We start from the raw sequence: 57,671 nt of genomic DNA, 5'->3' as shown, positions 1-57,671 counted from the left end.
TCCGCCGCCAGATGTTGGCCGACGTGCCTGTCGGAGCCTTCTTGTCGGGCGGTATTGATAGTTCGTTGATCGTTGCGTTGATGCAGGAACAATCGTCGCGGCCGGTCCGGACATTCACAGTTGGATTTGAGAGTGAGGCGTTCAACGAAGCGCCCTATGCCGCTGCAGTTGCGCGACACCTGGGAACCGACCACACCGAAGTAATTGTGACGGAAAACGAAGCACGCGAGGTGATCCCATACCTTCCAGAGCTTTACGACGAACCATTCGCGGATTCATCGCAGATTCCGACACATCTCGTCTGTCGAGCGGCCCGTTCGCAGGTAACGGTCGCACTGTCAGGAGATGCCGGAGACGAGCTTTTCGGTGGCTACAACCGCTATTTCTGGGGCCCCAGAATTTGGCGTCGGCTGAACCGGATGCCGCTTTCGGTCCGCCGGCCCCTTGGGTCTCTGATCTCAGCGATCTCTGTCGGCGCCTGGGACAAAATCGGAGCATTGTCCGGCGGTGCGGTCAGCCATCCTGGTCAAAAAGCCCACAAGCTGGCAGCCGCGCTGCGTGACGTGCGCAACCTCGACGATCTCTATCGGAGCCTCGTATCCGAATGGCCGGGTCAACAGATGGTTCGCAATCTTGATCATAAGCCAACCAGCCTGCTTGACGATCCCTTGCCTGATTGCCTCGAGGATGATCCTGTCGGACGCATGATGGCGCAGGATATGCGCAGCTACCTGCCCGACGATATTCTGTGCAAGGTCGACCGCGCAGCAATGGGCGTAAGTCTGGAAACCCGAGTGCCGTTCCTCGATACGGACGTGTTGACGCTTTCGGCCCGGTTGCCGTTGGAAATGAAAATCCGCGACGGCCAAGGAAAATGGGTGCTGCGCCAGATTCTATATCAACATGTTCCACGCGAATTGATCGAGCGGCCAAAAACCGGTTTCAGCATACCGATTGGTGAATGGCTGCGAGGGCCGTTGCGGGAATGGGCCGAGGATCTTCTGTCGCCAGCGGCATTGGCAAAAGATAACCTACTTGATCCAGAACCCATCCTGGCCGCTTGGGCAGAGCATTTGTCCGGTCGTCGCGATTTGACCCAACGGCTCTGGATAATCCTGATGTTTCAAGCATGGCGCCAAGGTCAGGAATGAAAATGCTGATCTTATCTCGTTACGGCCGCCTGGGGGCTTCAAGCCGGCTGCGTATGTTTCAATACGAACCCTACCTGCGTTCAATCAACTTCGAACCCGAGCAGCGGCCCTTCTTCGACGACACCTATCTCATGCGCTTGTATCAGAAACGCCAGACCCGAACTCTGACAGGCGCCGCCTTTGCGCGGCGTCTCAGTCAACTTTTCCGGATCGGGCCGAACAAACTGCTCTGGATCGAAAAAGAGGCGCTGCCGTGGGTGCCGTGGTTGATCGAACGCTCGATGCTGCCGCGCTCGGTTCCTCTCGTCACTGATTATGACGATGCGGTTTTTCATCGTTACGATCTTCACCGGCTGCCCTTCATAAGAAGGCTGCTTGGGCGAAAGATCGATCAGGTCATGGCAGCCTCGGCTCTGGTGACCGCCGGAAACTCCTATCTCGCCGACAGGGCCCGCGCTGCCGGTGCGGATTGGGTTGAAATCGTTCCGACGGTTGTCGATATCGATAACTATTCTCTCAGATCGGATTCAAACGTCCTAGATACACCGCGTGTCGGATGGATCGGAACGCCCAGCACCTGGACCGAGTTCATGGTGCCGATGATGCCTCTCCTGGAAACTGTCGCCGGGGCCGAAGACGCGCGTCTGACCGCCGTCGGCGCGGGAAAAGCCGCAGCGTCTCATCCGTTGCTTGATATTCTGCCGTGGTCCGAACAAACCGAAGTCACCAGCATCCAGGACATGGACATAGGGATCATGCCGTTGTTGGATACGCCTTGGGCGCGAGGGAAATGTGGCTATAAACTGATCCAGTATATGGCCTGCGGTGTTCCGGTCATCGCCTCGCCCGTCGGAGTCAACGCTGAGATCGTCGAGCACGGAGTGAACGGGTTTCTCGCATCAACTGAGGCAGAATGGCGCGAGGCGCTGGTCACACTTCTGCGCGATCCTGACTTGCGGCGCAGAATGGGCGCAGAGGGACGAAAGAAGGTCGAGAACCAGTACAGCCTGCAAGTATGGGGACCACGCGTGGCCGGTATGTTGAAAGACGTCGTCGAGAAGAGCAGATCATGCTCTACCTGACCACTTATGTCGGTTTGATGTTTCTCCGTCTGGGGAAAACGAGGTCTCTGTACCCTGTCCTGCTGGCGTCGCTTTTCATTTTCTCGGCGTTCAGATTCGAAGTGGGATGCGATTGGGGCGGATATCTCAACCAGTTCTATGTCTATGGTTCCGTCCCGTTTGCTGGGCTTCTGGAAGAAAGAGAACCGCTCTGGGTCGGATTGTTTGCGCTGCAGAACTGGCTCGGGTTGCCCTATCCCTGGATCAATGTGGCATCATCGGCGGTGTTCTTTTGGGGTGTCCACGTTCTGGCGCGACGCCAACCCGATGCGCTGGCTTTCCTGATCCTGCTTTTCCCGATCCTGATCATCAACATGCCGATGTCCGGAATTCGTCAAGGCGCAGCCATCGGACTCATGTCTGTGGCATTCGCTGCGTTCATCGACCGGCGTCTTTTCCGCTTTCTGGTATTGACCTTGATTGCAGCTTCACTGCATTCCAGCGCCATCGTTTTTCTGCTTCTCGCGCCATTGGTGCATGGGGTGTACTCAAAACGACGCCTCATGCTCTCGGGACTTCTGGCTATTCCCGGCGCCCTGCTTCTTATGACCACCGAGGCGGCAGATACGGCATCAAGCCGCTATATCGACACCGGAATCGATGCAGCCGGAGCGGCGTTTCGTGTCGGCCTTCTGGTCGTGACTGCCATCGTCTTCTTTCTGTTCCTGCGCCGGAAATGGGCCGCGCACTTTCCGCAGGATTACAAATTGGTGACAGTCGGATCTCTGATCATGTTGGCGCTGTTCCTGCTTTTGCCGGTCTCGTCGGTGATCGCTGACCGGCTTGGCTACTATCTGATACCCATCCAGACCATCATATTTGCCCGGGTACCGTATCTGCAGTTGCGGGCGAACCGGAAACTGTTCGCTGTTGCACCCTATATCGGTCTGTTCCTCGTTTTCGCTGTCTGGACCACGTTGTCCTCACATTTTCAGCAATGTTACCTCCCGTATCAAACTTGGATTTTCGGCTTTCCCGAGTCCCAATATTACTAGCTGTGGATCTCTCGGGATGCGGCCGGATCTCGGCCCGGAGATGGAAACTTCGTCGAAGGATATCAAAGGTTCACATGAAACCCGGATTTAACTGCCTAAAACCCGACTTTTCGCGTCTGCTGTCATGCACGTCCTGATCACCGTCAACACGACATGGAATGTCTTGAATTTCCGTATGCCGGTTGTACAGGCCTTGCTTGACCGCGGCGACCGGGTGACTCTGCTTGCACCGCCGGACGACACCGTGTCGCAACTGACGGCAATGGGGGTGCGTCATCTGCCGCTTGTCATGGACAGCAAGGGGCTGAACCCTCTGCGCGACGCCGCTCTGGCGCACCGGTTCCGCAGGCATTTCCGATCGGAATCGCCAGACGTCATTCTGTCATGGACCATCAAGAACAACCTTTTCGGTGCGCTCATGGCAAAGAACGCCGGCATCCCGTTTATCCCGAATGTTTCCGGGCTTGGCACAGCCTTTCTGTCAGGCGGCGCGTTACAATTCGTGGCGGAAACGCTTTACAAACAAGCGTTCCGCGGGCTCGAAACGGTATTTTTCCAGAACGACGACGACCGCGATCTGTTTGTCCGTCGACGGCTGGTAAAAGATGGCCAGACACGCCTGCTACCCGGGTCCGGGATTGATCTCGAACGTTTTGCCCCCGTGCCGCAACCGGATGGTCCACCGGTCTTTTTGATGATTGGGCGATTACTGCGGGACAAGGGCGTTCTGGAATATGCCGAGGCGGCGCGCCGCCTGCGCATCAGCCATCCGCAGGCCCGGTTTCGCCTTCTGGGAGCGACAGGTTCGGCGAACCGTTCTGCCATCGGGGCGGACACCGTCAAAGCCTGGCAGGACGAAGGGATCATCGAATATCTTGGCACGACCGACGATGTGCGACCCCACATTGCCGCTGCAAGTTGCGTTGTCCTGCCATCCTACCGCGAAGGTGCGCCGCGCACTTTGATCGAAGCTGCGGCCATGTCGCGCCCGTTAATCGCAACCGACGTTCCGGGTTGCCGGGCCGTGGTGGATGACGGGCGCAACGGATACCTGTGTGCGGTGAAAGACGGAGCCAGCCTTGCAGATGCCTGCGCGCGGTTTCTTGCGCTGACCCCTGATGATCGCTCTGCGATGGGTCGGGCGGGGAGGTCCAAGATGGAGCAGGAGTTCGATCAGGCGCTTGTCGCCGCCGCCTATCTCAGTGCCATAGATCGCGCGACCCGGGGTACGACCTGAGCCATGGACACCGCATTCTTCATCGCATCCAAGGTTGTGTGGGCCCTGATCCGTCCCGACAGCTGGATCGTATTGGGGATTTGCCTGACCTTTCTAGGGGTCTGGCGCCGTCGGCAACGTCTGGCGCTCTGGGCGGGTATCATGACGCTGGTGGCGACCATTGGCATTTCAGTGCTGCCAATCGGAGATCTGTTGCTGCGCCAACTCGAAACCCGTTATCCAATCGCACCAAAACTAACTAATATTGATGGTATTGTTGTTCTGGGCGGTGGCGAGGACGCATATCTTTCGGCACGTTGGGATCAGGTGATCCTGGGCGACGGCGCGGAACGTTTCACCGCGACATTGGCGCTGGCTCGCGAAAACCCGAATGCCCGCATCGTCTTTACCGGAGGCAGCGGAGCCTTGCGTGACGTCACGAGCAATAATTGGTCGGGGGCATCGGTGGCCGAACGCTTTTTCGCCGAGCAGGGCGTCGATCCAGCCCGCATCACCTTTGAAAGAGCCTCGCGCAACACAGCCGAGAATGCCACCCTGACCGCGGCCCTGATCGCACCGCCGCCAGATGAGACCTGGGTACTGATTACAAGCGCCTTTCACATGCCGCGCTCTGTTGACAGTTTCATCTCGGCAGGTTGGAGCAGTATCATACCATGGCCCGTTGATTTCCGCAGCCGCGATATGGGCCGTGGGCTGGGCTGGGATCTCACTGGAAACCTCATCAATTTAAATATCGCTATTCGCGAGCGCGTCGGTCTTATCGCCTATCGTTTCCTACAAAGATAACGGGAAAATGATCCGGGCGCTCGCCCCCAACCTGCGGTGGCACGGCGGCATTTTGACGATTCCACTCAACACTGTCGGTTAGTGGTTGCGACCCCCTGTCTGGGGCCATAGATCATCTGCTTTACCGTGAGTTATTGTCAGAGTTCGGAACTATGGCTGGCAAAAGAATGAATCCGGCACTCGATGATCAGGATGATACCGACATCGATATTCTGTCGCTTTTGGCCACCCTTTGGCGAGGAAAAGCGGCAATCCTTGGCGCTGCAGGCATCGCACTCTTGCTCGGCGGATACTATGCCTATGGTGTGGCGGTGCCAAAGTATCAGGCGACCGCTTCCCTCGTTCTTGACGTGCGCAGCAGCAATGTCATGGATCTGGAAAGTGTCATGTCCGGGGTCTCGACGGATGCCGCCAGCATCAACACCGAACTGGAAGTCATCCGCTCGACCGACCTGATAAAACAGGTCGTCGCCCGGTTGAACCTGACAGACGACCCCGAATTCAACGCCACCCTGAGACCGGACCCGTCGTTCACGCCCGGGGCGATCCGCAACCGGATCACGAGCCTTTTCAAAAGCGCACAACCGACGCCTTCCGCCCCCGACATCGATCGCCTGCAAAGTCAGGCAGCGTCAGCCGTGCGCGGAATCGTCTCTGCATCGAACCAGCGTAACACCTATATCTTCAATATCTCGGCCAAGACCGAGAGCCCCGGCAAATCGGTGCGTATCGTGAACGCTCTGGCCGAGATCTATATCGACAATCAGATCAACGATAAATTCAAAGCGACGGAACAAGCTGTAACATGGCTGTCGGAACGGGTGCGCGATCTTGAGATCGAGCTGCGTGACCGGGAAGACGGGATCAAAAGGCTTCAGGCTGAAAGCGAGCTGATCAGTCCAGAGATCCTTGAGGCTGAAAACCAGCAGTTGCGCGATTTGCGGCAACGCCTGACTCAGGCCCGCACGGAAAAAGCCGCCGCGACCGACCGTCTTGCCGCGCGCCGCGCTGCTGTTGAGACCGGTGATATGGCCAAGATTGTCAGCGCGTTCGACGATCCGACCCTCGCGACCATAGTGCGTAACGCGACTTCCAATTTCGATCGGGACGTCTTCGATGCCCGTCTGGACCTGCTCATCACGCGAGACACCAGCGCAATCGAACGCGCAAATGCTCAGGAAGAAGCCCTTGCCGATTCTGTTGGTCGGCAGGAGACCCGGATGAAAACCCAATCTGCCAATCTAATCGGGCTTGAGCAGATGCGTCGGGAGGTAGAGGCGACGCGCGTTCTCTATGAGAGCTTCCTGACGCGCCTTAAGGAAACGACAATCCAGCGCGGCCTGCAACGGGCCGACAGCCGTATCCTGTCGATGGCCGAGGACGGCAGATATGTCGAACCGCGCAAAAGCTTGATTTTGGCCATCTCTCTGATGCTGGGAGCCCTCATCGGCGCCGCAGTCGTGCTGGTGCTCGAAGCCCTCAGAAACCACTTCCGCACTGCCGAAGATCTTGAGGCGCGCACCGGATATACCGTACTTGGCCAGATCCCGCGCATCCCAATCAAAAAGCGCAGCGAGCTGCTGGACTATCTGACGTCCAAACCCACTTCGGCTGCTGCCGAGGCGATCCGCAACCTGCGCACTTCGGTCCTGATGTCCAATGTCGACGCACCCTGCAAGGTGATCATGTCAACTTCGTCGATCCCGTCAGAGGGAAAGACCACTCAGGCCATCGCACTGGCGCAGAACCTGTCGGGCCTTGGTCGCAAGGTGCTGCTGATCGAAGGCGACATTCGTCGTCGGACCTTCGGCGAATACTTCAAGGCGAGCGAAAAGGGTGGGCTGGCCGCCCTGATAGCCGGGGAAAAGACCTTTGACGAGGTCGTCGTGCGCGATCCGCGGATGAATGCCGACATCATCATGGGAGAGAAGACCTCGATCAACGCCGCCGACCTGTTTTCGTCCGACCGGTTCGCCTCTTTCCTGCAGGAAGCGCGGGATGCCTATGACTATGTGATCATCGACACGCCGCCGGTTCTGGTGGTTCCCGACGCAAGGGTGATCGCCCCCCATGCTGATGCGATTATCTATACCGTGAAATGGGACAGCACGACCAGAAGTCAGGTCGCCGAAGGTCTGCGGCAATTCGAATCCCTGAATCTGCGCGTGACCGGCACGGTGCTGTCACAGATCGATGCGGCAGGTATGAAGAAATACGGATATGGCGGCAAATACGGCGCCTATTCCAAATACGGACAAAGCTACTACGAAAGCTGAGCGGTGCGGGTGCGAATGTGGTTTCATTCAGCACCCGCCTGCATCGGATCAGCCTCCGACCGCATCCGTTGCCGCGCCGATCACGATCGGGAAGAACTGGCTGGCCGCCCGGTTCCAGCTGGTGATCGGCTGCTCCTTGATGAAAATCACATCGTCGGGGCGCATCTGCATCCGGGTGGCCAGGGTGATCGTCGCCGCATTGCGGGCGTCCAGATGCCAGGCGGTCACTGCACCAAATTCTGCAGGATTGGTCGATGGGCGCAGAACATAGATGTCGCTGGGGCTGCCGGTGACTGTCGGAAATCCACCCGAACCATAGAGCGCATCTGCGAGAGTCGCGTGGCGGCCATAGGGCAGCGGGAACCGTCCCTGTTTCGACACCTCACCCGAGAGATAGACATAATCGCGGTCTTCGGCATCCAGCGACGTGCGCGCCTGAAAATTGCTGCGTTGTTCGTCAAGAGCCGAGCGGCGCAGCCCGATTTCGCTTTGCAACTCACCCAGAGCCTGCGAACGGGCACCGCGGCGCAAATTGATCACGTTGATCTGCTGCTCATAAAACCGCAGCGCGCGATCCAGATCATAGGTCGTATCAGCATAGACCGCATCGCCCTCCTGCAAGCGCAGGTCCTGCAAATCGGATCGCTGCTGATAGGTTTCAAACGGAATCTGGTAAAGTGTGCCATCGCGATAGATCCGGATCGTGGCAAATTCCTCGTCCTGCACGGCCAGACCGCCGGCAAGGGTCAGCGCCTCGTTCAGGCTCAGTGGATTAAGCGACAGGGGCAGCACCGTCGCGCTGCGCACCGCGCCACCGACAGCCACCCGTTTGCTGTTGAACTCACTCACCTCAAGCGAGAACGCCGGATCAATGCCGTTTGTCACCAGCAGTTGAAACACCTCGGCTTCGGCTTGGTCCAGCGTCATGCCGCCGATCCGTACCTGCCCCACATCGGGGATCGAGATCGTGCCATCGTCGCGCACCGTATAACCCTGCCGTTGGGTCTGGGCGGCCAGAAGCCCGCTCAACTGTTCAACGGTCGTACCGGCGGATTTGGTGGCGAGAAGAACGACATCCCCTACGCCGATTTCATATGGTCCGACTTGCGCAGCCGGGGGAACCCGCAACTCCTGCGTGCCGCGGGTTTCGCGCGGCATATAGGGCTGCTCGGGCAGGGCGCCAACCCCGCGCAGCTCACCGCCGCCCGATGTCTGGTAAAACGCCGAAGGCAGCGCCCGGGGCGTATAGGGGCTGCGATTCGCCATGAGCACGCTCTGCGATGTCAACGACAACACCCGAACATCCACCCCTTGAGCGTTCTCACTAACCGAGGGGCTTGTGTACGTCACGCCGCAAGAGGCGACGGCAAAGCCGACACCCAGCAGAAGTGTTGCAGCGGTAGAGCGGTACATCATATCGGCAAACTTTCCTCGAAATGCATCAGTAGCGTTTAGCGCACCAGACGCTCGGTTGTAAGATACCCAACGTTCGGGCTGATCCATTGGCGAGATTTCCACATCGTTCCGTCGGACCCTACCCAATAGGTGTTTTCGAAACTGCGGTCGGGATTGCGGCACAATTCGGTGATCCGTGTGGTCTGGCGCGTTCGGCCAAAACTGTCGAAGGCCACCGGCTCGTGTCCCGTGTTTCGGCACAGGAAGCTTTCAAATTGCGTCTGATACTCTCCGTCCAGCCGGCTGGCAAAGCGGTTGTAATCTTCTGCCGGCTGTCGCCCGGCCAACATCAGGACTGTGCCGTCAACATCGGCGGTCATCAGATCGTCGCCCAGTCCGCGCGTGCCGATGACAACCCCCTGCCGGAACGTCAGCGAGACGTTGTCGCCAGTGCGCCAATCGACTGTCCCGTCACGGTTTGCCACCTGCACCAGTGTTGCCGCAGTTTGGATCATCTCCGCCTCAACCAGCAAAAGCGGCTGGGTCGTGGAGGCCAGCAACCGAGGCGTGATCTGGCTGCGCAGGTCCGGAGTGGCTTGTTGCGTACACCCGCCCAGAGCAAGTCCGCACAGAAAGATCAGTATTCTTCTCATCGCCAGAACCGCCCCCAACTGTCGCGCAGATCCTGTCCTTGTGTCCCGCGCACTTCTTCGTAAAGGCGTCCGGTCACGTTCAGCCGCGCACCGCCGTCCCGCAGTACGGGACGGATCACCGTGGTCGGGCGGTCCCGATCGGGTTGGCCAGAAAGCCAGCCGATTGGGATGGTCAGCTTCAACCCCTTGTCGAATGATCCTTCGCCGAAATCGTCAAAGGATACATCGGTCAGGGTGGCAAATGCGCCGACTTTCCAGCCATTTTTGAACTCACGGTCGATGGTCAGCGTCGCGCCCCAGTCCCCGGCCAGATAGCGCCCGGCATCGACCTGGGCATGAAACCCGTTGCCGACATCCCAATAGAGCGACGCATGACCGGTGGCGACGCCATAGTCACGAAAGCCGAACTGCTGATCGAAATCGCGCTGTTTGACATAGTTCGCCTCGATCCCCCAAGCGACCCGGCTGTTGGGCACTTTCCACAGCAGTTCTGCGGAAACACCGCCGAACATTTCTTCAAGGTATCCAGCGGTGACCCGACCATAGAGATCGTTACCGGGCTTGAAGTAATACGCTCCGGTCAGCTCGTTCAGGGTTGGTCCGTCGGCCTTGTCATACAGGAATGCTTCGCTGCGCACTTTCTCAAGAACCGATGTCGATGCGCGCGTTGAAGAGTCAAGATTGCCCGCCAGTTTCTGACGTACGCGCCCCGAGAACACGAACCCGGGCGCCGGCTCATAGGAGGCTTTCAGCTCGACCCCCAGATCCAGCCGCAGCGGCTCGTCGGGATCGAACAAGCCGGGCTTGAGATACGGCCCGAGATCATAGTCAAAGCGTGGGAATACGCCGCTGAGTGGCGTACCCACCTCGCGTTCCGTGCTGATGACTGCGCGGGTATAGCTTTCCCAGCTGTTATCCAGCCGATGTTCAAGTTGCTCGATATCTTTCCGTCGAAGCGTGACCGAAGATCCGGACATGCCCTTGACCACGGTTGTGATCGTGAAAATTTCAACCGAATCCGGCATCGCGGCAGTCATCGCCCGTGCGGTACGCCCGATCGCCTGAGCCGATGAAGGATAGGTGTCATTCTCGATCTCGACGCGGGCACTCTCGGTTTCGACTTGCAAGCCGTGCAGGGTGATCCCCTGCGCCGTCAGCGCCGCTTCCAGTTTGCTGCGAATGGCTGCGCGTGACCCCGGCAGATCACCCCAACCTAGAGCCACAGCCCCCCTGCCCCGCGGGACAACCGCAGGCGGGGCCTTGTCCAATCCACCAAAATAACGCGGATCCTTCGGGTTTGTTGCGAGCGTGATCTGCGCTCCGATCTCGGACCCATAGAGATAGTTCACGCCAAGCGATACATTCGGTCGCAGTTTATAGGTGGCACCGAAATTGAAGGGTGACTCGCGATCAAACGCGCTGCCGTCCTCATTGGGATAAGCGTCCGAGGAATACTCGGCCGCTAAAGCCAACCGTTCGGTGGCTTGCCACACGACTCCGCCAAACAGGGCCGCATCCCCGCGAAACCAGTTGTTGGTGCGCACAAGCCCGCCCTGGTCACTGCCCCGGTCCGGTCGCGTATCAAATCGATCCGACACGATCGACAGCGGGTTACTGAATGAGCTGACGCCGGCAAGCCGACCCCAGCCGATTCCACCGGTCAGTTGCAGACGCGGGGTAATGGTCTTGGAAGCCACCACATATTCCGAGGAATAAAGCCCGGTGCCCAAAAAATCATTCAGCCCCACAGCCATGGCCGGCATCCATCCAGCTTCGTCGAGAAACCGGTAGTGGAGCGAAAAACTTCGGTCGAAGCGGAAATCCGTCACATCACCACCCGGATTAGGGCGGATATCGTACAGCAACGAGTATCGAAAGCTGCCCGACAGGCGGGGCGTAATCTGGAAGGTCAACGTATTTCGGGTCTGATTGCGGAAATGGCTGGTGGTAAATGCCAATTCGGCGTCGGGGCGGCTGAAAGCTCCCGGTATGTCTATCAGACCCGGATACCCATAAGAATTGTAGCCACTATCAACAACCTGCGCAGAAAGCGCACTGCCGCAGCATATTGCAATTGCCGCCACTGACAGCCGCATTTTCATTTTCCTCAACCACATATGGTGCTGTTACGATAATCGCGCGCCAAAAACAGCCCTAAAGCCACCGGAAGCGGAAACAAAGAACCAACTGCGCTGAACCTGCCTCAGGTTCCAGTCTGACGAAATTCCAGATCGCCCTCGCGCAGGATCGCGGCGGTCAGCCGTCCCGTAGCATAGGCCCCGGTATCGACAGAAATCCGACCGTTTTCGACCATGGGCTGTTCAACAATCGTGTGGCCGTGGACCACCCAGCGACCATCACTTCGATTGCGTCGTGCGAATTCCGGGTGGCCCCACTGCAGCACATTTGACGGCTGTTCTTCCATCGCCAGATCCGGATCGGCTGCGGCATGAACGACGCTTACATTGCCGCTGCTCCAGATCAACGGCAAGGCGCGCATCCATTTTATCAGCCGGTCACCCATTGCAAGCGCCAGCGCATCACGGGCCTTGGCGAATTCGTCAGCCCCGCTGCCGGGACCAATGCCACCGACGCCGAAGCTGGCCATTGTCTGCAGGCCGCCGTTACGGATCCAGAACCGCCCATTCGCGGCAGGATCGTCAAGAAACGACAGGCACATCGCTTCGTGATTACCCATCAGGCAGATGATATCGCGCGAGAAAAACCTGTCTGGCTCAGACAACATTTCGAGCACGGCACGGCTGTCGTCACCGCGATCAATATAGTCCCCGACAAAGACAACGGGGATATCCGGCGGCAGATCGGCCAACAACCCGACCATCTGCTCAAGAAGATCGGCGCGCCCGTGTATATCTCCGATCACCCCAAAGGATTGCTCGGGCACGCGCGGGGCATCAAAAGTGACGCAGGGCGAGGGATTCGGTTCGGCCCCTCGCAGGAGCCGCGCAATCAGGTTCTTCATGGCGCCGTCATACCTTTCTCAACCTCCGTCGTATGGCCATTCTTCGTCAGCCAATTTGCACGGCAGCTTCCATTTCATCGCGTGATGCTGGCCGAGTGCGGGAGGCCCGTCGCCCTGCTAAACCAAGCGTCTGCCCCAAATATCCGATGCTTTAGATGGGCGCGGCACAGTTGGGAAGATTTCTCATTCAGCCGCCGTCATCGTTTTTTCCAACGTCGGACCCTGAAGGAAACGTATGAGTTTCTGGTTCGACGCGCCAAAATCTTCAGCCCTCCAAACCGATCGCAGGCAAAGCAAATATATTCCTCGCCATCGATATTGAACCTAAACCGTCACATCCATCTGACGGGCAGACATTCTCTGCCCTTGCCACACCTCAACTTGCCGCCGTTGCAGCACAATATCTTCGGCCCGCTTCCGCTTGCCTGCCATCCCCTGACCCTCGCGATAGCGGGAGGGTCATCCCCCGCAGATGACCACTTCCAAGGGACAACCAACTTGTCGGCGTGTTGTTCCCCCGGAGTGGTGATTTCACCCCTTTACAGAAACTGACAATGCAGCTCCGGTCAGGCCAAAATGCGGTCGCTTTCCTGCACTTTTATGACATCACTCGTTGATGCCGAAGCCCTTGCGCCCCACGGCAGCATAGGCGGTGAATCCGGCACTCCGCGCCTCGTCAGCCGAATAGATGTTGCGCAGATCGGCCAGACGTGGAGTGACCATGCTACTGGCGATCCGGTCAAGATCGAGGGCGCGAAACTCGTTCCACTCGGTCAGGATGACCAGCAGGTCGGCGTTCTGTGCGGCCTCGTAGGGATCGTCGGCCCAGGTAACCCCGGGCAACAAGACGTCGCCTTCGCGCCGCCCCTGAGGATCGACAACGCGCACCTTCGCACCTGCCCCGACCAGCGCGGGAACGATGGTCAGCGACGGTGCCTCGCGCATGTCGTCGGTATTCGGCTTGAACGTCACACCCAGCACCGCCACCGTCCGCCCGTTCAGCATTCCGCCGCACAGATCGACAATCTTGTCGATCATCCGGCGTTTCATCTCATCGTTCACCTTGATCACGGTTTCGGTGATCTGCATGGGCACAGCATGCTCCTGGCCGATCCGGGCCAGTGCGCGGGTGTCCTTTGGAAAGCACGATCCGCCATAGCCCGGCCCGGCATGCAGAAACTTGTTGCCGATCCGCCCGTCCATGCCGATGCCTTTGCTGACCTGCTTGATGTCCGCGCCGACACGCTCGCACAAAAGCGCGATTTCGTTGACGAAGGTGATTTTGGTGGCAAGAAACGCGTTGGCCGCATATTTTATCATCTCGGCGCTCTCGAGATCGGTGATCACGACCGGGAAATCCCGCAGGAACAGCGGGCGATAGATACCTTTCATAACCTCGGAGGCGCGGTCGGTCTCGACTCCGACGACCACACGGTCAGGGCGCATGAAATCGTCGATTGCGGCTCCCTCGCGCAGGAATTCGGGGTTGCTGGCCACATCGAAATCGGCGTCGGGCGCGGCGGCGCGCACAGCTTCGGCAACGGCGCGGTTGGTGCCGACAGGAACGGTCGATTTGGTAACAACCACCGCATAACCGGTCAGCGCCTGACCAATTTCAGCGGCAGCGGCCATAACGAAAGTAAGATCGGCATGGCCATCGCCCCGACGCGTGGGGGTGCCGACGGCAATAAATACCGCATCGGCCCCAGCCACCGCCGCCGTCAGGTCGGTGGTAAAGGTAAGCCGCCCGGCGTCGATGTTGCGCGCCATCAGATCGTCAAGTCCGGGCTCAAAGATCGGCACTTCGCCCCGCCGCAGCATCGCGATCTTGTCGGGGTTCTTGTCGACGCAGATCACGTCATGACCGAAGTCCGAAAAACAGACGCCAGAGACGAGCCCGACGTAGCCTGTGCCGATCATGGCGATGCGCATAGTAATCGATCCTTGTTATGTTCAGGAGGGGACTAGCGGGTTCGGTGGGGTAATGTCCAAGGCTTGATCGCGTCAATCCCGAGAAAAGTCACATTATCAGCGAAAAAAGGTCATGATGGCCTGCCACACGGCAGTTGTCCGACCTAATTGGCAATGAAAAGGGGGTCTCGGGACTGGCAAGAGGTGACCCAGTTCTTCGCCTTTGATCCGGCGATCCGCAAGGTCATCTACACGACCAACGCGACAGCGTGCGTGAACAGGGTGATCCGCGATTCAAACAGGACAAAGCGGGCCTGTCTGGCCATTAACGTCGAGATAGGCGGTCGAGGAGAACGTCAATGCATCGCGAAACCTGAAACCCGCATGGGCCTGAAGGCATCGATTGCCGGTCAACGGGTCGTCGGGAATCCGCGGAGCGTTGGCACATCACTCTTGGCTGGCGCGTACTTGGATTTGCAGGTCGAAACGGGTGGACTGCCGATAATCTCAAGCTACCTTCCCGACTTCAAGATAAGAGTTTCTTAAGGCGATTTGTGCGACAGAGCCCCCCCTTAACCGGTGGATTTCAATATCATCGCGCGTTATGCAAAACGCTATGGGCTCACAATCGATGTGCAGATCTTCGCGCGGATGAGGCAGTGACCACGATATGAATCACAGTTCTGGAGATCACCAAAGTCGGGAGTTTTCGTTGACGCCAATGCAGATCGGTTTGCTTTCCGAGAGTTTGATCGCGGCGCAGCCTTGGGTCAATCTGGAACAGGTTGTTATTCATTTTGGCAAGACACCGGTTTGCGAAGATCGGCTCAGGGCTGGCCTAAAGGCGCTGGCGACGCGGCATGATGCGCTGCAAATGATGATCCGGCGGGATGATACCGGCCGGCTGAACCAGCGGGTGAATCCTTCAGTCCACGTTCCTTTCAACCTGTCCGAAAAGGAACCTGCCTCGGACAAGGCGCGTCTGGACCAGCTTGAAGAGTTTCTGGACCAAGACCGCCTGCAGGGGTTTGATCTGGTGGACCATATCATGTGGCGCGCCAATCTGATCCGCTGGGGCGGAACGCATTGCGTACTGGTTTTGACGCTGCACCACGCCATTGTGGATGGGCGCAGCATGTCGCGCTTGGCGCAGGAGTTGATTACCTTCATGCAAACCGGTGCGTTGCCGCCTGCGAACCCCGATACAATGACCTTCGGAGATTTCTGCCGGGCGATCCCCGACTTGGTTCCAAATTCAAACGAGGCGGAGACGTATTTCAGCGCGTATCTGAAAGACACCGAGGACGCCGGCACTTTGACCTTGCCCGGGGGGGACGATGCGGACCCCACAGCGACGCGAAAGCGCCAGAAAACGCGGACGCTGACCGCCGATCAAGGCGCAATGCTCGGACAGGTGGCTGTGCGGAACGGGGCGACCATGGCCAATCTGGTGCAGGCCGTATGGGGGATCCTGCTGTCACGCTGGCAGGGGTGCGATGCTGTCACCTTTGGTGTTGTCAGGTCGGGCCGCCATGCCATGGCCAATTGTCACGATACCGTCGGGTGTCTGATCAATACGCTCCCGACATGCGTGCGCCTTGACCCCGATCTGACGGTGGCGGCTTTGTTGAAAGCGTTGCGCCAACACACACTGTCCTTGCAGCGGCTTGAACAAACTCCAGCCGAACTGATCCGCCGAAGCATTGGGCTGCATGGGGCAAAGCCGTTATTTTCAACCGTGATCATGTTTGAAAATGCCGGAGGCGAACGCCTTGCAGCCGAAGGTGCGCTCTCCGGAGGGGTTGAAAAGCTCGAACTGCGCGAAGAGGGCGGCATGCCCCTGATGCTTTCGGTCCATGCCGGCGATGAAATCAAAGTCCAGCTTGAGCATGACCCATCCGTTGTTGCCGATGAGGTGGCAGATCGGATGTTTGCGCATCTGATCCGGTTGATTGGCGCCATCTCCAAGGCCGATGGCAGCACCAAGATCGCGGCGCTTGAGATGTTGGACCCTGACGAGCGCGAAACGCTGCTTGGCTGGTCGATGCCGGACAGTCCGCTGGAAGACCCCGGCACCTGCCTGATCCAACGCTTCCGGGATGTGGTGCGAAATGCGCCCGATGCCGCGGCGCTGGAGGTTATCGGACAGAACGAGGTGCTGAGCTTTGCAGCGCTTGACCAGCAATCGGACCGGCTGGCCCGGGTCCTTCAGGATCATGGCGCAACCGCTGGTGAGATTGTGGCCGTCAACCTGAACCGATCCGCTGATTTCGTGATCGCAGTGCTTGCCACGCTCAAGACCGGGGCGGCGTTCATGCCGGTGGACCCGATACATCCCGACGCGATCCGCACGCATATGTTGTCGGACAGCAAGGCGCAGATCGTCATCGCGGCTGAGGGCGTGATCAGCGGCCACAAGACAACCCCGATCTCGCAAGAACCGGGCCCGGTCGCAGACCCCATTGCCTGCCCGGCGAAAAATACCGAACATCTGGCCTATGTGATTTACACTTCAGGCTCGACCGGCACACCAAAGGGTGTCCGGGTCTCGCGCGGCAATCTTCTGGCGCATCTGGCGGCGATGACAAAGGCCTTTGGAACAAGCGGCGAAGACCGGGCCTTGCAATTTGCCGGCCTGTCTTTTGACGTGGCCATAGAAGAGATATTCACCACGCTGATGTCAGGCGCGACACTTGTGCTGCGCAGTGCTGAGATGGCGGAATCGCCCTCGGTGTTTCTTGATCAGGTTGAGGAACAGCAACTCAGCGTGCTGAACATTCCCACAGCGTTCTGGACGGTCCTGACCAAGTATATGCGGACAAGCGGAACGGGCATATCGCCCTCTGTGCGTCTGGTTGTTGTCGGAGGCGAGCGTATCTCGCCGCAGATATTGTCGGAATGGTTGGAAATTGCGCCGGGGCCGCGATGGCTGAACGGCTATGGCCCGACGGAAACCACGATCACCTGCACCCTGTACGAGCCCGAGACCCAGCAATCCGACGAAGAGGTCTGTATCGGCCGGCCGACAGCCCATGCGCAGGCCTATGTCATAACGTCGGACGGCAGCCTTGCCCCAAAGGGGGCAATCGGCGAGCTGGCCATCGGTGGCCCTGCGGTCAGTCAGGGATATATCGGGCGGCTTGCGGAAACGGCGCGGGTCTTCAGGCCCAATGGGTTCGGCGCGAAAGGCCGCATCTATTGCACCGGCGACAGGGCCCAATGGCTGGACAGCGGAAATCTGCAATTTCTTGGTCGCCAGGACCGGCAGATAAAGCTGCGCGGTCATCGCATTGAACTGCGCCATGTGGAGCGAGCCGTGGAGGACTGCCTGCCCGGGGTCGAAACCCTGTGCGATGTGCTGGACAAGAACACGCCATCCGCCCGGCTTGTCGTGTGGATTGCATCCGCCACTGCCCCTGACCTGACAGCCGTTGCCGACGAGGTCGCAGCTTTGCTGCCCTCATACATGAGGCCGACGCTGGTGCACCTGCCCGAGTTCCCGCGCACACAAAACGACAAGATCGACCGTCGCGCCCTGCCCCGGCCCACAGCCACTCCGACCCGCGCCGCACAGAGCAAAACCACTGCCACCCAACTGGAAATCCAGATTTGCGAGACGATGGCCGAGGTGCTGAAATTGCCGCACATCGATCCGGATCACAGCTTTTTTGATCTGGGCGGTCATTCTTTGTTGTCGATCGAGTTCATCGGTCGGATCGAGGTCGCCACCGGGAAAAAGCTGGGCATCGTTGATTTTCGCGACAATCCGTCGCCCCGCGCCCTGAGCAAGGTGCTTGAAGCAGGCAGCCAGACCTCCCGACATATCATTCCGATACAACCGCTGGGCAGCAAGGCCCCGCTGCTGGCAATCCATATTCTAGGCGCGAATGAAGAGTATTTTCATCCACTGGCCAGACATCTCGGGCTGGATCAGCCGGTGATGGGGGTATCGGTCGGCTCTCTGGATGAAAACACGCCGACCGGTGTCGAATATACCGCCAGCCGGTACTGCAAAGAGATCAATCGCCGCTATCCGGATGGCCCGGTCCATCTTATGGCCGCATCCCTCGGCAGTTATATTGCGTTTGAACTGGCCCAGCAACTTCACGCCAGCGGTCGCACTGTGGGAATGCTCGCCTTTTTCGATGCTGCCGGTCCCGACGGGAGAACCGCAGTCAGTGGCATAAGAAAAATCGGTGCTCACCTGCGTCGCGCGCGATATTTCGGCCGGGACTATCCGGCGCAGATCATTCGCAACCGCATCCATGATTTCCACAATATGATCGCATCACGCCAGATCAATCGAAAATCCGAAGATGACGAGAACCTGACCCCGAGGACCGTGTTCGAATTTATCGCGTCGAATGAACAGGCGGTGCACGAGTATACGCCCCCGCCGGTGGATATTCCTCTGACGATCTTTCGTTCGAAGAGCGGTTTTTTCGACACCGAGGAAACTCTGGCCAACGGCCTGGGTTGGGCGTCGGTCGCGAGGGCCGGTTTCAAGGTGATTGATGTGCCCGGTGGCCATCTCACAATGCTGCAGGAACCCCACGTTGAAGCCTTGGCAAACGAGATAAAAGCGGTTTTGAAGTCTTTGTGATTTCGCGCGCCTGTGTTTCACGGCGCAGAGATCATCGACGCTACGGTGCTGAATTGTGGGTCTTGAGCAGCTCAGGAAAACACGCCGCTGGCTGAACAGCCGGGCTGCCCCCTACCAAATAGTTTGAGTGTCAGAATCCGCCGAGTTCGGTTGCGAACCGGGCGCAAACCGACACCGCCAGCAGGGTCTGGCGACCGTGGATCAAGTGAGCAATGTCGCGCGTGCGGCTTGTGTAACTGATGCAGTCATGCACCACGAGATCTGGCGCATGTGCGGCCATGTCACGCGCGGCGATGCGGATGGATTCATCGTCGGCCCCGGGGGACAGCGGCACGGTGATACACTCCCGCCCCGGCCTGCTCCAGCGCCGGCTGCATTCCGCAGCCTGCGCCGCCATCGGGATGAACACCCCAAGGCGGCCATTGCCGGGCAGGCAGCCATCGACCGCACCCGCCAGAAGGTCCGAGGCGAAATGTACGCCCGGCGCGGTCAGCGTCGGAAACTTGCCGGTGCAGCACACCACCGACACCGCAGCGTCGACGGCTTTTAGGTCGTCGAGGCGCCCCGCCATGCCCTTGATGACGGCGGCCTTGCTGATCAGCACCGAACGCCCGCTGGGCAGCGTGGTGTAAAGGGTATCGGCATCGCCGGTCGGTGCCGCCTCGGCGATGGCCGTGTCGTCCATGTCGATATCGACATGCCGCGCAAGGATCTGGAAAAGGCCCGCGAATATCTGGCCAAATCGGCCTGGCCGGACGGTGGAATCACCCTGGAATATGTCTATGTCCAGGGTCTGGAACAGCAGCGTCAGATGGGGCTTGCCCTGTTGAACAGCCTGCGCGATCTGAACATCGAGCTTGAGATGGTGCCGCTGACCTGGCCCAACATGGTGTCCCGCGCGTCAGACGTGGCCGAAAGCCCCGATCTGATGGCGATCTTCACCACACCGGTTTCAACCGATCCCGACGCGGTGGCGATCCAGTATCATCCGTCGTCGCAAGGCAAATACTATGCGTCGCATTTTCTGGAAGACCCGGAGCTGATCGCGATGATCGAAGAGGCCCGCAAGCTTTCTGAATGGGATCAACGGGCACCGATCTATGCCGAGATCCAGCAGCGGATCGTCGATCTGCAACCCGAGATCTTCGGCATGATGCGTCAACGCATGTTCGCCTATAAAACTTATGTCAAAGGCTACGAAGACAGCCCGATCCGCATGACGGGCGAGGTGGATCTCTATCCGCTGAGCATCCAGCCCTGATCCTTTCGGGCTAATATGACGGGGCGCCGCCAGGACGGCGGCGCCTGTTTCCATGCAACGGTCGGCAGGTGCGATGAAACGACTGATTATCAAACGACTGAGCCTGATGCTGGTCATGCTGTTGGGGCTGGCGGTTATCACCTTTACCGTGACCAACATTGCCCCCGGCGATCCGGCACGTCTGGCGGCGGGGCCTGATGCCTCGCAGGAGATGGTCGAGAAAATTCGCGTCGAGCGCGGGTTCGACCGCCCGCTGCCTGCGCGTTTCCTTTTCTATCTGGGGCAGCTGGCACAGGGCGATCTCGGCAACTCGGTCTATACCAGTCGCCCGGTCGCGCAGGATGTCGCGGTTTTCCTGCCCGCGACATTGGAACTGGTGTTGTTCTCGATTCTGATCGCCGTCGTCCTTGGTGTGCCTTTCGGCGTTCTGGCTGCGGTGTATCAGAACCGCCTGCCCGATCACGCGATCCGCTTTCTGTCGGTGTCCGGCGTTGCCTTACCGATGTTCTGGCTGGGTCTGATGCTGCAATGGTATCTTTCGCTTGAATTGGGGCTGTTCCCACTGGGTGGACGACTGGGAATTTTTGACGAGGTGCCGCCAAGGATCACCGGCATGATTACTTTCGATGCGTTGCTGGCGGGCGACCCGGCAACCGCCGGAAACGCGCTGAAACATATGGTCCTGCCCGCGATCGCGCTCAGCTTTCCGGCTCTGGCAGCGATCATCCGGGTGAACCGTGCCGAAATGCTCGAGGTGTTGGGCCGCGATTATGTGGTGAATGCCCGCGCCCAGGGAATCGGGCCGTTCAGGATTGTGGCCATCTATGCGTTGAAGAACGCGATCCTGCCGACGCTGGCGATGATCGGGCTGCGGTTCGGCTGGATGCTGGGGGGTACGGTTCTGGTCGAAAGCGTGTTCGATTTTCCCGGCATCGGACTTTACGCCGCCAAGGCTGCAATCTCTTCCGATTTCGAACCGATCATGGCTGTGACGCTGATTCTGGGCGCGGCCTTCATGCTGACCAACCTGCTGATTGATCTGGCCTATGCGCTTCTCGATCCGCGGGTGCGCAACCAGATATGAAAGTGCAAAGATGACCGACGCATCGCTTGAACCGCGTACAGCCGCGATCCGACCGCCCATGCGGTTTCGCGAGACGCGTCGCGCGATCAAGACCTATTCGCGCAGCTTTTCGTCGATGCTGGGCCTCGTGATCGTGGTGTTATTCCTGTTCATTGCCGCGTTCGGACCTTGGCTGGCCCCCTACCCGGAAGATGCCTATGGCGCGGTCGATTTCGCGGCAAAGCTGCTGCCACCGTCAGCCGAGCATTGGTTTGGCACCGATCAGGTCGGCTCGGACATCCTGTCGCGGGTTTTGATCGGCGCGCGCACCACATTGCAGATCGGGGTGACGGTCACCGGCATCGCGATTCTGATCGGCGTGCCCCTGGGTCTGATCGCCGGAATGACAAGCGGGTGGATTTCCGAAGTCATCATGCGGATCACCGACATCTTTCTGTCGATCCCCGGTCTGATTCTGGCCATCGCCATTGTTGGCGCACTTGGCCCCGGTATCCTCAATGCGATGATTGCGTTGTCGCTGGTCTGGTGGCCGGGATATGTGCGACTGGTGCAGGCCAAAACGCTGAGCGAACGCAACGAAACCTATGTGGATGCGGCGCGCGCCTTGGGTGCCGGTCCTCTGCGCGTGCTTTTCGTGCATGTGCTGCCGAACTGCCTGTCACCGATCATCGTCAAGGCATCGATGGATATGGGCATGGCGATTCTCGGGGCGGCATCCCTTGGTTTTCTGGGGTTGGGTGCGCAACCGCCCTATCCTGAATGGGGCGCGATGATCGCGACCGGGCGGGCCTATCTGCCCGACTGGTGGTGGGCGACGTTCTTTCCGGGTCTCGCAATCTATCTGACGGTTCTTGGCTTCAACCTTCTCGGAGACGGCCTGCGCGACGTTTTCGACCCGCGCCAGAGGTAAGCATGACCAAAGAGCCCCTTCTTGATATCCGCGATTTCTCGCTGGTGTTCGACACGTTCGACGGCACCTATCATGCCATCGACCGCGTGAACCTGTCGCTGCAACCGGGCGAGGCGCTTGGTCTGGTCGGGGAAACCGGATGTGGCAAATCGGTGCTGACTCGCGCCGCGTTCGGGCTGGTCCCGACACCGCCCGCACGGATCACCGGCGGGTCGGTAAAACTGGCCGGTCGCGAGCTGTTGGGCCTGTCCGACCGCGAGTTGCGCCAGGTGCGTGGCCGTCAGGTGGCGATGATCTTTCAGGATCCGATGACCTATCTGAACCCGGTGTTCCGCATCGGCACGCAATTGATCGACGCAATCCGCGCCCAATCGGGCGGGCGCATCAAACGGGTCGAGGCCAAAGCTATCGCGCTGGACATGCTGGAAAAGGTGCAACTGCCCAATCCCGAGCGCCAGCTTGCCGCCTATCCTCACGAGTTGTCGGGCGGGATGCGGCAGCGGGTGTTGATTGCCATGGCGCTGGCCGCAAAACCCCGGCTTTTGATCGCAGATGAACCCACCACGGCGCTTGACGTGACGATTCAGGCACAGATCCTTGACCTGATGGCGGGACTGGTCGACGAGATGGGGCTGACAATGATCATGATCTCGCACGATCTTGGCGTTGTGGCGCAGGTCTGTTCGCGCGTTGCCGTGATGTATGCGGGTAAAGTTGTCGAAGATGCGCCGATTGCGCAAATTTTCGACGCGCCGGCCCATCCCTATACTCAGGGGCTGCTTGCGGCGCTGCCGCACCCGTTCCGCCGTCAGGACCGGCTTGCGTCGATTCCGGGGACGTTGCCCGACTTGCTGCACCCGCCGTCAGGTTGCCTGTTCGCTGCGCGTTGTGCGCAGGCGGCCCCGGCTTGCGGCGTTCCGGTTCCCATGCGCCCGGTCGGCGAAGCGCACCGCGTCGCCTGCACCCTTTATGACGATGAACGCAAAAAGGAACCCGCCCATGTCTGACCCGGCGATGTTGGCGATCCGCGATCTGGACGTGCATTTCCCGCTGGTGAACGGGCAGTTGGTGCGGGCCGTCGAAAAGCTGTCGTTGACCCTGCGCGCCGGTGAAACCGTGGGTCTTGTGGGTGAAAGCGGCTCGGGCAAAACCACGGTGGGCAAAACGGCATTGCGGCTGGTCAGGGCCACAGCGGGCCAGATCGAAATTGACGGGATGGATGTGATCGGGGCATCAAACCGCGACCTTAAGAAGCTGCGTCAGAAGGCGCAGATCATCTTTCAGGACCCGCATTCGTCGCTGAACCCGCGCATGACGATCCGGCGTGCCGTGTCCGAGGGGCTGATCCTGAATACCTCGCTGCGGGGCAAGGCGTTGCGTGACCGGGTAGCCGAAACCCTGGACGCCATGGGGCTGTCGGCACAGTTTCATGATCGATATCCGCACGAACTGTCAGGTGGGCAAAAACAGCGGGTGTGTATCGCCCGCGCGCTGGTGCTGGAGCCCGATCTTTTGGTGCTGGACGAACCCACCTCGGCGCTGGATGTGTCGGTGCAGGCGCAAATCCTGGGCATTCTCAAGGATCTGCGCGCCACTCGTCCCGCACTGACACAGCTTTTCATCTCGCATAACCTGGCTGTAGTACGGTTTTTGTGTGAACGGGTGGCGGTGATGTATCTGGGGCGTATTGTCGAGGAAGGGCCCGTCGAACAGGTGTTCGATGACCCGTGCCACCCCTATACGCGCGCCTTGCTCTCGGCGGTTCCCGTCCCCGAGGCGCGGGCGCGCCCGGACCGGATGCGCCTGACCGGCGATATCCCCAGCCCGACAAACGTGCCGAAAGGCTGTTCATTCCATACCCGGTGCCCGATCGCTGAAAAAGGCCTGTGCGACACCACGCCGCCGCCCTTGCGCCGGACGGGTGAGGCGCGGATGGCATTGTGCCATTTCGCAGAACCGATGCTGGAGACACCGGCCACATGAGTTTTCCACTCGACCGTCTGGCGATGCAACTTGATTGGAACCTGCTGCTGACCTTCATGGTCATTGTGCAGGAAAGGTCGATCACGGCTGCGGCGAACCGGTTGAACGTGTCGCAACCCTCGGTTTCTGCGGCGCTGCGGCGGCTCGAGGAACGACTGGATCAACGGCTGGTTGAACGCGGCGGTGGTCAGGCCTTTCGGGTGACCCGGGCCGGCGAGGCAGTCTATCGCGAGGTGTTGGAAATCTATGGCGGGGTTGTGCGGTTGAACGATCTGACCGCCGACGGGGGCCGGGCCCTGTCGGGAACTGTGGTGGTGCATCGCTCGTCGCACCTTGAGATGGACGATATCACGCCGGTTCTGGAAGACTTCCGCCGCCAGCATCCCGATGTAACACTGTCGATCCGCTCGACGCCGTGCCACGAGGTCGCGCAGGCGTTGCAACAACGGGCGTCGTCGGTCGGCTTTTGCACCCGGGTCGACCCGACGATCCAACGGTTGCGGGCAAAGCCGCTGAGAAGTCAGGAATTCGGCGTTTATTGCGGGCCCGAACATCCGCTGTTTCGTCAGAAAGACATCGACCTCGCGGTTCTCGCCGCATCGGACGTGGTCGGCTATGAAGAGGACCGGATGGCAGGCGCGCTTTCGGCGCTCACGGTCTGGCGGGTGCGACACGGCATCGGCGACCGGGTGATTGCTGCGGCGACGGGCATTGTGGACTTGTCGGAACTGATCGAGAGTGGCACCGCCATCGGCTGCATGGCACGCGGACATGCCATTCGTTATGGTGCGCGGCTGTGGCAGGTACCGGTACCGGTCCCTCCGCCGCTGGTGGATGTGTTTTCGCTTGTGGATGCGGAACGGCACATGACCCCGGTTGAAACAGCATTGCTGACGCATTTGGAAGCCGCCGGACTTGCGACATTGCCGAGGCCGCGCTCGCTCTGAAGTAACCTCGTAAAATCCGGTCAGTGAAGTTGAGAAATACAAATCACCTGTGACCTTGATCGATTGATGGCGCATTTGGGCGGAACCGTGATGTCCGATTTTCTCTATCGCCTCGCAATATCAGGGACCAGAAGCCGAAAACGGGGAAACGAGATCTGGCAGACCCGGCGCAGCTCAGTGTTCCATGGCCCGTTAGATCCGGAAGGGCCGGTTTGCGCATTTGCACCGCATGACACCAAGCGGGATCGATGCTTCCACATTGACGGAACGGAACCTATCAGGCATCAGACCCGAAATGGACCAATGCTGATCTCTCGCTGAATGTGAGCGTCAGAGCGCAAGCCCGCATCGGAATACTTGTGACCCCCAAGATTGCGAATGACCACAGCGCCAACCTGCTTGGCAGTGTTTGGATGATCGCTGCGATGGCAATTTTTGCCATCGAGGACTCATTTATCAAGACCGCTTCCAAGACGCTTCCGATTGGTCAGATTTTGATCATCTTTGGCTTGGGCGGGGCGCTGATCTTTGCCTGTCTGGCGCGCCTCAACAAGGAGGCTCTGTTCAGTCGGGACGTTGTCTCACGCCCGATGCGGGTTCGCGTGGTGTTCGAAGTGGTTGGCCGCCTGTTCTACACGCTGGCAATTTCCCTGATCCCTTTATCGGCAGCGACTGTGATCTTGCAGGCGACGCCACTGGTCGTGGTTGCAGGTGCCGCATTGGTTCTTGGCGAAAAGGTGGGATGGCGCAGATGGACAGCCATTCTTATCGGTTTGGTTGGGGTTTTAGTCATTATCAGGCCGGGAACCGAGAGCTTCTCGCTGCTTTCGATCCTCGCCGTTATTGGAATGTTTGGCTTTGCCGGGCGTGATTTGGCCAGCAGGGCGGCACCTGCTTCGTTAAGCACTCTGATCCTTGGATTGTATGGATTTTTGGCGATTGTCGTTGCCGGCGTTGCATTTTCGGTCTGGCAATCGGCCCCTTTCGTACGGCCCGGCCTTGAGACTTCTTCCTATCTCTTGGGCGCTGTGCTGGCGGGCGTCACCGCCTATTCATTCTTGATGAAAGCCATGCGAACCGGAGAGGTTTCAGCCGTCACCCCGTTCCGATATACACGGCTGCTCTTTGGAATATCGTTGGGCGTGCTGTTATTTGGCGAGAAGCTGAGTTTTTCGATGCTCGTGGGATCAGGTTTGATCATCGTTTCGGGGCTATTCATTCATTGGCGTGGTCGACAGGTGAATATGCCGGGGCAGGATCTGTAGGGCGGCAGGCAAACCATTCCACACGAGGTTCCGAACCGTCTTTTTTTCCGGCAGAACAGTCCCTTACAGTTGATTGCCCGGGCTCAAGTCTTGATCTACGCTGGCCTATGCACTTGCGGCAAGGTGCCGCTCCGGGACAAAATCTATAAAAAAGTTGGTTCGTTCACTCGCTATCGGCATATGATCCTGCATATGCATCCGAGAGCTCACGATACCGTCGTCGTCGACCCAAGTCCTTGCAGAATAACCCCATAGGCCTCGTGTAGGTTCGACAATATAGTTGGAACAGTCTTGGCTGAGGCTTAAAGCGTTTCGAGTGAACCCAGGGCCAAGGCGGCCTCCGGGGAGCGGAATTTTGCCGCGAGCAGTCAAATTGACGAAGCAATCTATATCAAAGGAGGTGGTCCTGAGGGCCATGATCTTCTATCGAGAACTCGTAAACCAGTGCGCCTTGCGCCAGTTGTTCTGGTCCCAGTATCGCAGATCCCCCGCCTCACTTCGGAAAGTGAATCAGCGGCCAAGCCTAAAATCAGCGAGAGTGTTTCAACGGAATGAGTCCCATGCCTCAAAACAAATTGAAATCGCGCCTGTTCGACGCGTTCCTTGCCAGCTGGACCGTTTGGTTCGCTTTGGGAGTGCTGGGCCTCTGGCTCGTTGGGTCGCCGCGAAAGGCAATTCGGGCGGCAACCCGTCTGTGGGTGCGCGGGGTGCTGTTCGGGCTGAAGCATGTCGTTGGGCTGGACTATGTCGAGGTGGGGCGCGAGCTGATTCCGGCGGAACCCTGTCTTATCGTCTGCAATCATCAATCCACCTGGGAAACGCTCGCGTTTCTGGTTCTCTTTCCTGATGTAGCAATTGTCGCTAAACAGGAACTGCTGCGGATTCCGATCATCGGTTGGTACCTGCGAAAATCCCCGATGATCATCATTGACCGAGAGAGCGGATCCAAGGCATTGAAATCTATGCTGAAAGAGAGTCGTGAAGCGCTCGCAAGCGGTCGCTCGGTGCTCATTTTTCCAGAGGGGTCACGCATGAAGGAGCTTGAACCGATCAAGTTCAAGCGGGGTGTGGAGTTGCTGTATGCAAAGCTGGGAACGCCCGTGCTGCCCGTTCTGGTGAACTCGGGCAAATTCTGGGGGCTTGGCGGATCATGCAAACGTGGCGGGACAATCACCGTCTCGTATCTGGCTCCGATCCCAGCGGGAATGCCTGCAGAGTCGTTCGTTCGAAAAACCGAGTCACTGATGGAGGCAGAGCGGTCGAGATTGAGCTGACCCGCCCCATCAGGTGACGCGATCATCTGTCAGCTCGGCAAGGCCCCTGTGGATCACCCTGACGCGCATCCCCTGTGGCGGCGCCGGCCGCCTTGCTAAAGGTGGAATTGCTATACGGGCAAGATGCCGCGCAGGGCAGGCCCGGATGACCCGGATGACCCGGATGACCCGGATGACCCGGATGACCCGGATGACCCGGATGACCCGGATGACCCGGATTTCACTTGTCTAGGCAGCACATGTCAACTTTGGCCGAGCAAGTTCGATGAATTCGGCGTGCAGTGCCTTGATGACAGGTTGCAGCGCGTCGCGGTTCAGAATGAACTGCACGTCAACCTTTCGCGGCCCCTGACTGGCTCCGATGGTCGAGAGTCCGGCGTTGGCGATGGTTTCCAATCCGCGCTGGAGTACCGACAGACCCTTCAGGTCGCGCCCGATGACCGAGACCATGGCCAGGGTGCGGGTGGTGATCTCGGCTGCCGGAAAGGCCTTGGTAATATCCTTTTCGATCCGTCTTGTCGTCTTGAGCGAGGTGTCAAGGTAGTGCGTGATCGTATTGGCGTTCGAAACCTTCGACACAATCCGTGCATTATGGCGCTTGAGACACTCGAGGATTGCCACATCATAGCCTTTGACACCGACCATATCCTGTTCGAACACCTCAAGCGTCACGATGTCGAGGCCAGTGATGATCTCGACAGCAGGTGTCTCGGCCTTCCGGTCGTCAATCAGGGTGCCCGGATCGTGCGGTTCGAATGCGTTGGTCACCCGCAGCGGCACATCGGCCTGACGCAGGGTCTTGGCCGCCTTGGGATGAATCGCCTCCATGCCCATGTTGGCCAGTTGATCGGCAACATCATAATTTGTGCGCCCAAGCTTGGACACGTTCTTTTCGCCAACCAGCCGGGGGTCAGCGGACGAGAGATGGAATTCCTTGTGGATGATCGCTTCGCGAGCATTCGTCAGCGCGGCGAGCTTTGAAAAGGTCACCTCGGAATAGCCACGGTCGAATTCGCGCATCAGCCCCTCGGCGCACTGCGCATAACCGGTGACGATAGGCATCTCGGTATGAGGGTCGATCTTTTCCATCGCGTTGGCGATACGCTCGTGCAGGGTCACGTTGCCCTCGTCGCGCCAGCCCGACAGATCCACAAAGCGGGCGCTTATGCCCGCCCTTCGCAACAGCAACGTGGTAACGAAGGCCGAATGTGCCTCGCCCAGCCCCGAAAGCAGCTCGCGAATTTGCAGCATGTGCTCAGACAGCCGGAAGTGTCCGTATGCGCAAAGCCGTTGCAAGTCGATCAGGCAGTTGTGCGCCCCGACTGTCCTGTCAGAGACAAAACCATCTGCCTGTTCGATGTCCGCCGGATGATCGAGCACCTCCCGGTTCAGCTTTCGCATTTCGTCGGCGACCCGGGTGACCGCCTCTTGCCAGTGGTGCTTGGTGTCGGCGTTGATGAAATGGCCATAAACCCCGGGCGCGCCGGTTTTCTTGTCTTCCAACAACATATTCGTGATGCCGCCAAAAGCGGACACCACGAAAATGCGACCATAAAGTTCATCCCCGGTGCGGTCGCCCAAAAACAGCGTGTCCTTGAGTTCGCGCACCCGCGACATGGACGTGCCGCCGATTTTTTCGACCGTATGTGAAGAGCGGGTCATGATTGATTTTCTAGTTCCTCTGCCGGTGCATACGAGCCGTCTTCGCGATGTACTTCCGTACCGGTGACCGGCGGATTGAAACAACAGGCCATGTGCAATTCTTCATCGGCGCGCAGCGTGTGCTTGTCGTTCAGGTTCAGGGCATACATCACCCCCGGATGGATCTGGTGGGTCTCGCCCGTGGCGAGATCCGTGATCGACCCTTTACCCTTCATGCAATAGACGCTTTCGAAGTGGTGCTTGTAGTGAAACGTATGTTCCGAACCCGCCTGAAGAACGGTGATGTGGAAGGAAAAACCCATGCTGTCGTCGGCCAGCAACATGCGGGTGGATGTCCATTCCGCGTCTGCGATATGGCGGTCGGTGTTTTTCAGCTCGTTGTAATCTCGTACAATCATTGTGTTGTCACTCCGCCGCTATTTTCATTGTGTTGATCGCGTCGCGCGTTGCACGCATCAGGATGTCGAACCCTTCCGCAATGACCTTCGGCGAGGTCGTGAGCGGGGCCAGGAATTTGACAACTTCGCCGTTGGCGCCGGATGTTTCGATCACCAGACCCAGTTCATAGGCCCTTGCGCAGATCGTTGATGCCAGATCGCCAGACCCCACATCGACCCCCTGCATCATGCCGCGCCCTTTGAGCGTCGCACCTTCGATCAAGTCCGCCACAGCTTTCAGCGCATCGGTCAGCAAGACGGATTTTTCGGCAATCTCTTTTTCGAACGCGTCATCTGACCAGAATTTCTCGATCGCGACGCGGGCCGTCACAAAGGCGTGGGTGTTGCCACGGAAGGTGCCGTTGTGCTCGGCTGGCTTCCAGATATCATGCTCGGGCTTGATCAGCAGTGCCGCAAACGGCAGCCCGTAACCCGACAGGGATTTTGCCTGCGGGATCATATCAGGCTTGATTCCGGACTTTTCGAAGGAAAAGAAACTGCCCGAACGGCCGCAACCTGCCTGAATGTCATCGACAATCAGCAACGCCCCGTGCTTGCGGGCGATCCGCTCGATACCGCGCATCCAGTCATCGGAAGCAGCGTTCAGCCCACCTTCGCCCTGAATAGGCTCAAAGATGAAGGCGGCCGGAGCGTCGATGCCGGACGAGGGGTTCGACAGCATCGTGTCGATCAGCTCCAGCGTGTCGAAATTCTCGCCCATGGAGCCTTCGAACGGCATATGGGTGACATCAGGCAGCGAGACGGGCCCCGCGCCGTCCCGTTTGGAGGCATTGCCGGTCAGCGCCAGCGCGCCCATCGTCATCCCGTGAAAACCGTTGGTGAAAGAGATCACGTTGCGCCGTCCCGTCACCTTGCGGGCCAGCTTGATCGCCGCTTCCACCGCATTGGTGCCGGTCGGACCGGTCATCATCACCTTATAATCCATGCCGCGCGGCGTGAGGATATTGTCCTCATAAGCCTTCAGAAAGGCGCTTTTCGCATCTGTGTGAAAGTCGAGACCATGAGCGATGCCGTCGCCGGAAATATGCTCGATCAGCGCGGCCTTCATGTCAGGATCGTTGTGGCCGTAGTTCAACGAAGAACAGCCCGCGAGAAAGTCGATATAGCGATTGCCTTCAGCGTCAAACATTTCAGAGCCGCTGGCGCGCGTGAACACTGCGCCCATGTCGCGGCAATAGGAGCGCGCTTCGCTCTCACGGCGCGTGAAAATAGAAGTATCCTGTGCCATGTCTCTGGGCATGGTGAATCCTTTCCCGTTTAGGGTTTTTTGTCAGAAGGTTGCGGTCAAGCTGTCTGCTTGATTTCGGGCGCGACCGGCAGTTCGATCGTCAACATGTGCTCGGTATCGTGAGCGCCGCCGAAATGTGCTTCCTTCTTGAAGTGGGGCTCGTCCGTCAGACGCCCGCCAACTTTGCGGGCAAAGCTGCGAAACATACCCCATGAAGCGTCGTTATCCTTGGTGATCGTGGTCTTCAGCGTTTCCGCATCGTCGGTCTCGCAACGATTGACGAGTTCGAAAAGCATGTGGTGACCCAAGCCAAGACCGCGCGCCTTGGGGCTGACAGCAACCTGCCAGACAAAAAATGCGGCCTCTCCCGGGATCATGTGGCCGGAGATCCAGCCGACGATCTCATCGTCAAGCTCTGCCACCACACAGGTGTCGCGAAAGTGGTCCACCTGAATCAGGTTGGCGTACATCGAGTTTTCGTCGAGCGGCTTGCAGTCGCGGACAAGCTCCCAGATTGCGGCCCCATCCGTCGCATCCGGTTTGCGCAGACGGGGCGCACATGATCGCGGTGTAACTGTGTCTTTCGGCATTCGCTTGGACCTCGTTAGTTGCAAGGCATAGAACTAGGGGATGATCGGTAGTACTTCAACAACTAAAGTAAAATATATACCCGGCACCATAGAACACAGTGAGAGCCGGTCCACACAGGATATTATGCTTCGACTATCTAATGATCGACCCGCGCGGACACCTCGATTTCCGCTTGCAGAACCGCTTCTGAGATTGAGCCATTTCGCACATCGTGCAATGATCCCTGCCATGACAAGCACGCCCCATGACCGGACTGATGAAAGCCTGATCGCCCTGCATCGCATTCTGCGGGCGACCGAGCATTATGCCCGCAAACTGGCCCAGGCCGCAGGGATGACACCGGCACAGCTCCGCGTGATGCAGATCGTCGATGAGAGGGACAGCGCGACCCCGAAAACACTGGCCAACCAGATGGGGGTCAGCCAGGCAACGGTGACGACATTGGTTGACAAACTGGTGGGCCGTGGCTTGGTCGAACGGGTGTCGTCTCAGGTCGATCGACGTCAGATCAATGTCGTCATGACGGCTGTGGGACGGACTGTGCTGGCCCATGCGCCCGACGCACTCCAGCAACGCTATGTCCTTGCATTCGCCAAGCTTGCCGATTGGGAACAGGCGCAACTTGTCTCATCACTCGAACGCGTGGCGTTCATGCTGGACGCACAGAGTCTGGATGCTTCGCCGGTGTTGCCGACAGGAGAGATTTGGGAAGGCACGGGCTCGGAATAGCGACTTCTCGCCTGCACCGGCGCGTCCGGCTCAACATCCGCGGTGCGCAAGCCGCGCTGTGTCGGGTTGCCAGAGAAGCTGTTGACTCGGGCGATTCGGATTTCACGTAGTGTAAGCGCTAAGCGCGAGCAGAAACAGTTGAAAACCGAGACGCCCTCATACCACTACTATGGCACTGATAAATTGTTACTTTCTCACTTGACTATACTCCCGCCGGAGACACTCTGCGCTCTTGTTCTGGCGAGAGGTCAAGTTGTGCTGAAGCTTTTGACGACACGTCCGGATCGCCTCCCGCCATTGACCCCGGGGGACACTGCGGGCAGTGTCGCGCACGACGGACACCGGACATCCGACAGGAGCCGCCATGAACGACCCAGCCCCCGACGCCTCTGAACCCGAGGATTGGGGGCCGTTCGGTCGACCGCTTTTCCACGATCCGACATCCCGTGCGCTGAGCCGGGTGGGTGTGGTCGATGTCGGGTCGAACTCGGTCCGGATGGTGGTTTTCGACGGTGCCGCACGCAGCCCCGCGTATTTCTTCAACGAAAAGGTCATGGCGGGGCTTGGGGCCGGTTTTGCCGAAACCGGGCGGTTGAATCCCGAAGGCCGGGTGCGGGCGCTGAATGCGCTGAAACGGTTCAGCCGGCTGGCCGAAGGCATGGGCGCCACCCCCCTGACCGTCGTTGCCACCGCCGCCACCCGCGAAGCGTCAGACGGCCCGGAATTCCGCGCCGAAGTCGAGGCGGCGACAGGGCTGCGGATGTGGGTCGTTGATGGCAAGGAAGAGGCGCGGCTGTCGGCGCAGGGTGTCATGCTGGGCTGGCCCGGCGCCAAGGGCATCATCTGCGACATCGGCGGATCGTCGATGGAAATGGCCCGGATCGGTGACGGACGCGTGGGCAAACGGATGTCTTCGGCACTCGGGCCGCTGCGGCTTCAGGGGATCAAGGGGAAGAAGGCGGTCAAGGCCGAAATCGCGAGCCAGATCGATACTCTGGTCGAGGGTCTTGGCATCGATCACAAGCGTTTGTTTCTTGTCGGTGGGTCGTGGCGTGCCATTGCCCGTATCGACATGCAGCGCCGCAACTACCCCCTGCACGTCCAGCACGAATACCGCATGACCCCGTCGGGCATCATGGCCACGGCGAAATTCATCGACCATCACACCCTGGACGAGTTGCGCGCGATGACCGGCATCGGCGAGGCGCGGATGTCGCTGATTCCGCTGGCGATCATGGTGTTGAAACAACTGATACGCCAGTTCAAACCTGCCGAGATCGCGATTTCAAGCTATGGTATCCGCGAGGGGCTGCTGTACGAACAGATGCCGCAACGCATCCGCGACCGCGACCCGTTGATCGAATCCTGCCGCTGGGTCGAACAGAAGGACGCGCGGATCCCCGGATTCGGCTCTGCGCTGTATCAATTCATCGAACCGCTGTTCAAGGGTGAGGGCGAAAAGCGCCTGCGCATCGTGCGTGCCGCCTGCCTGCTCCATGATGTCAGCTGGCGCGCCCATCCCGATTACCGGCACGAGGCCTGTTTCGACAACGCCACCCGCGCCAATCTGGGCGGGCTGACCCATCCTGAACGGGTGTTTCTGGGGCTGTCGCTGCTGCATCGCTATAAGAACTCACGCTCGGGCAGTCGGTTCGAGCCGATGATCGATCTGCTGAGCGACAAGGAAACCGCCCTGGCCGAGGTTCTGGGCCGGGCGATGCGGTTCGGTGCGATGTTTTCTGCCGAAAAGCCGGGCAGTCTGGGCGAATTGCGTTGGTTCCCGAAGAAAAAACTGCTGGAGCTGTGGTTGACCGAACCCGCCGAAGACCTTTACGGCGAAGTGGCGAAATCGCGGTTTCAGTCGCTGGTCCAAGCACTGGGTGCCGAAAGTCAGGTCAAGCGGCTGCGAGAGCGCAAGCCCTGACGTGTGTGCGGGATGCCGGACCACGTTCGGTGCTTATTTCAAAAGCAGGCGATATGACGGCGCCTGTCAGAGGTCGATTTCAGGGGGTGCGGGCAACGGCAGCGGCTCGGGTGTCTTGCGCCGCAGAATGATATCGCCGTTTTCCAGCACCTCGGGCGGATGATAGTCGTCCAGATCCTCGATCTTCAGGCCCTGCCAGTTCAGATCCTGCAACGCCCGCGCCATGTCGCGCACCGATGGTTCGACCTCGTCAAGCAACCCGCGGAACATCTTTCTTGCGCCCTCTCCCAACAGATCGACGCCTTCGCGGATGTCACCCTTGGGCACATCCGTCTCGGCCAGCGCAGGGCCGGACATCAGCAGGGCGGTAAGGGCGATGACAAGTCTCATGGAAATAATATAGGCGATCAAACCCCGTCTGAGAAGAGGTCGAGCGTTACCGGGAAATGATCCGAGGCGGTCAGCAGCGCGTTTGCCAGCGCGGGGTCACTGGCCGAGGTGGCGTCGTTCTGCGGGTGCCAGATGCGCCACACCGGCGCGGTGTTCGCCAGATCTGGAGTTACCATGATGAAATCCAGCAGCGCCTCCAGCCACTCTTCCCGGTGGCGCAGCCAAAACCGCGAAGTTGTGGGCCGATTGGCAGGGGCGGCGGTGGCATGGGGAGCGATCAGCCGGGTTGCGCCGCTGCCCAGCACGATTTCCACCCCCGAGCGCCCGAACAGCTGTTCATATTCGTCCAGCCCGGGCCCGTCGTTGAAATCGCCCATGACAATCAACGATTCGCCCCGCGCCAGATGTTCGTCGACCCTTGCGCGCAGCCAGATACATTGTGCCGACTGTTTTCTGCGGTTTTCAATGGCGATCCGCATGGCGCTGGCCGGGGTGGTGGCACCGTGCGGCGCCTTGGATTTCGCATGGACCCCGATCAGCCGCAGATCGCGCCCGCCGGCATGCAGCGCAACCTCAAGCGGTGGTTTGCTCCACTTGACGGTTTCCGGCGCGGCGTCGGTGTCGAGATCGATGTGAAACACGCCATCGAACCGCGGGTGCGCGCGGGCGTTCCGCTCGCCCAGCCGCGCACCCTGTGGATCGTGACGGGCGGTGACGGTGTCGGGATCATAGAGCAGCGCGATTTCCTGCTGCGTGTCGTTGGCAAACCCGATCAACCCACGCCGGGCCCGCAGACCAAAGCGGCGCGCAAAGGTTTCCAGCGCCACCACACCATCACGATTCCGCGAGGTGTCTGGGGCCTCGATCACCATCACCGCATCGGCGTCCAACGCGGTGAATACCCGCCCCAGCGCGGCGATCTGCGCGCCGCGGGTGATATTCCAGCGGGCGGACCAGCCGTCATCCTCGAGCAATTCGCCCGCGTCATCGAACAACGCGTTGAACCACTCGACATTGTAGGTCGCCAGCCGGACGCCCCGTCGATGGTTCGGCGTCACATCCGGCCTTCCGTGATTTCCGTATAGGCGCGATTGACCGAGATCAGCCGCTTTTCGGCCATTTTGATTGCTTCCTCGGGCAATCCCCGGGCGATCATGCGGTCCGGGTGGGTGTCGCGCACCAGTTGCCGCCAGGCCGCCTTTACCGCCGAGGGTGCTGCGCCGGATTCCAGCCCCAGCACATCCCAGGGGTCGGGGCGGGCATCGGGCACAAAACGGGCGCGAAGCGTGCGGAATTCACGCTCGGGCAGACCGAAAATGGTGCTGACACGGTGCAGGAACTCGTCTTCGGCGGGGTGATATGTGCCGTCTGCGATGGCAATGTGAAACAACCCCTCCATCAGATCGCACAGGGTCATTTGGCCGTCTGTGCCGCTGAACATCGCACCGATCCGCCGCGCGTATTCCTCGAATCCGGCAACATCCTGCCGCGCGAGGTTGAACACGCGGGCGGCGTTCGCCTCTTCGTCTGCGGGGATGTGGAACACCTGACGGAAAGCGGCGACCTCGTTGCGGGTTACCTGTCCGTCGGCCTTGGCCATCTTTGCGCCCAAGGCGATGACGGCAATCGTGAACAGGACCGAGCGTTCGGGCGGCGTGCGCAGGCGATCGAATACCGCAAACAGGCCCTCGCCGTTGGCAAGGGCTGAAAGGGCGTCACCGATGCGGCTCCAGATCGACATGGCGCAACGTTACCCCGTCAACGCGGCAGTGTCAGGCGGGATCGCCCGATTGCGACACGAAACAGACTGCGACACATGGTTGCAGTTCATGCGCCTGCGCCGCTCTCAATTTTACAGCCAGTCACAGTCATCCGTGCGTCATCCCAGCGTCACCCGACCCTTGGGCGTGTCGAACACCGCCGTCAGTCCCGGCGCGTCAGAGGTCATCACCGCAACCGGCCCCTCCAGATCGCCCAGCGCGGCGCGTAACGCGCTTGCCCGGGGTGACGCCACCGTCAGCGCCCGCAACCGGCACGCCGCATCGGGCAGTCGCGCCGCCGGATGTGCTGCGCCCTGCCATCGGATCAGCGCAGGCGCCATTCCATCGAACGGCGTTACGCCGCTTTCGGTCACCGCCATCTGCCAAGCCAGATCGCCGCGCGACAGATCCATCACCTCGCCGTCCATTGCCAAGGCTTGCATTGCTTTGGGGATGTCATCGCAACGGGTGATCCAGTTGTTCAGGCGCGGCGGCCCGTCGAAATGATCAAGCCCGAACCAGCGCGGCCGCCCGGGATCGCGACCGTCGGGATCAATCGCGATCACCTCAAGGTACAGATTTGGTCCAAGCGACAGCAACCTGTTGTGGGTGCCCATGGCATCATGGACGCCGCCGGGCGCCATCGTCACGCCGAACGCATCTTCGACAAACTCCACACCCTCGGCCAAAGTCCGAGCCGCGATTGCCAGATGATCCAGTTCCATCATCGTCCTATCCAATCAGATATCGCAGTCCCGCCCAAAGCACTGCCGCGATCGTAGCATAGAAAGTGGCGGCAAATCCAAAGGCGCGCAAGGCCGGAGCGTGCCGGTATCCAACCCAGAAGGCCAGCCGGGACAGCGCAAACGCCACCCCCAATGCCGCCAGAACCCCCGGCCCGTCCCCCAGCAAGAGGTATCCGCAGGCAGGCCAGACACAAAGCGCCAGCAGCAGTTGTTCAACCGTATTGGACAGCACACGCTGGTCTACCCAAGCGCGGGTGCCGGGCGCAAACGGCTGTCCGTCAATCAGTCCGTCGTCAAAGAACCGCGCCGCCGCCAGCCGCCCGATCATCAACAGCAGAACCAGCCCCGGCGGCAAGAATGCAAATGCCAGAGATGGCAACAATGCAAAAACCGGCAGGTTCACCACCGCCACGCCCAGCCAGACAACACCGACAGCCCAGAGTGCCCCCGCTCCCATCCCGATCAGAATCGCCCGGCGTTTAACCATATCGCGTGCCTTTTTCCCGGTGCAAATTCCCTTGGGAGGGTTTCACGTCTGCCCTATCAGCCCCGCGTTGATCGGATCAGCGACAGGATATCCTTTGCCGCCGCCGGAATGTTGGTGCCCGGCCCAAAGATCGCCTTGACGCCAGCATCCATCAGGAAGGCATAGTCCTGTTTCGGGATCACCCCGCCGCAGATCACCAGAATTTCGCCCGCACCCGCCGCGTTCAGTGCCTCGATCAGTTTTGGCGCCAGCGTCCGGTGCCCCGCCGCCTGAGACGAGATTCCGATCACATGGACGTCGTTGTCCACCGCATCCTGCGCCGCCTCCTCGGGGGTCTGGAACAACGGTCCCACATCCACGTCAAAGCCGATGTCGGCAAAGGCAGTGGCGATCACCTTTGCGCCGCGGTCGTGCCCGTCCTGGCCCATCTTGACCACCAGCATACGGGGGCGGCGACCCTCTTCCTCGGCGAAGGCTTCAACGTCCGCCTGAATTGCTTCGAACTCTGCGTCACCTTCATATGCCGCGCCATAGACGCCGGCCAAAGTCTTTACCTCGGCGCGGTGCCGGCCAAATGCGTTTTCCATCGCGGTGCTGATTTCCCCCACCGTCGCCCTTGCCCGGGCTGCCGTAATCGCCAGCGCCAACAGGTTGCCGGTGCCGTCCCGCGCGCCCTGCTCCAGCGCCGCCAGCGCCGCATCGCAAGCCGCCTGATCTCGGGTCGCACGGATGCTTTCCAAACGCGCGATCTGTGATGTCCGCACACCGGCGTTGTCGATGCTGCGGATGTCCAGTTGGTCTTCTTTCTCAAGCCGGAACTTGTTGACCCCGACGATCACCTCTTCGCCCCGGTCGATGGCCGCCTGTTTCTTCGCCGCTGCCTCTTCGATCCGCAGTTTCGGCATGCCGGTGGCAACGGCCTTGGTCATGCCGCCCATTTCATCGACTTCGGCAATCAGTTTGCGCGCCTCGGTGATCAGATCTGCGGTCAGCTTTTCGACGTAATACGACCCGGCGAGCGGATCGACCACATTCGTCACGCCGGTTTCGTTTTGCAGGATCAACTGGGTATTGCGAGCGATCCGGGCGGAAAAATCTGTTGGCAGGGCGATCGCTTCGTCAAAACTGTTGGTGTGCAGCGACTGGGTGCCGCCCAGCACCGCGCTCATCGCCTCATAGGCGGTGCGAACGATGTTGTTATAGGGATCCTGCTCGGCCAGCGACACGCCCGACGTCTGGCAATGGGTGCGCAAGACCAGCGAGCCGGGCTTTTTCGGCGCAAATTCGGTCATGATCTCGTGCCAAAGGAACCGCGCTGCCCGCAGCTTGGCCGCCTCCATGAAGAAGTTCATCCCAATGGCGAAAAAGAACGACAACCGCCCGGCAAAGGCATCGACATCCATGCCTCGTGCCACAGCGGTGCGCACATATTCCTTGCCGTCGGCGAGGGTAAACGCGAGCTCTTGCACAAGGTTCGCGCCCGCCTCTTGCATGTGATAGCCGCTGATCGAGATCGAGTTAAAACGCGGCATTTCGCGCGCCGTATAGTCGATGATGTCCGCGACGATCCGCATGCTGGGTTCTGGCGGATAGATATAAGTGTTCCGCACCATGAACTCTTTCAGGATGTCGTTCTGGATGGTGCCTGACAGGGCCGCGCGGTCGACCCCCTGTTCCTCACCCGCCACGATGAACGAGGCAAGCACCGGAATCACCGCGCCGTTCATCGTCATGCTGACCGAAATTTCGCCCAAGGGGATGCCGTCGAACAGGATCTTCATATCCTCGATTGAATCGATGGCCACCCCGGCCTTGCCCACGTCGCCCTCGACCCTCTCGTGATCGCTGTCATAGCCCCGGTGGGTCGCCAGATCGAAGGCCACGCTGACCCCCTGCTGCCCAGCATCCAGCGCGCGTCGGTAAAAGGCGTTGCTTTCCTCGGCGGTCGAGAACCCGGCGTATTGTCGGATCGTCCAGGGCCGCCCGGCATACATCGTCGCCTTGGGCCCACGGGTGTAGGGCACCTGCCCCGGCATCGATCCGGTGTGCTCCAACCCTTCGGCGTCGGCGGCGGTGTGCACCGGTTTCACCGCAATACCTTCGGCAGTGTGCCACGTGAGGTCGTCCAGAGGGCGGCCGCGCAGTTCTTTTTCGGCCTGAGATTTCCAGTCGCTCATCGGGCGTCCTTTCGGTGGAACCGGGGGATGGGCCATCCCCTCTGGGTTTTTCGCGGCGTAGGGCCTATATCCATTGGGACAGGAGATTCCATGCGCAGATTTACAGCCCTTGTTTTTCCGGCACTTGCCGCAATCCTAATAGGTGCGGCGACGATTGCACAGACGGCCGAGACCGCTGAACCCGTTGAGGGGGCTGTCGAGCGCTGGCGTGCCGATCCGACGGTCGTGTTCGCCGCTTCGGAAATCGATCTGGAGGAATTCCTCTGGATCGCCCGGCCCATCGTCGTCTTTGCCCAGACTCCGGCCGATCCGGCTTTTATTGAGCAGTTGACCCTGCTGGCCGCCCGCCCCGAAACTCTGGCCGACCGCGACGTCCTGCTGGTCACCGATACCGATCCGAAAAATCCCAGCGACATCCGGCTCAAGTTGCGCCCGCGCGGGTTCATGCTGGTGCTGCTCGACAAGGACGGCGCGGTAAATCTGCGCAAGCCCATGCCCTGGAGCACGCGCGAGATCAGCCGGTCCATCGACAAGATGCCGATTCGCCAGCAGGAAATCAGCGAACAGCCGATGCTAAGGTAAACCCTCATGTCCCCGCCTGTCCGGCAAAGGTGAACGTGGCGCCAGCCAGCAGGGTCGGGGCAAAATCGAGCAGAAGAGCCGTGACCAGAAGCCCCGATCATGGTTCCAGAACAAAGCGCGGGACGAAGACTGTCACCGCCAATACCCCCATCGAAAGCCCGTCCGTATCGACGCGCAAAGGCCGCCCCCACCAGCGCGGCAATGCGGACCGGGCGCGGCTTCGCGATGGGTTCGGGCATCAATCGAACTCCATGATCACATCGTCCACCGCCAGATTGTCACCTGCGCTGGCATTCACCCGGGCCACCCGGCCCTTGCGTTCGGCACGCAGGGTGTTTTCCATCTTCATCGCTTCTACGGTGCACAGGGCCTGCCCCTCCTGCACCTCATCGCCGGGTTCAACGTCGATCCTGACGATCAGCCCCGGCATCGGGCACAGCAACAGGCGCGACGTATCCGGCGGCAGCTTTTCGGGCATTAGCGCGGCCAGGTCCGCCTGCCGCGGCGAATAGACCCGGACGCTCAGGTCGGCCCCACGGCTGCGCAGACGGAACCCGCCGGTGATCTTGCCCACTTTCAGAACCAAAGCTGCGCCCGCGACCGACAATCGCGCCAGCGTCTGCCCGGGCGTCCAGTCTGATTCGACGCGCATGGCGGGTGTGTCGGCAAAGTTCACCGTGGCGCCGGTGCGGTCTGCATCGATACTGACCGGGTACTGCACCCCCTGAAGTTCAACCACCCAATCCGCCCCGACCTTGCGTTCATGGTTGTCCATCCGCCCAGACACCCGGGTGCGACGGATTTCGGCGACGCGGTACATCGCCGCTGCCGCCGCCGCGACACGGCGCAAGTCTTCCTCGGGCAGGGTGACGCCGGTGAACCCTTCGGGCCATTCTTCGGCGATAAAAGCGGTGGTGATATCGCCCGCCACAAATTTCGGATGGTCCATGACGGCAGACAGAAACGGCAGGTTGTGACCGATACCCTCGACCTCGAATGAATCGAGCGCCACCCGCATCGTTTCGATCGCCGCCGCCCTGTCATGGCCCCAGGTACACAGTTTGGCGATCATCGGATCATAATACATCGAGATCTCGCCGCCTTCGAAAACGCCCGTATCATTGCGCACGACACCGGCGGGATCGGCCGGCCTGCCGTTTGTGGGTGCGACAGACCTTTCCGCCGCACCCTCTGCTCTGGTCGTGAGGCTATCCAGGGTTGTCTCGGCAGGCGGGCGATATTTGGACAGCCGACCGATGGAAGGCAAAAATCCGCGATACGGGTCTTCGGCATAAAGCCGCGATTCAATCGCCCAGCCATTCATCGCGATATCATCCTGCCCGAAGGCAAGCTTTTCACCGGCGGCAACACGGATCATCTGCTCGACCAGATCGATGCCGGTGATCAGTTCGGTCACCGGATGTTCGACCTGAAGCCGGGTGTTCATTTCCAGAAAATAGAAATTCCGCGCCCCGTCGACGATGAATTCCACCGTGCCCGCGCTGGTATATCCCACGGCAGCGGCCAGCGCACAGGCCTGTTCTCCCATGGCGCGGCGCGTCTCGGGGTCAAGGAAGGGCGACGGCGCCTCTTCGATGACCTTTTGGTTGCGACGCTGAATGCTGCATTCCCGTTCGTGCAGATAGACGGTGTTGCCATGGGCATCGGCCAGCACCTGAATTTCGATATGCCGCGGCTGGGTTACGAATTTTTCCACGAAAATTCGATCATCGCCAAAACTTGCCGCTGCTTCGTTCTTTGAACTCTGGAAACCTTCGCGCGCCTCATTGTCGTTCCAGGCGATGCGCATGCCCTTGCCGCCGCCACCGGCGCTGGCCTTGATCATCACCGGATATCCGACTTCGCCGGAGATTCGCACAGCTTCTTCGGCGTCGGCGATCAGGCCCATATGGCCGGGGACGGTGCTGACTCCCGCCTCGGACGCGATTTTCTTCGATGTGATCTTGTCGCCCATCTTTTCGATCGCACCCACGGGCGGGCCGATAAAGGCGACACCGGCCTTGGCCAGCGCGGCGGCAAATTTCGGGTTCTCCGACAGGAAACCATAGCCCGGATGCACCGCCTCGGCGCCGGTCTGGCGCACCGCCTCCATGATCCTTTCGATCACGATATAGGACTGATTGGCGGGGGCCGGGCCGATATGCACCGCCTCGTCCGCCATCCGCACATGCAGCGCGTTCCGGTCGGCATCAGAAAAGACCGCGACGGTCGCGATGCCCATGCGACGCGCTGTCTTGATCACACGACAGGCGATTTCACCCCGGTTGGCGATCAGGATTTTCTTGAACATCGGGACATCCTTTCAGACACGCGCGCCGCGTGGCCTTAGATTTGCACAATTCGATCGGAGCGAAAAACGGTCGGGACTAACGCAAAACGCCACCCGGGCACATGGCTCGGGTGGCGTTAAAAACCGTTCGGTTGGGGTCGTGTCAGCGCGGGCAAAGCTCGGGCACGACATCGTCACACAGGGCGCCGCCTGCTGCACCGATGGCCACCGCAGTGCCGACGTTGTTGTTGGTAAGCGCTGCCGCCGCACCAAGCCCGACGCCGCCAATTGCCGCGCGGTTGAGATCGGCGTTGTCAGTGCATGCACCAAGCCCCAAAAGGGCCGCGGTGCCGAGAATCCAAAGTTTGTCCATGTTTGACTGCCTCCGTCATGGTTGTTTTTGTAACTGACAGCACTTGACCACGGCTCGGGCCTCACCACAATCGCGATTCCCACCCATATTGCCCGTTCGGCAAGCCATCGCCGACGGAAAGCCCCGGATGCGGTGCAAAGACGTGATCCGCCCCGCAAAGGGACGGACCACGCAAGGGAAGGGTAACGATCTTGACAGACCGAGGCGCGACTCGTGCTGTAAAGCGACGCCCCGACACATAGAGTGCCAGTCAGGATTAACGGGCGAAACCGTCGCGTCGCCACACGGCCAGGTTGTGCAGATTCTCGCCTTTTTCGTGGTGCAATTGGCCGGATCATGCCGGTCAACCCTTGAAGATGTCGGGAAATGCGGCAGCTGCACGAGCAAGATCCACCCTCAGCAGCGCCGAATAGCTTGCGTCGTCGAACGGATCTTCTGCGGGCACCACTTCGCGCCCGAAGAGCCAGGACAGCCGTCCGGCATCCAGATTGCCACGCTCGAACGGTTCTGCGCCGAAATATTCGCACAGGGCGAGCAGGAACCCTTCGTCCGCGCGCCGGTCAGCCGGGCGTCGGTCAGAGTGGCGCGTTCGCGCGGTCAGCGGCGTTGCACCCTTGGGATTGGCGCGGCGGACAGTGAACTGGAAATCGGTTCCGGGCAGGCGGCCGGGAAAGCCGCGGTGTTTTGTCATGTCTTCCCTCATGCGCTTTCCCCCGGCAGGGTGCGGCATGGCAGGGTGCTGTTTAGCACAGACCCGATGGGCAGAGACACGGACGGGGCAGGCGCCAGCGCCTGCCCCAAAAGGCAAGACCCGAAAGCCTGCCCCTGATAGCAAGTCTTACTTGTACTTGCCGGTATATACTGGCTCGGACGAGATGGCCGGCTGGGTGTATACGATTTCTTCTTCTTTTTGGGCGCAAGCGGCGACAACAGCAAACAGGCCGAGTGCCATGACAACTTTGATGCTCTTGGACATCGATAACTCCTGGTCAGGTTTTGAGGTTGGGCAATGGCTCTGCCTATGCCGCACCCCACGTGCGAAGTACAGGTCTCCTGTGGGATACCTTGCAAAATCTTAACCGATGCCGGTTTCGATTGAAATGCCCCGAGATGCAAGCCGTCGCGCTGTGGCAACTCTGCATCATTTTGGCGTGAAGCCTGTGAAAACAAGGTGATATGCTGGGGATTCATCAGAAACCCTCCCATCTGCAGGCGGACTCATCCGGACTGTATTGTTCGAAGAACTGGACGACATCAGGCGATATTTCGCCGAACTCCACCGACCGTTCGGCAAGGGATATTGCAATCCGCGAAGGCTGCGGCCCCAGCTCGGCCAGACGCGGCAGAGCATAGCCGTCGCAGAGCGCCTGCATGTCATCGACCGCACCCTCGTTGCTGCGGGCCACATGGGGCGCAATGAACCGGAATCGATAGACCAGGCCCGTACCCGGCACGTTCGTAATCACATCCTGCAACACCACCGCCTGCCCCGAGGGAACGGCGACAGGCAGATCAATCGCCGCTGTTGCCGGGGCGGCGCATAGCGCGATCAGGAACGGCGCAATGGCGGTGCGGGCGTGCCCCCTGCCCTTCCCGGGCATTGCGTCAAAGCGGAATATTGTCATGCTTTTTCCAAGGATTGCTCAATTGTTTACCACGCAGCGACGCAAAGGCACGGCAAACGCGCTTGCGGGTTGCACTGGGCCGGATCACCTCATCGATAAAGCCGCGCTCGGCGGCTTTGAACGGATTGGCGAAGTTCGCCTCGTATTCGGCGGTGCGCGCCGCGATACGCTCACTGTCGCCCAGTTCGGACCGGTACAGAATTTCCGTCGCCCCTTTCGCGCCCATCACGGCGATCTCTGCCGTGGGCCAGGCATAGTTCAGATCGCCGCGCAGGTGTTTGGAGGCCATCACATCATAAGCCCCGCCGTAAGCCTTGCGTATGATCACGGTTACTTTGGGCACCGTCGCCTCGCCATAGGCGAACAGCAGTTTGGCTCCGTGTTTGATGACGCCACCAAACTCCTGCCCCGTTCCGGGCAAAAATCCGGGCACATCGACCAGCGTGAGGATTGGAATTTCAAAGGCATCACAGAACCGCACGAATCGCGCGGCCTTGCGGGACGAATCAATATCCAGACATCCGGCGAGCACCATCGGCTGATTCGCCACGATGCCCACGGTGGACCCTTCAAGCCGGATGAACCCAATCAGGATGTTTTTGGCGAATTCTTCCTGAATTTCATAGAAGTCCCCCTCATCCGCGAGTTTGCCGATCAGCTCCTTCATATCATAGGGCGTATTGGCGTTTTCGGGCACCAGCGTGTCCAGGCTGTGATCCAGTCGGTGGGGCGGATCGAAAAACGGCCGGCGGGGCGGTTTTGAGCGGTTGTTCAGCGGCAGGAAATCGAACAGCCGACGCACCTCGGTCAATGCAATCACGTCGTTTTCAAACGCGCCGTCGGCAACGCTGGATTTGCGTGTGTGGGTTATTGCGCCGCCCAGTTCCTCGGCGGTCACCACCTCATTGGTAACGGTTTTCACCACGTCAGGGCCGGTGACGAACATATAGCTCGAATCGCGCACCATGAAGATGAAATCAGTCATCGCGGGGGAATACACAGCGCCCCCCGCGCAAGGCCCCATGATCACGCTGATCTGCGGCACGACACCGCTGGCCAGTACGTTTTTCTGGAACACTTCGGCATAGCCAGCCAGCGAGGCAACACCTTCCTGAATCCGTGCGCCGCCAGAATCGTTCAACCCGATGACAGGGGCGCCGTTGCGCATCGCCATGTCCATCACCTTGCAGATCTTCTGAGCGTGGGTTTCCGACAGTGACCCGCCCAACACGGTGAAGTCCTGTGAGAACACATAGACCTGCCGCCCGTTGATCGTACCCCAGCCGGTCACGACTCCGTCGCCCGGCACCTTGTTGTCGGCCATGCCGAAATCCGTGGCACGGTGGGTGACGAACATGTCGAATTCTTCGAAACTGTCATCGTCCAGCAAAAGATCGACCCGTTCCCGCGCGGTCAGCTTTCCCTTGGCGTGCTGGGCATCGATACGTTTTTGCCCGCCACCCGCACGCGCCTCGGCACGGCGGATTTCAAGCTGTGTCAGGATGTCCTTCATCACGCGCCCCCTTGGCTGTTCTTCCGGTGATACCGGATCGCTGCGCCGTCGCAAAGACGGATCGGCAATTTTTGCAAAGCAACCGGATGACTTGACCCATGAAATGGATTTTTACGAACGCGCAGGCACCGCCTGTCGGTGCAGAACATTGCGAAAAGAAGCGGGTGAACCGCCTGCCGATTGTGCCGCCTGTCGATTGTGCCGCCTGCCGATTATGGAAGTCTTTCATCCAAACACGACTTGCGCCTTTTCGTTGACCTGCTCATCCTGTCCGTTCCAATGCCCCTTGCGACTGAAGTCACTGATGGTCCGTGAACCATGTCGCTTTGTATTCGGGAACCGCTGGAAATCCCTGCGCGTTGTACCACAACACAACAGAAATTCGCTTTGCCTTACAATAACAAAGGGGACACCATCATGACCCAATCCGAGGTTACAACTCCGACCAACCTTACACGCCGGGGGCTTTTGTCTGCCGTTTCGGCAATGTCGGTGCTGTCGCTGTCGCAATGGCCCGGTCGGGCATTGGCTGCCAATCTTGACGTTGACGCATTTCTTGCGCTCTCGCAAAGGTTGGTCGGACAAGATGGCGTTTACGAGGATATCGCAGGCGCAATGCTGAAGGCTTTTGCGGAAACCGGAAAAGAGGACGAGGTTGCGGCCCTTGCCGCAGGTGAAAGCAAGGAGGATCTGGCCAATGCCATTGTGGCGTCCTGGTACACCGGAATTTCGCCAGATCCCGATGACTTGCAAGTACTTACCTATACCGAAGCGTTGATCTGGCAGGCGATGGATTACACCAAACCGATGGCACATTGCGGCGGCGGCATGGGCTATTGGGCAGATCCGCCAGCGGCGTGACCCGGCACAATCCCCCATATCCCCACACTCAAGACCCAAGGAAATCCACCAATGGCAAATGACATTACGGCAGACATCCTGATTATCGGCACCGGCATCGCCGGGGCAGTCGCTGGCGCGAAGCTGGCTCAAAAAGGACTGAAGGTCGCCTTTCTGGAAAGTGGCAAGCGGATCAACCGGGCGGATGCTGTCCAGACATTCTGGGATGCCAAGATCAAGGTACCAGAGTCTGCCTATCCCAATGATCCCACGGCACCCCATCCGGTCAGCCACAGGATCGCCGATTATTACCAGCAGATGGGGCCTGAGGATTTTAAATCCACTTATATCAAGGTGGTGGGCGGGACGACATGGCACTGGCTGGGCACCACATTGCGCAACGTTCCGGCGGATTTCAAACTGAAATCCCTGTACGGCCATGCGGTGGATTGGCCGTTTGACTATGATGCGCTCGAGCCATTCTATCTGGCAGCCGAACAGGAAATCGGTGTGGCAGGTGACAATGACGAAGATCTGGGCTCGCCGCGATCCGGGAATTTTCCGATGCCGGTAATTCCCATGACCTATCTCGACAAACAGTTTGCCAAGGCATTGGACGGCACAAAATATCAGGTCCGCTCCACACCCCAGGGCCGGAACTCGACCTTTCACGCTGACCGTCCTGAGTGCTGTGGCAACGGGTCGTGCATCCCGATCTGCCCGATTCAGGCGAAATATGACGCGACCGTGCATGTCTTTCAGGCAGAAGCCGCGGGTGCCGTCGTCCATGACGAGACCACAGCCACGCGGTTGAACCTCGGTACCGACGGGCAGATCGCATCGGTCGATTTCCGTCGTGCGGATGGGACCACAGGAACCGCCACCGGCAAGGTCGTGGTGGTCGCGGCACATGCGATTGAAACCCCGAGGTTGTTGTTGAATTCGGCACAGGAAGGCGCGCCAAACGGAATCGCCAACAGTTCCGATCAGGTCGGACGCAACCTGATGGATCACCCGAGCATGCTGAGCTGGGCCGAAACGCCCGAGCCGGTCTGGCCTTTCCGTGGTCCGCTTTCCACCTCGGGGATTGAAAATCTCCGCGATGGCGAATTCCGCAAGGATCGCGCGGCGTTCCGGATCGAGATCGGCAATGATGGCCACAGCTGGCCCACAGGGGCACCCCTGTCGACAGCAGCAGATCTGGCAAAGACTGGGCTGCGTGCGGCGGAACTCGACGCAGCGATCAAAAAGGCGACCTCACGCCAGATCCGCCTTGCGTCGCTGGTCGAGCAATCGCCAGACGCCGAGAACCGCGTGACGCTGGACCCCGACAAGCGCGACGCCAACGGCATGCCCCTGCCCCGTATCCACTATGACTATTCCGCCTATACACGCGCTGGACTGGATGCAGCACAAGCGGCGCACGACGAAGTGTTTGCCGCAATGGGTGCCACCAATATAAACCACGCCGAGGATATCAACGGGTCTGGGCATGTCATCGGCACAACCCGCATGGGCCTGGATGCGGCAAGCGCAGTGGTGGACGCCGATCTGCGCAGCTTTGATCATCGCAATCTGTTCCTGTTGGGATCGGGCACCTTTCCCACCTCTGCGACGGCCAACCCAAGTCTCACCATCGCGGCATTGTCACTGCGCGCAGTGGATGCAATCGCCGCCAGCGTAGCCAAGGGATAAGCAATCCGTGTCGATCAAAACCTGATCGACGAACATCATACGGGCCCTCCGAATACGGGGGCCCGTTGTTGTTCAGACGCTCGGGATGATGTCTGAGGGTGACACAAAGGCGCTTTTGCCGATATCCGGTCGCAGACCGCGAAAATCGGCACCAAACACCCTGAGCCTCAAGACAACTCTCGATTTGCTAAGGTTAAGTAAAGTGACAGCATCGACGATCCCGGGAACACTGTTTCCCTGCGGGTTGCGATGGCGTCATCGTCCGGCGATTATGTGTCCGCCGTGGGAATTTGGCATCCGCCCTGAGCCGTCAAATCATCTGGACGCAGCGCAAGGCCTGCTCCAGAGTCTGCGTCGTGACCGGCTTTGAAAAAACGTGGTCGTCGGGCTGCAAGAATACGACACTGAGCCTGTCATAGGCCGTGAGAAACGCAAAAGGCACATCTTTGTCGCGCAGCACGGCAGCGACGTCTTCGGTGGTTTGCCCGTGCCCCAGATTGATGTCGAGCAAGGCGGCATCGACACGTTCGGTGCACGCCAGTTTCATCGCTGACGCGGCATTCAAGGCGGGGCCAACCACCTCATACCCCATTTCACGCAGGGTTTCTGCAAGCTCGAGAGCGACAAATACCTCGTCCTCGGCAATCAGGACGCGTTTTGGCATCGCGTCGATTTCCTGCATCATGCTCATTTCCTGTGACCTTTCACAAAGGCTGACATCGTTACTCCCACCGGTCAACGGACGGTCGGCAGTCTGGTTCCATGGCCTGTCTGGTCAAATGGACCCTGTTGCAATTTCGCACCGTCCCGCGCTGCCCACCGGCATCAGGGGTCGTTCGAACACCGCAAACCCGGGTTGTTTCGGCACCGGGCATGGTGCAGATACGACGCTATGGGCTGTGGTTGGAACTCGCGTGGCCCTCGCCGTGTTCCCTGCTCCGAACCAAAAGAGACAAAAAAGAACAAAAGGGATTGCCGTGTTTCGTTCGTTTCTTGTTGCCTGTTTCATTCTTCTGGCCCTGCCGATTGCATTTTTCCCTGTCCAATCAACGGCTCAGACGGCCGAGCAGACGCCCGCCGAAACGGGGCCGCAAACCGGCGACCGCTCGTCAAGCGAGATCCTGATCGACATTCTGAAAGACGACACCGCCCGCGCCGCGCTGATCGAACAGTTGGAAACCGCCGGGAATGTCAGCGCCGCTGCCGATCCGGCCACCCCCGAACCAGATCGCACCGTCGCACAACAGATTGTTGAAGAGGTGACCCAAGTCGTCGGTCAGGCGGGTCAGGTTGTCTCCCGTACGACCGATGAAATCGCCCGTGTGACCCGTCTTCTTGGCGATATCCGCTTTGACAACCTTTCCCTGTCGCCCAAAATGGTGACTCTGTTGCTGGTCGCCGGAGCGGTGACCCTTGCCAGCATCCTGGGCAAGCTGGCATTGAAACTTGTGATTGCGCGCAATCGCATCACCGCGCTGATCACATTCAGGCGGCAGATGACGTTGATTGCGCTTTATGCCGGGCTGCGCCTGTTGTCATTGGCCGTGACATTGGGGGCTGGCTATGCGGTTGCCCTGTGGCGTTCGGGCGGCTCTGATCCCTCAGCGACCGAGGCGATATTTCTGACGGCGGTTCTGGCATTCGGCCTTTGCCGTATCGCTTTGCGCATCGCCATCACTCCCGATGTCGAACATGAACCGTCCTTTTCAAACTTGGCGCCCCGTGCGCAGGAAATCATGTATCGCAACCTGCGCCGTCTGGCAGCGGCGTTGATATTCTCGTTTGTATTCCTGCTTCCGCTGGTGCGTGAATGGATCGGATTCGCCACAGTGCGGCCCGTGCGCACCCTGCTGGCTACGATTCTTCTGGTGATGGCAATCCTGACCCTGCGGCGTCTGGCGAAGGTGATGGATGCTGCACACGATCAAAGCGATTTCGATGGCGGTGCTGTCGATGTGATGACCCGCGGGCTGCAACGTGGCTGGCGCGCCATCTGGCCGCCGCTGGCGATGTTTTATGTGATTTATTGCTGGATCGTGGCGGTCACGCGTCCGAATGATCTGCGCGATATCGTTCTGGGCGCCTCGATCTACAGCGCCGCGGCTGTATTGCTGGCGCTCGTCGGATTGCGACTGATGCGGCTGGCAGGCCGGCTGGAACTGTCCCTGCCCAAGGCGCTGGACGCCACGGTGCCCGATCTGGCACGGCGCATCGGGACTGTGGGGCGGATGATTTCGGCAGCTCTGGCAGTGGCGCTGATGGTCGGCGCACTGGTAACTGCAGTCGCCGCCTGGGGCGTGATCGAACCCGACCGCTGGATGTCGGACCCGCTTTTCCAGCAGGTGCTGTGGCAGATCGTGTCGGCGGTCCTGATGGCGGCTTTGCTGGCGCTTTTGTGGGCCGTTATCGCGTCGGTCGTGGATCAGCGCCTGCGCAGCGCGACACTCGCCAATGCCGCCCGCTCGCGCACTTTGCTAGGGCTGTTTCGCAATGCCTTTACCATCCTGATTGGTGTGATGGGCCTGATGGTTGTGCTGTCACAGCTTGGAATCGACATCGCACCGCTGCTGGCCGGCGCCGGGGTGATCGGTCTGGCCATCGGTTTCGGGTCGCAGAAACTGGTTCAGGACATCATCACGGGTGTGTTCATTCAGATGGACAATGCGATCAACGTCGGTGACGTGGTCGGCGTGGCGGGGATCACCGGCAGCGTGGAAAGGCTCAACCTGCGCTCGGTCCGATTGCGCACGCCGGACGGGGCAGTCCACATCGTGCCTTTCTCGTCGGTCGACACGGTAACCAACCTGACCCGCGATTTCGCGTTTCATCTGGCCGAGGTCGGCATCGCCTATAGCGCGTCGATCCCCGATGCGATGCAGGCGATGCAGGATGCCTTTACCAAGCTGCGCGAATTGCCCCTTGGCCGCGACATCATCGACGATCTTGATATGCAGGGCGTTATTGCTCTGGCCGACAGCAGCGTGAATCTGCGGGCACGGATCAAGACCCTGCCGGGATCGCAATGGGCCGTCGGACGCGCCTATAGCAAGCTGATGAAAGAAGAATTTGACGCAGCCGGAATCGAGATCCCCTTCCCGCACCGGCAGTTGATGCTGCCGCCCGACCTGCCGAAACTACTGGGGCTGGATCGTCCGCGCGAGGATGCAGCGCGGGATGTGACGCCAGACCCCGATCCGTCCTGAAGCGGGATGGCTCGCCCCCTAATCCGTCGCCTTATTGCGCCGTGATCATGCGCTAGCGTCCGGGAAAAGAGTCGCGCCAGCGGGCCCGGAACAACGCGCGTTTATGTGTATCCAGCAGGATCAACAGCGCGGGGGACAGTTCAATAGGCCGGCGGATCGTCTGCGTCGCCTCGGGTGTTTCCAGTGCCGTGCCGTCACCACCGTCAAGCGGCACGATCAACAGCGCGCGCTCCAACTCTCGCCGCCCCTCGGGCGAGAGTAAAAAGTCGAGCAGATCTGCACCACCCCCGGCGCTGCCCCGGGGCAACATCGCAGCCCGCGACAGGACCAGCGTATAGTCAGACGGTGCGACAACACCCAGCCGGGTATCCTGCGCGGCACGGGCCAGCGCATAGGAGCCCAGCACGTTATAGGCGATCAGATATTCCCCCTGTGCCACAGCATCGATGATTTCCGCGCTGCAACAGGTGGCCACCGCGCCGCTGCGCCCAAAACTCTCCATCAAGCCGCCAAAAGTCGTCGCCTGAACCGAATCCGCAAAGGCTAGAAGATAGCCAAGCCCCGATTCCTCGATGTCATAGGTGGCGATGCGGCCATGATACGGGCTGTCGGACGGGCGCAACAGATCCAGCAGATCGAACCGCGTCCGCGGGATGTCGCCCGGCGGCACCAGATCGCGGTTATACACCATCACCGCCGGTTCATCGGTGACGCCCCAAAGTTCGTCGCGCCAGCGCAGCGCATCGGGCAAAGCCGCCGTCAGCGACGACCGCCAGGGGCGCGCGCAGCCCTCATTCACCAGTTCGACCATCTGGTGCACCGCCGATGACAGAACCAGATCGGCCCCCGCCTGCCCAGCCGCACATTCCTGCGCGGTCAGGGAGTACAGGGCGTTCGACCCCCATTGTTCATAGGTGATGGTTACATTGGGCCGGGTGGCGATAAAACTCTCGATCACCGGGGCAAGGACCGACAGATCGGTGGTCGAGCGAAAGACGATTGTCTGAACCTGCCCGGTACCGAAATGCTGGGTCAATTCCTGTGCCTGTCCCGGCACGGGCAGCAGCAGAGCCAGAAGCAGCGCCCGCATCATGACGCCACCGGGATGCAAAGTGCCGCCTCGAACCCGTCGGGACCGGGCGTCAACCGCAAGTGTCCGCCATGTCCGCGCGCCACCTCTTCGGCGATGGCCAGACCCAGTCCGCTGCCCGCCGCGTCGCCACCTGCCACAAAACGCCGCCCGGCTTGAGCCAGAACCGCAGACGCCGGGCCGGTGCCCGCATCGCGCACGAAAACCTCGCCCGGCGAACGCACCCCCAGCCGCACCGGCGCCTTGCCGTGCTTCAGCGCATTGGTCAGCAGATTTTTCGCCGCCTCGGTCAGCGACAGAGCATCGCCGCGCACCGTGACCGCTTCGTCGGGCAGATCCAGTGCCACCCGGACGCCATCTGCCGCACCATAGTCCAGCGCATCCAGCGCGATGTCGCGCAGATCAATCAACGCACGGGGTTGCGTATCAGAGCGGTGCGTGACCATCGCCCGCGCCAGCATTTGATCCAGCAACTGCGAAAGTGCCACAGCCCGGTCGTGAATCCGCGCTGTGATCTCTGCGCGTCGCGCGGGATCGATCTCATCCGCCGCCAGTTGTGCCTGCGCGCGGATCGCCGCGACCGGCGTGCGCAACTGATGTGCAGCGTCACCGATCAGGTTGCGGTTGCTGGTCACTTGCCGATCCAACCTTGCCATGAAATCGTTCAGCGGTGACAGCATCGTCGCCACCTCGGACGGGACCGACAGATCCAGCGGAGTCAGATCAGACGGATCACGCCGCGCCAAAGCCGCGCCGATCCGGGGCAGCGGGCGCAGGGCCGAACCGACCGCCAGCCATGCGAACAACGCCATCGCGGCCCCGGCAATACCCAGCGCCATCATCGCGTTACGGGCGATATCCCGGGCCAGTGCAGTGCGGGCACGCAAAGTCTGACCAACAATCACCCGCACCGGCCCGGAAAAACTCCGCTCGGCAAACCGGCGGGTCAGCGCGACATAGCGCGCGTTCTCGTCGCCGAATGCACCGTCATAAAACACGGTTTCGCCCCCTGTCGGCGGCAGCGGTGCCGCATCGCTCCCCGTTACCGTCATCCGGTCGGGACCAACCACGCGATACCGGATCCGGTCATCCGGGGCCAAGGCCAGCAGATCAAAGGTAGACACCGGCATGTCAACCATAAGCGCCCCGCCCTGCACGGTGATCGATCCTGCGATGCTGCCCGCAGCCCCCAGCAATAGCCGGTCATAGGTTTCACGCGCCGCCCGGTTGCCATAGCCCAGAGCGGCCGCAAGAACGACGGCGCCGCCCAGCAACAAAACGGCCGCCATCGCCAGCGCCACCCGCACTTTCAGCGATACGATGGGAAATCGCCACGCCCCAGTCACCTTCAGCCTGCTTCACTGGACGGGCACATTCGATATCCCATTCCGCGATGGGTTTCGATTGTCACGCCGCTGCCAACCAGTTTCTTGCGCAACCGCGCGATGTAAAGCTCCACCGCATTCACACCCACTTCGGCCTCTTCAAAGGAAAACAATCCATCAAACAGCCGTTCCTTGGCGATGATCTGCCCCCGGTGGGACAGCAGCAGGTTCAACAGCGCGAGTTCGCGCCGGGTCATCGTCACGCTTTGGCCCGCGATGCGCACCGCTTTGGCGGCGGGATCATACTCCATCGCACCCAGTTCGATCCGACCTTCCGCGCGTCCGGATTCCCGCCGGACAAGGGCGCGCACCCGGGCCTCAAGTTCGCGCAGATCAAACGGTTTCACCAGATAATCATCGGCCCCGTCGTCCAGGGCATCAATCCGCGCCGCCACTTCGAAACGCGCACTCAGCATCAACACCGGTGTGCGGTCACCGCCGCGCCGCAACCCGCGCAGAAAATCGCGGCCATCCCCATCGGGCAAATTGATGTCCAAAACGACGACATCGTACTCTTGCACGTCCACATGGGCCTGTGCCGCAGCCAGATCGGGCGCGATATCGCAGGCATAGCCCGCGCGCGACAGGCTGGCGGCAATCGCCCCCGCCACATCATCCGTATCCTCGACCACCAGCACACGCATCGCGGGCCCCTTTCGCCGTCAGATTAGGCCGCAATCGGGCCGGGCGAAAGCGGCGTGTGCTTTCCGGCCCGCACATGACAGGTTGATGACAGGTGGCGGGTCTATGATCCGCGCAAGGGTCGGTAAATGAAACCGCCCCGCACATCCGTGGAGGAGACACGACATGACATTCCATATCCGGCGCAGCCTTTTGGCCGCCGTTGCAATCGCCGTTGCACCTTTCGCTGCATCGGCGCAGGATTTCACCCCGTCCAACCCCGAATGCATCGCCCCCGCCAACCCCGGTGGCGGTTGGGATTTCACCTGCCGTCAGGTCGGCAAGTCGTTGCAGGATCAGGGCATCATCGGATCGACCATGCAGGTCGTCAATCTGTCGGGCGGCGGCGGCGGTGTCGCTTTCGCCGCAGTGGTGAACAAACGCGCTGACGACAACGATCTGATCGTCGCGGCATCTTCGGCCACGGCCACCCGCCTGGCCCAGAATGCCTTTCCCGGCAACACCATGGATCAGGTGCGCTGGATTGGATCGATCGGCGCCGACTATGGCGTGATCGCCGTGGCCAAGGACAGCCCGATCAACACCCTGCCCGAACTGCTGGAGCAGATGAAGTCCGACCCTAAATCCATCAGCATCGGCGGCGGATCGGCCGTTGGCGGCTGGGATCACCTCAAGGTGCTGATCGCGGCACAAGAGGCCGGGATCACTGACGTGCGCGGCGTGAAATACATCGCCTTCGCCGGCGGTGGCGAAGCGGTGACACAACTGCTGGCCGGATCGCTTCAGGCGTTCACGGGCGATCTGTCCGAGGCAAAGGGTTTCGTCGAATCCGGCGACATCAAGGTGATCGCGGTTCTGGCGCCCGAGCGTCTGGGCGGTGAATTCGCCGATCTGCCGACCGCCCGCGAACAGGGTATCGACGCGATCGGCGCCAACTGGCGCGGTTTCTACGCCCCCGGTGACATGTCCGATGCGGCCTATGATTACTGGGTCAACGCCATCGGCACCCTCTATGCCAGCGACGAGTGGAAAACCGTGATGGAAAACAACGGCCTTGCCCCGCTCGATCTGCAAGGCGACGAGTTCCAGGCCTTCGTGCAGGACTCGGTTGACAGCATCACTGCGCTGTCCAAGGAAATCGGCATTCTCCAGTAATGCCAGTGGCCCGCCCCCTAAACGGGGCGGGCCTTTACACATCCGGGGGGACACACGACATGAGCGACCGCATCTTTGGCGGCATCGGCCTGCTGATTGCCATTATATTTGCCTGGCAGGCGACCATCATCCAGGAAAGTTTCATGTCCGACGCCGTGGGACCGAAGACCTTTCCGCTGGTCATTGCCTGCGTCATGGCACTGTCGTCGGTGTATTTCCTGATTAAGCCTGATCCCGCACCATCCTGGCCCGCCGCCGGGCGTCTGGCCGAGCTGTTTTTCGCCGCGCTGGTGATGATCGCCTATGCGCAGCTGCTGCCGGTTCTCGGGTTCCTGATCGCCACGACTTTCGCCGCGATGTACCTGACCTGGCGCCTTGGCACCCCACCGCTGCAATCGGTTGTCGTCGGTGTCGGCACGTCGGTCGGTATCTATGTGGTATTCAAATTGATCCTGGGGCTGTCTCTTGCCTCGGGCCCCTTCGGATTTTGAGGTAGACCATGGAAACCCTGTCTTCCCTCGCCGACGGTTTCGCCGTCGCGCTGACGTTTCAAAACATCACGCTGGCGCTGGCCGGTTGTTTTCTCGGCACGATCATGGGTGCGCTGCCCGGCCTTGGGCCGTCGAACGGCGTCGCCATTCTGATTCCGCTCGCGTTTACGCTTGGCCTTGGGCCGACTCCGGCTTTGATCCTGCTGACCTCGGTCTATTACGGAGCGATGTACGGCGGGCGAATTTCATCGATCCTGCTGAACATTCCCGGCGATGAACCGGCGATGATGACCTGTCTTGACGGCTATCCGATGGCGCAACAGGGCCGCGCCGGCGAAGCCCTTGCCCTGTCGGGCATCGCATCCTTCGTCGGCGCGTTCTTTGCCACATGGGGGCTGGTTCTGCTGGCGCCGCAACTGGTCAAGGTCGCGCTTTTGTTCGGCCCGGCGGAATATTTCGCCCTGTTCACACTGGCCTTCGCCACGCTGGGCGGGATCAGCGCCACCAATCAGGCGAAATCCGCCTTTGCCGCCGCCTTGGGCCTTGGACTTGCAATGATCGGCGTCGACACCCAGACCGGAGTGCCGCGCTTTACCTTCGGCGAAGTGCACCTGTATGACGGTATCGATTTCCTGGTCGCCATTGTCGGGCTGTTCGCCTTGTCCGAAGTCTTTATCTTTCTTGAACACCGCGGCTCCCCGGAAGAGGAAAAGGCGAAACCGAAGATCGAGATCGGCAAGATCATCCCGTCATGGTCGCTGATCAAGTATTGCACGCCGACCATGCTGCGCACCACGGTT

General features: G+C 60.1%; 51 protein-coding genes (2 of these 51 cut by a window edge). 25 read left to right on the top strand and 26 right to left on the bottom strand.

All coding sequences use genetic code 11. The features are described from left to right. The 6 genes from asnB to FQ320_RS19050 all read left to right on the top strand — a co-directional run. Positions 1 to 1,151 carry the 3' portion of an asparagine synthase (glutamine-hydrolyzing) gene (gene asnB / locus FQ320_RS19075; RefSeq protein ID WP_148474925.1) on the top strand. The gene continues 823 nt to the left of window position 1, outside the view, so the window shows 1,151 of its 1,974 coding nt (coding positions 824-1,974); its start codon lies off the left edge, out of view; its stop codon occupies positions 1,149 to 1,151. Between the two features lie 2 nt (positions 1,152 to 1,153). After that, positions 1,154 to 2,233 (top strand): glycosyltransferase family 4 protein, encoded by a 1,080-nt coding sequence (locus FQ320_RS19070; RefSeq protein ID WP_222861646.1) that lies wholly within the window; start codon positions 1,154 to 1,156, stop codon positions 2,231 to 2,233. Further along, entirely contained in the window at positions 2,221 to 3,267 is a 1,047-nt protein-coding gene (locus FQ320_RS19065; RefSeq protein ID WP_222861645.1) for an EpsG family protein, read from the top strand. The genes FQ320_RS19070 and FQ320_RS19065 overlap by 13 nt, the downstream gene beginning before the upstream one ends. A gap of 175 nt (positions 3,268 to 3,442) precedes the next feature. Continuing rightward, on the top strand, positions 3,443 to 4,504 hold the full coding sequence (locus FQ320_RS19060; RefSeq protein ID WP_222861644.1) for a glycosyltransferase family 4 protein: 1,062 nt from the start codon (positions 3,443 to 3,445) through the stop codon (positions 4,502 to 4,504). 3 nt (positions 4,505 to 4,507) lie between these two features. Continuing rightward, the gene (locus FQ320_RS19055; protein WP_148474922.1) at positions 4,508 to 5,290 is read left to right on the top strand and encodes a YdcF family protein; all 783 of its coding nucleotides are present in this window, start codon (positions 4,508 to 4,510) and stop codon (positions 5,288 to 5,290) included. Between the two features lie 167 nt (positions 5,291 to 5,457). After that, a complete protein-coding gene (locus tag FQ320_RS19050) occupies positions 5,458 to 7,566 on the top strand; it encodes a polysaccharide biosynthesis tyrosine autokinase (RefSeq protein ID WP_148474921.1) in 2,109 nt (702 codons plus the stop codon). A 48-nt stretch (positions 7,567 to 7,614) separates the two neighbouring features. Here the strand turns inward: FQ320_RS19050 and FQ320_RS19045 are convergent, their stop codons facing one another. The 5 genes from FQ320_RS19045 to FQ320_RS19025 all read right to left on the bottom strand — a co-directional run bounded on the left by FQ320_RS19045 (position 7,615) and on the right by FQ320_RS19025 (position 14,529). Beyond that, positions 7,615 to 8,832, bottom strand: a complete 1,218-nt coding sequence (locus tag FQ320_RS19045) for a polysaccharide biosynthesis/export family protein (protein ID WP_255509611.1) — start codon at positions 8,830 to 8,832, stop codon at positions 7,615 to 7,617. Between the two features lie 185 nt (positions 8,833 to 9,017). Continuing rightward, positions 9,018 to 9,614, bottom strand: a complete 597-nt coding sequence (locus tag FQ320_RS19040) for a YjbF family lipoprotein (protein WP_148474920.1) — start codon at positions 9,612 to 9,614, stop codon at positions 9,018 to 9,020. Continuing rightward, a complete protein-coding gene (locus FQ320_RS19035) occupies positions 9,611 to 11,710 on the bottom strand; it encodes a YjbH domain-containing protein (RefSeq protein WP_148474919.1) in 2,100 nt (699 codons plus the stop codon). The genes FQ320_RS19040 and FQ320_RS19035 overlap by 4 nt, the downstream gene beginning before the upstream one ends. A 107-nt stretch (positions 11,711 to 11,817) precedes the next feature. Beyond that, a complete protein-coding gene (locus tag FQ320_RS19030) occupies positions 11,818 to 12,597 on the bottom strand; it encodes a metallophosphoesterase (RefSeq protein ID WP_148474918.1) in 780 nt (259 codons plus the stop codon). Between the two features lie 606 nt (positions 12,598 to 13,203). Continuing rightward, positions 13,204 to 14,529, bottom strand: coding sequence for a UDP-glucose/GDP-mannose dehydrogenase family protein (locus tag FQ320_RS19025; protein ID WP_148474917.1), 1,326 nt, complete (start codon positions 14,527 to 14,529; stop codon positions 13,204 to 13,206). A 183-nt stretch (positions 14,530 to 14,712) separates the two neighbouring features. On the opposite strand from FQ320_RS19025, the gene FQ320_RS19020 reads away from it, so the two are divergent. Then, on the top strand, positions 14,713 to 15,054 hold the full coding sequence (locus FQ320_RS19020) for a hypothetical protein (RefSeq protein WP_187393973.1): 342 nt from the start codon (positions 14,713 to 14,715) through the stop codon (positions 15,052 to 15,054). 166 nt (positions 15,055 to 15,220) lie between these two features. Continuing rightward, on the top strand, positions 15,221 to 19,111 hold the full coding sequence (locus FQ320_RS19015; RefSeq protein WP_187393972.1) for a non-ribosomal peptide synthetase: 3,891 nt from the start codon (positions 15,221 to 15,223) through the stop codon (positions 19,109 to 19,111). Positions 19,112 to 19,241: 130 nt separating this feature from the next. On the opposite strand, the gene FQ320_RS19010 is transcribed toward FQ320_RS19015, so the two are convergent. Further along, positions 19,242 to 19,796 (bottom strand): AroM family protein, encoded by a 555-nt coding sequence (locus FQ320_RS19010; RefSeq protein WP_148474914.1) that lies wholly within the window; start codon positions 19,794 to 19,796, stop codon positions 19,242 to 19,244. A gap of 12 nt (positions 19,797 to 19,808) precedes the next feature. Here FQ320_RS19010 and FQ320_RS19005 point away from each other — a divergent pair, with 12 nt between their 5' ends. The 8 genes from FQ320_RS19005 (at position 19,809) to FQ320_RS18970 (ending at position 27,835) form a co-directional block, all read left to right on the top strand. After that, a complete protein-coding gene (locus FQ320_RS19005; RefSeq protein WP_148474913.1) occupies positions 19,809 to 20,372 on the top strand; it encodes a hypothetical protein in 564 nt (187 codons plus the stop codon). 73 nt (positions 20,373 to 20,445) lie between these two features. Continuing rightward, positions 20,446 to 21,456, top strand: coding sequence for an ABC transporter permease (locus tag FQ320_RS19000; RefSeq protein WP_148474912.1), 1,011 nt, complete (start codon positions 20,446 to 20,448; stop codon positions 21,454 to 21,456). Between the two features lie 10 nt (positions 21,457 to 21,466). Next, positions 21,467 to 22,366: a nickel transporter permease gene (gene nikC, locus FQ320_RS18995; RefSeq protein ID WP_148474911.1), complete on the top strand. Its 900-nt coding sequence runs from the start codon at positions 21,467 to 21,469 to the stop codon at positions 22,364 to 22,366. A 2-nt stretch (positions 22,367 to 22,368) separates the two neighbouring features. Beyond that, entirely contained in the window at positions 22,369 to 23,373 is a 1,005-nt protein-coding gene (locus tag FQ320_RS18990) for an ABC transporter ATP-binding protein (RefSeq protein WP_148474910.1), read from the top strand. After that, the gene (locus FQ320_RS18985; protein WP_222861643.1) at positions 23,366 to 24,349 is read left to right on the top strand and encodes an ABC transporter ATP-binding protein; all 984 of its coding nucleotides are present in this window, start codon (positions 23,366 to 23,368) and stop codon (positions 24,347 to 24,349) included. Before FQ320_RS18990 ends, FQ320_RS18985 begins: the two co-directional genes overlap by 8 nt. After that, positions 24,346 to 25,296 carry a LysR family transcriptional regulator gene (locus FQ320_RS18980; protein WP_148474909.1) on the top strand — a complete coding sequence of 317 codons (951 nt, stop codon included), beginning with the start codon at positions 24,346 to 24,348 and terminating at the stop codon, positions 25,294 to 25,296. The genes FQ320_RS18985 and FQ320_RS18980 overlap by 4 nt, the downstream gene beginning before the upstream one ends. A 359-nt stretch (positions 25,297 to 25,655) precedes the next feature. Next, the gene (locus FQ320_RS18975) at positions 25,656 to 26,561 is read left to right on the top strand and encodes a DMT family transporter (RefSeq protein ID WP_255509610.1); all 906 of its coding nucleotides are present in this window, start codon (positions 25,656 to 25,658) and stop codon (positions 26,559 to 26,561) included. A 707-nt stretch (positions 26,562 to 27,268) separates the two neighbouring features. Then, positions 27,269 to 27,835, top strand: coding sequence for a 1-acyl-sn-glycerol-3-phosphate acyltransferase (locus FQ320_RS18970; protein WP_255509609.1), 567 nt, complete (start codon positions 27,269 to 27,271; stop codon positions 27,833 to 27,835). A gap of 228 nt (positions 27,836 to 28,063) precedes the next feature. Here FQ320_RS18970 and FQ320_RS18965 read toward each other — a convergent pair whose 3' ends face one another. From FQ320_RS18965 to ectA, 4 genes are read right to left on the bottom strand one after another with little or no spacing between them, the layout of a single operon-like run. Next, positions 28,064 to 29,497, bottom strand: coding sequence for an aspartate kinase (locus FQ320_RS18965; protein ID WP_148474907.1), 1,434 nt, complete (start codon positions 29,495 to 29,497; stop codon positions 28,064 to 28,066). Next, positions 29,494 to 29,895, bottom strand: a complete 402-nt coding sequence (locus tag FQ320_RS18960) for an ectoine synthase (protein WP_148474906.1) — start codon at positions 29,893 to 29,895, stop codon at positions 29,494 to 29,496. The genes FQ320_RS18965 and FQ320_RS18960 overlap by 4 nt, the downstream gene beginning before the upstream one ends. Before the next feature lie 7 nt (positions 29,896 to 29,902). Continuing rightward, on the bottom strand, positions 29,903 to 31,195 hold the full coding sequence (gene ectB, locus FQ320_RS18955) for a diaminobutyrate--2-oxoglutarate transaminase (protein ID WP_187393971.1): 1,293 nt from the start codon (positions 31,193 to 31,195) through the stop codon (positions 29,903 to 29,905). Positions 31,196 to 31,239: 44 nt separating this feature from the next. After that, positions 31,240 to 31,773: a diaminobutyrate acetyltransferase gene (gene ectA / locus FQ320_RS18950; protein ID WP_148474905.1), complete on the bottom strand. Its 534-nt coding sequence runs from the start codon at positions 31,771 to 31,773 to the stop codon at positions 31,240 to 31,242. A gap of 229 nt (positions 31,774 to 32,002) precedes the next feature. Here ectA and FQ320_RS18945 point away from each other — a divergent pair, with 229 nt between their 5' ends. Together FQ320_RS18945 and FQ320_RS18940 are read left to right on the top strand one after the other, a co-directional pair. Continuing rightward, on the top strand, positions 32,003 to 32,503 hold the full coding sequence (locus tag FQ320_RS18945) for a MarR family winged helix-turn-helix transcriptional regulator (protein ID WP_148474904.1): 501 nt from the start codon (positions 32,003 to 32,005) through the stop codon (positions 32,501 to 32,503). A 364-nt stretch (positions 32,504 to 32,867) separates the two neighbouring features. Then, the gene (locus FQ320_RS18940) at positions 32,868 to 34,427 is read left to right on the top strand and encodes a Ppx/GppA family phosphatase (RefSeq protein ID WP_148474903.1); all 1,560 of its coding nucleotides are present in this window, start codon (positions 32,868 to 32,870) and stop codon (positions 34,425 to 34,427) included. Positions 34,428 to 34,493: 66 nt separating this feature from the next. On the opposite strand, the gene FQ320_RS18935 is transcribed toward FQ320_RS18940, so the two are convergent. The 6 genes from FQ320_RS18935 to scpA form a co-directional block, all read right to left on the bottom strand. Continuing rightward, the gene (locus FQ320_RS18935) at positions 34,494 to 34,817 is read right to left on the bottom strand and encodes an AAA+ family ATPase (RefSeq protein ID WP_148474902.1); all 324 of its coding nucleotides are present in this window, start codon (positions 34,815 to 34,817) and stop codon (positions 34,494 to 34,496) included. A gap of 17 nt (positions 34,818 to 34,834) precedes the next feature. Continuing rightward, complete coding sequence (locus FQ320_RS18930; RefSeq protein WP_148474901.1) at positions 34,835 to 35,875, bottom strand: endonuclease/exonuclease/phosphatase family protein; 1,041 nt, start codon at positions 35,873 to 35,875, stop codon at positions 34,835 to 34,837. Beyond that, the gene (locus tag FQ320_RS18925; RefSeq protein WP_148474900.1) at positions 35,872 to 36,558 is read right to left on the bottom strand and encodes a molecular chaperone DjiA; all 687 of its coding nucleotides are present in this window, start codon (positions 36,556 to 36,558) and stop codon (positions 35,872 to 35,874) included. Before FQ320_RS18925 ends, FQ320_RS18930 begins: the two co-directional genes overlap by 4 nt. Positions 36,559 to 36,696: 138 nt before the next feature. Next, entirely contained in the window at positions 36,697 to 37,305 is a 609-nt protein-coding gene (locus FQ320_RS18920) for a VOC family protein (protein ID WP_148474899.1), read from the bottom strand. A 4-nt stretch (positions 37,306 to 37,309) separates the two neighbouring features. After that, positions 37,310 to 37,810: an MAPEG family protein gene (locus FQ320_RS18915; RefSeq protein WP_148474898.1), complete on the bottom strand. Its 501-nt coding sequence runs from the start codon at positions 37,808 to 37,810 to the stop codon at positions 37,310 to 37,312. Positions 37,811 to 37,866: 56 nt separating this feature from the next. Further along, the gene (gene scpA / locus FQ320_RS18910) at positions 37,867 to 39,987 is read right to left on the bottom strand and encodes a methylmalonyl-CoA mutase (protein WP_148474897.1); all 2,121 of its coding nucleotides are present in this window, start codon (positions 39,985 to 39,987) and stop codon (positions 37,867 to 37,869) included. A gap of 90 nt (positions 39,988 to 40,077) precedes the next feature. Here scpA and FQ320_RS18905 point away from each other — a divergent pair, with 90 nt between their 5' ends. Further along, positions 40,078 to 40,569: a DUF4174 domain-containing protein gene (locus tag FQ320_RS18905; protein WP_148474896.1), complete on the top strand. Its 492-nt coding sequence runs from the start codon at positions 40,078 to 40,080 to the stop codon at positions 40,567 to 40,569. 238 nt (positions 40,570 to 40,807) lie between these two features. On the opposite strand, the gene FQ320_RS18900 is transcribed toward FQ320_RS18905, so the two are convergent. The 6 genes from FQ320_RS18900 to FQ320_RS18880 form a co-directional block, all read right to left on the bottom strand. Continuing rightward, positions 40,808 to 42,880 carry an acetyl/propionyl/methylcrotonyl-CoA carboxylase subunit alpha gene (locus FQ320_RS18900; protein ID WP_148474895.1) on the bottom strand — a complete coding sequence of 691 codons (2,073 nt, stop codon included), beginning with the start codon at positions 42,878 to 42,880 and terminating at the stop codon, positions 40,808 to 40,810. Between the two features lie 142 nt (positions 42,881 to 43,022). After that, entirely contained in the window at positions 43,023 to 43,232 is a 210-nt protein-coding gene (locus FQ320_RS18895) for a hypothetical protein (protein WP_148474894.1), read from the bottom strand. Positions 43,233 to 43,575: 343 nt separating this feature from the next. Further along, positions 43,576 to 43,923: a hypothetical protein gene (locus FQ320_RS18890; RefSeq protein WP_148474893.1), complete on the bottom strand. Its 348-nt coding sequence runs from the start codon at positions 43,921 to 43,923 to the stop codon at positions 43,576 to 43,578. A 147-nt stretch (positions 43,924 to 44,070) separates the two neighbouring features. Then, positions 44,071 to 44,208, bottom strand: a complete 138-nt coding sequence (locus FQ320_RS25800) for a hypothetical protein (RefSeq protein ID WP_187393970.1) — start codon at positions 44,206 to 44,208, stop codon at positions 44,071 to 44,073. 214 nt (positions 44,209 to 44,422) lie between these two features. Continuing rightward, entirely contained in the window at positions 44,423 to 44,857 is a 435-nt protein-coding gene (locus tag FQ320_RS18885) for a DUF6497 family protein (protein ID WP_255509604.1), read from the bottom strand. Beyond that, a complete protein-coding gene (locus tag FQ320_RS18880) occupies positions 44,838 to 46,370 on the bottom strand; it encodes an acyl-CoA carboxylase subunit beta (RefSeq protein WP_148474892.1) in 1,533 nt (510 codons plus the stop codon). Before FQ320_RS18880 ends, FQ320_RS18885 begins: the two co-directional genes overlap by 20 nt. Positions 46,371 to 46,787: 417 nt before the next feature. On the opposite strand from FQ320_RS18880, the gene FQ320_RS18875 reads away from it, so the two are divergent. Further along, positions 46,788 to 47,231: a sugar dehydrogenase complex small subunit gene (locus FQ320_RS18875; RefSeq protein ID WP_148474891.1), complete on the top strand. Its 444-nt coding sequence runs from the start codon at positions 46,788 to 46,790 to the stop codon at positions 47,229 to 47,231. Between the two features lie 51 nt (positions 47,232 to 47,282). Then, complete coding sequence (locus FQ320_RS18870) at positions 47,283 to 48,905, top strand: GMC family oxidoreductase (protein ID WP_148474890.1); 1,623 nt, start codon at positions 47,283 to 47,285, stop codon at positions 48,903 to 48,905. 310 nt (positions 48,906 to 49,215) lie between these two features. On the opposite strand, the gene FQ320_RS18865 is transcribed toward FQ320_RS18870, so the two are convergent. After that, positions 49,216 to 49,590: a response regulator gene (locus tag FQ320_RS18865; RefSeq protein WP_187393969.1), complete on the bottom strand. Its 375-nt coding sequence runs from the start codon at positions 49,588 to 49,590 to the stop codon at positions 49,216 to 49,218. Positions 49,591 to 49,882: 292 nt separating this feature from the next. On the opposite strand from FQ320_RS18865, the gene FQ320_RS18860 reads away from it, so the two are divergent. After that, a complete protein-coding gene (locus FQ320_RS18860; protein WP_187393968.1) occupies positions 49,883 to 52,108 on the top strand; it encodes a mechanosensitive ion channel domain-containing protein in 2,226 nt (741 codons plus the stop codon). 52 nt (positions 52,109 to 52,160) lie between these two features. Here FQ320_RS18860 and FQ320_RS18855 read toward each other — a convergent pair whose 3' ends face one another. From FQ320_RS18855 to FQ320_RS18845, 3 genes are read right to left on the bottom strand one after another with little or no spacing between them, the layout of a single operon-like run. Further along, complete coding sequence (locus FQ320_RS18855; protein ID WP_148474887.1) at positions 52,161 to 53,201, bottom strand: ABC transporter substrate-binding protein; 1,041 nt, start codon at positions 53,199 to 53,201, stop codon at positions 52,161 to 52,163. After that, positions 53,198 to 54,544: a sensor histidine kinase gene (locus FQ320_RS18850; RefSeq protein WP_255509602.1), complete on the bottom strand. Its 1,347-nt coding sequence runs from the start codon at positions 54,542 to 54,544 to the stop codon at positions 53,198 to 53,200. The genes FQ320_RS18855 and FQ320_RS18850 overlap by 4 nt, the downstream gene beginning before the upstream one ends. Positions 54,545 to 54,546: 2 nt before the next feature. Further along, positions 54,547 to 55,227 (bottom strand): response regulator transcription factor, encoded by a 681-nt coding sequence (locus FQ320_RS18845; protein WP_148474886.1) that lies wholly within the window; start codon positions 55,225 to 55,227, stop codon positions 54,547 to 54,549. A 163-nt stretch (positions 55,228 to 55,390) separates the two neighbouring features. Between FQ320_RS18845 and FQ320_RS18840 the strand changes: the two genes are divergently transcribed. The 3 genes in view from FQ320_RS18840 to FQ320_RS18830 are tightly spaced (at most 59 nt apart) and all read left to right on the top strand, a layout consistent with a single transcriptional unit that may run on beyond the window. Next, a complete protein-coding gene (locus FQ320_RS18840) occupies positions 55,391 to 56,380 on the top strand; it encodes a tripartite tricarboxylate transporter substrate binding protein (protein ID WP_148474885.1) in 990 nt (329 codons plus the stop codon). Between the two features lie 59 nt (positions 56,381 to 56,439). Next, positions 56,440 to 56,871: a tripartite tricarboxylate transporter TctB family protein gene (locus FQ320_RS18835; protein WP_148474884.1), complete on the top strand. Its 432-nt coding sequence runs from the start codon at positions 56,440 to 56,442 to the stop codon at positions 56,869 to 56,871. Positions 56,872 to 56,879: 8 nt separating this feature from the next. Then, on the top strand, positions 56,880 to 57,671 hold the 5' portion of the coding sequence (locus FQ320_RS18830; protein WP_148474883.1) for a tripartite tricarboxylate transporter permease. Its footprint extends 753 nt past the window's final position; the window shows 792 of its 1,545 coding nt (coding positions 1-792); it begins with the start codon at positions 56,880 to 56,882; its stop codon lies off the right edge, out of view.

The organism is Oceaniovalibus sp. ACAM 378, assembly GCF_008085915.1.
Lineage (GTDB): Bacteria > Pseudomonadota > Alphaproteobacteria > Rhodobacterales > Rhodobacteraceae > Oceaniglobus.
The sequence above is the reverse complement of the archived record's forward strand: the minus strand, read 5'-3'. Positions and strand labels throughout refer to the sequence as shown.

Excerpts from the sequence above, each read along its gene's own strand:
- FQ320_RS19050 (WP_148474921.1), top strand. The coding sequence starts at position 5,458 with ATGAATCCGGCACTCGATGATCAGGATGATACCGACATCGATATTCTG.
- FQ320_RS18915 (WP_148474898.1), bottom strand. The coding sequence starts at position 37,810 with ATGGTTAAACGCCGGGCGATTCTGATCGGGATGGGAGCGGGGGCACTC.
- nikC (WP_148474911.1), top strand. The coding sequence starts at position 21,467 with ATGACCGACGCATCGCTTGAACCGCGTACAGCCGCGATCCGACCGCCC.
- scpA (WP_148474897.1), bottom strand. The coding sequence starts at position 39,987 with ATGAGCGACTGGAAATCTCAGGCCGAAAAAGAACTGCGCGGCCGCCCT.
- FQ320_RS18845 (WP_148474886.1), bottom strand. The coding sequence starts at position 55,227 with ATGCGTGTGCTGGTGGTCGAGGATACGGATGATGTGGCGGGGGCGATT.
- FQ320_RS18875 (WP_148474891.1), top strand. The coding sequence starts at position 46,788 with ATGACCCAATCCGAGGTTACAACTCCGACCAACCTTACACGCCGGGGG.
- FQ320_RS19025 (WP_148474917.1), bottom strand. The coding sequence starts at position 14,529 with ATGCGCATCGCCATGATCGGCACAGGCTACGTCGGGCTCGTCTCTGGC.
- FQ320_RS18840 (WP_148474885.1), top strand. The coding sequence starts at position 55,391 with ATGACATTCCATATCCGGCGCAGCCTTTTGGCCGCCGTTGCAATCGCC.
- FQ320_RS18905 (WP_148474896.1), top strand. The coding sequence starts at position 40,078 with ATGCGCAGATTTACAGCCCTTGTTTTTCCGGCACTTGCCGCAATCCTA.
- FQ320_RS19055 (WP_148474922.1), top strand. The coding sequence starts at position 4,508 with ATGGACACCGCATTCTTCATCGCATCCAAGGTTGTGTGGGCCCTGATC.
- FQ320_RS19005 (WP_148474913.1), top strand. The coding sequence starts at position 19,809 with ATGCCGCGCAAGGATCTGGAAAAGGCCCGCGAATATCTGGCCAAATCG.
- FQ320_RS19030 (WP_148474918.1), bottom strand. The coding sequence starts at position 12,597 with ATGAAGAACCTGATTGCGCGGCTCCTGCGAGGGGCCGAACCGAATCCC.
- ectB (WP_187393971.1), bottom strand. The coding sequence starts at position 31,195 with ATGCCCAGAGACATGGCACAGGATACTTCTATTTTCACGCGCCGTGAG.
- FQ320_RS19010 (WP_148474914.1), bottom strand. The coding sequence starts at position 19,796 with ATGGACGACACGGCCATCGCCGAGGCGGCACCGACCGGCGATGCCGAT.
- FQ320_RS18835 (WP_148474884.1), top strand. The coding sequence starts at position 56,440 with ATGAGCGACCGCATCTTTGGCGGCATCGGCCTGCTGATTGCCATTATA.
- FQ320_RS18880 (WP_148474892.1), bottom strand. The coding sequence starts at position 46,370 with ATGAAGGACATCCTGACACAGCTTGAAATCCGCCGTGCCGAGGCGCGT.
- FQ320_RS18945 (WP_148474904.1), top strand. The coding sequence starts at position 32,003 with ATGACAAGCACGCCCCATGACCGGACTGATGAAAGCCTGATCGCCCTG.
- FQ320_RS19065 (WP_222861645.1), top strand. The coding sequence starts at position 2,221 with ATGCTCTACCTGACCACTTATGTCGGTTTGATGTTTCTCCGTCTGGGG.
- FQ320_RS18855 (WP_148474887.1), bottom strand. The coding sequence starts at position 53,201 with ATGATGCGGGCGCTGCTTCTGGCTCTGCTGCTGCCCGTGCCGGGACAG.
- FQ320_RS19040 (WP_148474920.1), bottom strand. The coding sequence starts at position 9,614 with ATGAGAAGAATACTGATCTTTCTGTGCGGACTTGCTCTGGGCGGGTGT.
- ectA (WP_148474905.1), bottom strand. The coding sequence starts at position 31,773 with ATGCCGAAAGACACAGTTACACCGCGATCATGTGCGCCCCGTCTGCGC.
- FQ320_RS18940 (WP_148474903.1), top strand. The coding sequence starts at position 32,868 with ATGAACGACCCAGCCCCCGACGCCTCTGAACCCGAGGATTGGGGGCCG.
- FQ320_RS25800 (WP_187393970.1), bottom strand. The coding sequence starts at position 44,208 with ATGTCCAAGAGCATCAAAGTTGTCATGGCACTCGGCCTGTTTGCTGTT.
- FQ320_RS18890 (WP_148474893.1), bottom strand. The coding sequence starts at position 43,923 with ATGACAAAACACCGCGGCTTTCCCGGCCGCCTGCCCGGAACCGATTTC.
- FQ320_RS19060 (WP_222861644.1), top strand. The coding sequence starts at position 3,443 with ATGCCGGTTGTACAGGCCTTGCTTGACCGCGGCGACCGGGTGACTCTG.
- FQ320_RS19000 (WP_148474912.1), top strand. The coding sequence starts at position 20,446 with ATGAAACGACTGATTATCAAACGACTGAGCCTGATGCTGGTCATGCTG.
- FQ320_RS18960 (WP_148474906.1), bottom strand. The coding sequence starts at position 29,895 with ATGATTGTACGAGATTACAACGAGCTGAAAAACACCGACCGCCATATC.
- FQ320_RS18885 (WP_255509604.1), bottom strand. The coding sequence starts at position 44,857 with ATGACAATATTCCGCTTTGACGCAATGCCCGGGAAGGGCAGGGGGCAC.
- FQ320_RS18900 (WP_148474895.1), bottom strand. The coding sequence starts at position 42,880 with ATGTTCAAGAAAATCCTGATCGCCAACCGGGGTGAAATCGCCTGTCGT.
- FQ320_RS18935 (WP_148474902.1), bottom strand. The coding sequence starts at position 34,817 with ATGAGACTTGTCATCGCCCTTACCGCCCTGCTGATGTCCGGCCCTGCG.
- FQ320_RS18985 (WP_222861643.1), top strand. The coding sequence starts at position 23,366 with ATGTCTGACCCGGCGATGTTGGCGATCCGCGATCTGGACGTGCATTTC.
- FQ320_RS18980 (WP_148474909.1), top strand. The coding sequence starts at position 24,346 with ATGAGTTTTCCACTCGACCGTCTGGCGATGCAACTTGATTGGAACCTG.
- FQ320_RS18870 (WP_148474890.1), top strand. The coding sequence starts at position 47,283 with ATGGCAAATGACATTACGGCAGACATCCTGATTATCGGCACCGGCATC.
- FQ320_RS18895 (WP_148474894.1), bottom strand. The coding sequence starts at position 43,232 with ATGGACAAACTTTGGATTCTCGGCACCGCGGCCCTTTTGGGGCTTGGT.
- FQ320_RS18925 (WP_148474900.1), bottom strand. The coding sequence starts at position 36,558 with ATGTCGATCTGGAGCCGCATCGGTGACGCCCTTTCAGCCCTTGCCAAC.
- FQ320_RS18990 (WP_148474910.1), top strand. The coding sequence starts at position 22,369 with ATGACCAAAGAGCCCCTTCTTGATATCCGCGATTTCTCGCTGGTGTTC.
- FQ320_RS18865 (WP_187393969.1), bottom strand. The coding sequence starts at position 49,590 with ATGATGCAGGAAATCGACGCGATGCCAAAACGCGTCCTGATTGCCGAG.
- FQ320_RS18920 (WP_148474899.1), bottom strand. The coding sequence starts at position 37,305 with ATGATGGAACTGGATCATCTGGCAATCGCGGCTCGGACTTTGGCCGAG.
- FQ320_RS19035 (WP_148474919.1), bottom strand. The coding sequence starts at position 11,710 with ATGCGGCTGTCAGTGGCGGCAATTGCAATATGCTGCGGCAGTGCGCTT.
- FQ320_RS19045 (WP_255509611.1), bottom strand. The coding sequence starts at position 8,832 with ATGGCGAATCGCAGCCCCTATACGCCCCGGGCGCTGCCTTCGGCGTTT.
- FQ320_RS19070 (WP_222861646.1), top strand. The coding sequence starts at position 1,154 with ATGCTGATCTTATCTCGTTACGGCCGCCTGGGGGCTTCAAGCCGGCTG.
- FQ320_RS18965 (WP_148474907.1), bottom strand. The coding sequence starts at position 29,497 with ATGACCCGCTCTTCACATACGGTCGAAAAAATCGGCGGCACGTCCATG.